The sequence below is a fragment of the Psychromarinibacter sediminicola genome (genome assembly GCF_029168335.1).
GTDB lineage: Bacteria > Pseudomonadota > Alphaproteobacteria > Rhodobacterales > Rhodobacteraceae > Psychromarinibacter > Psychromarinibacter sediminicola.
In genome coordinates this window covers 1-47,509 of the sequence record NZ_JARGYC010000037.1, presented here as the reverse complement: position 1 = coordinate 47,509, position 47,509 = coordinate 1, and the positions used below count along the sequence as shown (strand labels likewise).

At 66.7% G+C, this 47,509-nt stretch carries 40 protein-coding genes and 2 pseudogenes; 24 read left to right on the top strand and 18 right to left on the bottom strand.

All coding sequences use genetic code 11. The annotated features are described in order from the left end of the window. Window positions 1-60 precede the first annotated feature (60 nt). Both P1J78_RS14395 and P1J78_RS14390 read right to left on the bottom strand, forming a co-directional pair. Window positions 61-363 (bottom strand): hypothetical protein, encoded by a 303-nt coding sequence (locus P1J78_RS14395; protein ID WP_275568069.1) that lies wholly within the window; start codon window positions 361-363, stop codon window positions 61-63. A 240-nt stretch (window positions 364-603) separates the two neighbouring features. Further along, window positions 604-1,329, bottom strand: coding sequence for a Crp/Fnr family transcriptional regulator (locus P1J78_RS14390; protein ID WP_275568073.1), 726 nt, complete (start codon window positions 1,327-1,329; stop codon window positions 604-606). A 163-nt stretch (window positions 1,330-1,492) separates the two neighbouring features. On the opposite strand from P1J78_RS14390, the gene P1J78_RS14385 reads away from it, so the two are divergent. From P1J78_RS14385 to P1J78_RS14370, 4 genes are all read left to right on the top strand, one after another. Beyond that, a complete protein-coding gene (locus tag P1J78_RS14385; RefSeq protein WP_275568068.1) occupies window positions 1,493-1,726 on the top strand; it encodes a hypothetical protein in 234 nt (77 codons plus the stop codon). Between the two features lie 70 nt (window positions 1,727-1,796). Beyond that, window positions 1,797-2,762, top strand: a complete 966-nt coding sequence (locus P1J78_RS14380; protein WP_275568067.1) for a zinc-binding metallopeptidase family protein — start codon at window positions 1,797-1,799, stop codon at window positions 2,760-2,762. 191 nt (window positions 2,763-2,953) lie between these two features. Next, on the top strand, window positions 2,954-4,165 hold the full coding sequence (locus tag P1J78_RS14375) for an SAM-dependent methyltransferase (RefSeq protein ID WP_275568066.1): 1,212 nt from the start codon (window positions 2,954-2,956) through the stop codon (window positions 4,163-4,165). Window positions 4,166-4,328: 163 nt separating this feature from the next. Beyond that, window positions 4,329-4,532 (top strand): hypothetical protein, encoded by a 204-nt coding sequence (locus P1J78_RS14370; protein ID WP_275568065.1) that lies wholly within the window; start codon window positions 4,329-4,331, stop codon window positions 4,530-4,532. Here the strand turns inward: P1J78_RS14370 and P1J78_RS14365 are convergent. From P1J78_RS14365 to P1J78_RS14355, 3 genes are all read right to left on the bottom strand, one after another. Continuing rightward, entirely contained in the window at window positions 4,516-4,827 is a 312-nt protein-coding gene (locus tag P1J78_RS14365) for a ParB/RepB/Spo0J family partition protein (RefSeq protein ID WP_445260955.1), read from the bottom strand. The two genes, P1J78_RS14370 and P1J78_RS14365, sit on opposite strands and share 17 nt — an antisense overlap. A gap of 77 nt (window positions 4,828-4,904) precedes the next feature. Further along, a complete protein-coding gene (locus tag P1J78_RS14360; protein WP_275568063.1) occupies window positions 4,905-6,230 on the bottom strand; it encodes a recombinase family protein in 1,326 nt (441 codons plus the stop codon). Continuing rightward, window positions 6,227-6,682, bottom strand: a complete 456-nt coding sequence (locus P1J78_RS14355; protein ID WP_275568062.1) for a DUF2924 domain-containing protein — start codon at window positions 6,680-6,682, stop codon at window positions 6,227-6,229. Before P1J78_RS14355 ends, P1J78_RS14360 begins: the two co-directional genes overlap by 4 nt. A gap of 388 nt (window positions 6,683-7,070) precedes the next feature. Here P1J78_RS14355 and P1J78_RS14350 point away from each other — a divergent pair, with 388 nt between their 5' ends. The 4 genes from P1J78_RS14350 to P1J78_RS14335 all read left to right on the top strand — a co-directional run bounded on the left by P1J78_RS14350 (window position 7,071) and on the right by P1J78_RS14335 (window position 12,496). Further along, window positions 7,071-7,784, top strand: a complete 714-nt coding sequence (locus tag P1J78_RS14350) for a hypothetical protein (RefSeq protein ID WP_275568061.1) — start codon at window positions 7,071-7,073, stop codon at window positions 7,782-7,784. A 490-nt stretch (window positions 7,785-8,274) separates the two neighbouring features. Further along, window positions 8,275-11,766, top strand: coding sequence for a toprim domain-containing protein (locus tag P1J78_RS14345; protein WP_275568060.1), 3,492 nt, complete (start codon window positions 8,275-8,277; stop codon window positions 11,764-11,766). Continuing rightward, window positions 11,763-12,290, top strand: a complete 528-nt coding sequence (locus P1J78_RS14340; protein ID WP_275568059.1) for a hypothetical protein — start codon at window positions 11,763-11,765, stop codon at window positions 12,288-12,290. The genes P1J78_RS14345 and P1J78_RS14340 overlap by 4 nt, the downstream gene beginning before the upstream one ends. Then, on the top strand, window positions 12,287-12,496 hold the full coding sequence (locus P1J78_RS14335; protein ID WP_445260954.1) for a hypothetical protein: 210 nt from the start codon (window positions 12,287-12,289) through the stop codon (window positions 12,494-12,496). Before P1J78_RS14340 ends, P1J78_RS14335 begins: the two co-directional genes overlap by 4 nt. A 530-nt stretch (window positions 12,497-13,026) precedes the next feature. Here the strand turns inward: P1J78_RS14335 and P1J78_RS14330 are convergent. From P1J78_RS14330 to P1J78_RS14285, 10 genes are all read right to left on the bottom strand, one after another. After that, window positions 13,027-13,599, bottom strand: a complete 573-nt coding sequence (locus tag P1J78_RS14330) for a DUF3489 domain-containing protein (RefSeq protein ID WP_275568058.1) — start codon at window positions 13,597-13,599, stop codon at window positions 13,027-13,029. Window positions 13,600-13,694: 95 nt separating this feature from the next. Then, entirely contained in the window at window positions 13,695-13,967 is a 273-nt protein-coding gene (locus P1J78_RS14325) for a hypothetical protein (RefSeq protein ID WP_114537104.1), read from the bottom strand. A gap of 201 nt (window positions 13,968-14,168) precedes the next feature. Further along, on the bottom strand, window positions 14,169-22,598 hold the full coding sequence (locus P1J78_RS14320; protein WP_275568057.1) for a glycoside hydrolase family 94 protein: 8,430 nt from the start codon (window positions 22,596-22,598) through the stop codon (window positions 14,169-14,171). A gap of 136 nt (window positions 22,599-22,734) precedes the next feature. After that, window positions 22,735-22,866, bottom strand: a complete 132-nt coding sequence (locus P1J78_RS14315; RefSeq protein ID WP_275568056.1) for a hypothetical protein — start codon at window positions 22,864-22,866, stop codon at window positions 22,735-22,737. Between the two features lie 204 nt (window positions 22,867-23,070). Continuing rightward, window positions 23,071-23,310 carry a hypothetical protein gene (locus P1J78_RS14310; RefSeq protein ID WP_275568055.1) on the bottom strand — a complete coding sequence of 80 codons (240 nt, stop codon included), beginning with the start codon at window positions 23,308-23,310 and terminating at the stop codon, window positions 23,071-23,073. A gap of 209 nt (window positions 23,311-23,519) precedes the next feature. Next, a complete protein-coding gene (locus tag P1J78_RS14305) occupies window positions 23,520-24,986 on the bottom strand; it encodes a phospholipase D-like domain-containing protein (RefSeq protein ID WP_275568054.1) in 1,467 nt (488 codons plus the stop codon). A 106-nt stretch (window positions 24,987-25,092) separates the two neighbouring features. Then, window positions 25,093-26,181, bottom strand: coding sequence for an extracellular catalytic domain type 1 short-chain-length polyhydroxyalkanoate depolymerase (locus P1J78_RS14300; protein ID WP_275568053.1), 1,089 nt, complete (start codon window positions 26,179-26,181; stop codon window positions 25,093-25,095). A 32-nt stretch (window positions 26,182-26,213) separates the two neighbouring features. Beyond that, on the bottom strand, window positions 26,214-26,648 hold the full coding sequence (locus tag P1J78_RS14295) for a ribbon-helix-helix domain-containing protein (RefSeq protein WP_275568052.1): 435 nt from the start codon (window positions 26,646-26,648) through the stop codon (window positions 26,214-26,216). Between the two features lie 66 nt (window positions 26,649-26,714). Beyond that, window positions 26,715-27,752, bottom strand: coding sequence for a fatty acid desaturase (locus tag P1J78_RS14290; RefSeq protein ID WP_275568051.1), 1,038 nt, complete (start codon window positions 27,750-27,752; stop codon window positions 26,715-26,717). Window positions 27,753-27,822: 70 nt separating this feature from the next. Continuing rightward, window positions 27,823-28,569: a sigma factor gene (locus tag P1J78_RS14285; protein WP_275568050.1), complete on the bottom strand. Its 747-nt coding sequence runs from the start codon at window positions 28,567-28,569 to the stop codon at window positions 27,823-27,825. A 446-nt stretch (window positions 28,570-29,015) separates the two neighbouring features. Here P1J78_RS14285 and P1J78_RS14280 point away from each other — a divergent pair, with 446 nt between their 5' ends. From P1J78_RS14280 to P1J78_RS14260, 5 genes are all read left to right on the top strand, one after another. Beyond that, complete coding sequence (locus tag P1J78_RS14280) at window positions 29,016-30,113, top strand: MlaE family ABC transporter permease (protein ID WP_374213287.1); 1,098 nt, start codon at window positions 29,016-29,018, stop codon at window positions 30,111-30,113. Then, entirely contained in the window at window positions 30,113-30,889 is a 777-nt protein-coding gene (locus tag P1J78_RS14275) for an ABC transporter ATP-binding protein (RefSeq protein ID WP_275568049.1), read from the top strand. Before P1J78_RS14280 ends, P1J78_RS14275 begins: the two co-directional genes overlap by 1 nt. Then, window positions 30,889-31,785, top strand: a complete 897-nt coding sequence (locus P1J78_RS14270; protein WP_275568048.1) for an MlaD family protein — start codon at window positions 30,889-30,891, stop codon at window positions 31,783-31,785. Before P1J78_RS14275 ends, P1J78_RS14270 begins: the two co-directional genes overlap by 1 nt. Further along, window positions 31,782-32,405, top strand: a complete 624-nt coding sequence (locus tag P1J78_RS14265; protein ID WP_275568047.1) for an ABC-type transport auxiliary lipoprotein family protein — start codon at window positions 31,782-31,784, stop codon at window positions 32,403-32,405. Before P1J78_RS14270 ends, P1J78_RS14265 begins: the two co-directional genes overlap by 4 nt. Window positions 32,406-32,587: 182 nt before the next feature. Next, complete coding sequence (locus P1J78_RS14260; protein ID WP_275568046.1) at window positions 32,588-33,322, top strand: Crp/Fnr family transcriptional regulator; 735 nt, start codon at window positions 32,588-32,590, stop codon at window positions 33,320-33,322. A 394-nt stretch (window positions 33,323-33,716) separates the two neighbouring features. On the opposite strand, the gene P1J78_RS14255 is transcribed toward P1J78_RS14260, so the two are convergent. Then, window positions 33,717-34,130 carry a hypothetical protein gene (locus P1J78_RS14255; protein WP_275568045.1) on the bottom strand — a complete coding sequence of 138 codons (414 nt, stop codon included), beginning with the start codon at window positions 34,128-34,130 and terminating at the stop codon, window positions 33,717-33,719. Next, on the bottom strand, window positions 34,127-34,552 hold the full coding sequence (locus P1J78_RS14250; protein ID WP_275568044.1) for a hypothetical protein: 426 nt from the start codon (window positions 34,550-34,552) through the stop codon (window positions 34,127-34,129). The genes P1J78_RS14255 and P1J78_RS14250 overlap by 4 nt, the downstream gene beginning before the upstream one ends. 278 nt (window positions 34,553-34,830) lie before the next feature. On the opposite strand from P1J78_RS14250, the gene P1J78_RS14245 reads away from it, so the two are divergent. The 10 genes from P1J78_RS14245 (at window position 34,831) to P1J78_RS14200 (ending at window position 46,814) form a co-directional block, all read left to right on the top strand. After that, window positions 34,831-35,139 carry a hypothetical protein gene (locus P1J78_RS14245; RefSeq protein ID WP_275568043.1) on the top strand — a complete coding sequence of 103 codons (309 nt, stop codon included), beginning with the start codon at window positions 34,831-34,833 and terminating at the stop codon, window positions 35,137-35,139. Continuing rightward, window positions 35,136-35,480 carry a hypothetical protein gene (locus P1J78_RS14240; protein WP_275568042.1) on the top strand — a complete coding sequence of 115 codons (345 nt, stop codon included), beginning with the start codon at window positions 35,136-35,138 and terminating at the stop codon, window positions 35,478-35,480. Before P1J78_RS14245 ends, P1J78_RS14240 begins: the two co-directional genes overlap by 4 nt. Window positions 35,481-35,515: 35 nt before the next feature. Beyond that, window positions 35,516-36,058, top strand: coding sequence for a phosphate-starvation-inducible protein PsiE (locus tag P1J78_RS14235; RefSeq protein ID WP_275568041.1), 543 nt, complete (start codon window positions 35,516-35,518; stop codon window positions 36,056-36,058). Window positions 36,059-36,288: 230 nt separating this feature from the next. Continuing rightward, window positions 36,289-36,768 (top strand): hypothetical protein, encoded by a 480-nt coding sequence (locus P1J78_RS14230; protein ID WP_275568040.1) that lies wholly within the window; start codon window positions 36,289-36,291, stop codon window positions 36,766-36,768. 519 nt (window positions 36,769-37,287) lie between these two features. After that, complete coding sequence (locus tag P1J78_RS14225) at window positions 37,288-38,142, top strand: transglutaminase-like domain-containing protein (protein ID WP_374213289.1); 855 nt, start codon at window positions 37,288-37,290, stop codon at window positions 38,140-38,142. Window positions 38,143-38,345: 203 nt separating this feature from the next. Further along, window positions 38,346-40,118: an SLC13 family permease gene (locus P1J78_RS14220; RefSeq protein ID WP_275568070.1), complete on the top strand. Its 1,773-nt coding sequence runs from the start codon at window positions 38,346-38,348 to the stop codon at window positions 40,116-40,118. A gap of 233 nt (window positions 40,119-40,351) precedes the next feature. Then, on the top strand, window positions 40,352-41,215 hold the full coding sequence (locus P1J78_RS14215; RefSeq protein WP_275568038.1) for a transglutaminase family protein: 864 nt from the start codon (window positions 40,352-40,354) through the stop codon (window positions 41,213-41,215). Between the two features lie 152 nt (window positions 41,216-41,367). Beyond that, a complete protein-coding gene (locus P1J78_RS14210) occupies window positions 41,368-42,423 on the top strand; it encodes an AI-2E family transporter (RefSeq protein WP_275568037.1) in 1,056 nt (351 codons plus the stop codon). 374 nt (window positions 42,424-42,797) lie between these two features. Then, the gene (locus P1J78_RS14205; protein ID WP_275568036.1) at window positions 42,798-46,421 is read left to right on the top strand and encodes a chemotaxis protein CheB; all 3,624 of its coding nucleotides are present in this window, start codon (window positions 42,798-42,800) and stop codon (window positions 46,419-46,421) included. A gap of 3 nt (window positions 46,422-46,424) precedes the next feature. Further along, the gene (locus P1J78_RS14200; protein ID WP_275568035.1) at window positions 46,425-46,814 is read left to right on the top strand and encodes a response regulator; all 390 of its coding nucleotides are present in this window, start codon (window positions 46,425-46,427) and stop codon (window positions 46,812-46,814) included. Window positions 46,815-46,946: 132 nt separating this feature from the next. On the opposite strand, the pseudogene P1J78_RS14195 reads toward P1J78_RS14200, so the two are convergent. Then, window positions 46,947-47,114 (bottom strand): annotated as a pseudogene (locus P1J78_RS14195) (IS256 family transposase); the annotation flags it as partial. 64 nt (window positions 47,115-47,178) lie between these two features. Between P1J78_RS14195 and P1J78_RS14190 the strand changes: the two are divergent. Beyond that, window positions 47,179-47,427, top strand: a pseudogene (locus P1J78_RS14190) (transposase); the annotation flags it as partial. Window positions 47,428-47,509: the final 82 nt, after the last annotated feature.

Here is a 47,509-nt window from a genome sequence, read left to right as displayed (position 1 = left end):
GAGGGTGTCACATTCACCGACGGCGTCGCCCAGGGCGACACCAAAACCCGCGCCGCGTGATCAGGCAGCGTCACCCAAATTCGGGCATAGCTCCATCCGGAACAGGCGGGCCCGCAAGCCCGATCCGGTGTCGGCGGCTTTGATTCCGGCCCATGCCTCGATCACGGTCAGCGAAACGATGTCGTCTGCAAACCCGCGGTTACTGGCGAGAACGAGCGCGAAGGCGCGCAGCGCGGCCAAGTGCTGCTCGATCCCATTGCGCGGGTCGTTCGTCGTGTTCGCCACCAGTGAGCGACGCGCGCGGGCGTCGTCGACGGTACAGACCTTGATGGGGCTGTGGACGCTCGTGACTCGGCAGTCCATGGCAACTCCTTTGTGTCTTGCCCGACTCGCCTGCGCGGCGCCTCAGCAGAGCGCAGCGCTCCGGCAGAAGTGTGGTGATCCTGTGGGGCAGCGCGCTCGAACCGCGCGACTGAGTCGGGGACCGTCTGGCGATCATGCCCCAACCGAGCTCGGTCCCGGCTGATCCACATCAGTCGTGATGACTATTGTTGCCGGAAGAACGCCCGGAGGCTGCGCCGGAAGCGCCGTCCTGCACGCGAGTTACCGCAAGAGCGGACCGTCCTGATCCAGGTACGAGGTGTCGAAGCCCGCGAGGTCCGTAAGCCTGGCGAAGTCGTCGAAGACGACGCGTCCCTTCTGGAAGGTCATGAGCTTCTGCTCGCGCAGGTGCCGCAGGACACGGTTGACGTGCACGGCGCTGAGACCCAGCGCATCGGCAAGGTGATACTGCGTAAGCGGGCAGTCGAACCCGGCATCGTCGGCCAGTCCCACGAGTTTCAGGCGCGCTCCCAGTTCAAGCAATAGATGCGCGGTACGCTCCTCGGCCGTGCGCCGCCCAAGATTCACCAGATGTTCGACGACCATGGCCTCGTCGCGCGACGCTGCCCACAGGACGGCGGTGGCCAGCCGCGGTGCGTCGGCGAAGGCATCGAACAGGTCCGAGGCGAGAACCTCGGTCGCCTCGATGCGGGTAAGGGCCTCGACGTTGTGGTCGGATGTGCGGAAGAGAATGCTGCGCAGGCCGAGGAAATCGCCGGGCACCTGGAAGTCGACGATCTGCCGATCGCCGTCCGGTGTCGTCTTGTACGAAAAGGCCCACCCCTCGGCGAGCACGAAGGCCGAGGCGTTGACCTGTCCTTCGTGGGTCAGTTCGTATCCGACAGTGAAGTTCCGCCGCCGGATTAAGAAGCGCGCAAGCGTCGCGAGGTCGGTTTCCGACAGGCTGACAAAGGTGGAGAGTTTCAGGCTCAGGGCGCTTTGATGCATCGCGTCTGGTGCTCTCTGGAGAAAGATATCCGTCCGCGGATAGCCGGAATTTCTGCGTATCGGGCTGCTGTGCATCAGTCCGTCCCGCCCCAAAGGGCCTATGGTCACTTCTTTCCGGCAGCCCCAGCCGGATTTTCAAATTCCGGATTGAAGGCGAACCATAATGACCGCGCAACACGACATCGCCGGCACCGCTGCACTGAGCATCTGCGAATCGCTGCTTCTCGCGCTCAACGATCATAAAATCTTACCAGAAAAGGAGATCGTCGGCATCCTCCGGGACGCGGCCGACGCGCACGGACACGCCTCGACAGGCTCGGACGACGACCTGCACACGGCCGTGGCGCAGCTCATCAACGGAATCATCGCCGGCGGCAATTCGGTGCGTCGGCCCTGAAAAGCGCGCCGCATCGAATTGCGTCGGCAAACGTTGTCCCTCGAAATCATTACCGCGGAGCTTGCCTTGCATGCGCATCTTTTCAAACCCGGTGGGGGCCGGATCACTCTGGTTCGACAACCTCGCCACCGCGGACGGAAACCCTGTCGGCTACGATCCGCAGGCACGCGCGTTCGTCGCGATCCCGCCGTTCTGCGCGAACCGCGAGACCATCGGGTGCAACTGGATCGCGCCTCAGCCGGGCGCCTTCTGCCGATCCTGCGCGATGACGGCGCTGGCGCCCGACACGTCCATCCCCAATGCCATGCCGAATTGGGCTCAGACCGAAGCCGCGAAGCGCTGGGTGCTCGACAATCTCGGCCGGTGGCACTGGTTCCGGCCCGAAGACCCCGGAACGCGACCCGTCTTCAACATGCTGGCGGAAGGCCCGACGCCGGTCGCCATGGGGCACGCGAACGGCGTGGTGACCATCAGCGTAGCCGAGGCCGACCCGGTTCTGCGAATGACACGGCGCGAAGCACTGCAGGAACCCTATCGCACCATGATCGGACATATGCGCCACGAGATCGCGCACATGCTCTGGTGGCGTCTCAGCCTGCGCGCCGATTTCCTCGAGGCGTTCCGCGCGGTGTTCGGCGACGAACGTGAGGATTACCCGGCTGCGTTGCGGCGCCATTACAGCAACGGCCCTCCGCCCGACTGGCGGGCGCGCTTCGTGACCACCTACGCCTCGGCGCATCCGCACGAGGACTGGGCCGAAACGGCCGCACACCTCCTGCACCTGGCCGACATCTGCGACAGCCTGTCCGCCGCCGGGCATTCCGCGCCGGGCCTTCCGGTTGCCGGCTGGGACGCTTATGCCGAACCGGACGCAGACCACCTGATCCGCGTCGCGATCTCGCTCGTCATGGGGATCAATCACGTCAACCGCTCGATGGGACTGCCCGACATCTATCCCTTCGTTCTTTCGGATGTCGCGCGCCAAAAGCTGGCGTTCGTTCATGGTTGGCTGCGGAGGGGTGCCCAAGCGCGGTGAATGGCGACATTTGTTGGTGCTGCGGCAATGGCGGCACCCAAGTTGTGGCGTGACTGCAGGAAACCAGGTCCGCTCGCTCGACCCAAGGGCACTTGACCCCGTTGCGTGAGAAGCCAAACTGCGCCTGCAATGGGGAACGTTGGCCGCGTCACTGCGCGGATGCGCTGCCCGGCAGGCTCCAGGAGGTCTTCATGGCGTTCGTGGCAATGCTCGGATCCATTGTTCGCGACGGCAGTCTCTGCGTGATCGACGCGTCCGGCGAAGCTCACCATATTGGAGATGGTTCAGCCCCCAAGGCAACACTGCGTCTGACCTCCAAGCTGAGCGAGTACACGATGGTCGTTAACCCGGCGCTTTCGGTCGGCGAGGCCTACATGGACGGCCGCTTGGTGATCGAGGACGGCAGCCTCTACGACTTTCTGGACGTTGTGGCCCGAAACTTCGGTCCTGGGGGACAGCACCCTTGGCTGGTCTTCCTCAAACGGCTCCGCAGGGGACTGAAGCAGTCCAACCCGATGGGCCGGGCGCAGCGCAACGTGGCACATCACTATGACCTTTCGCCCGAGTTCTACGACATCTTCCTGGACCAGGATCGGCAGTATTCCTGTGCCTACTTCAAGAGCATGGACGAAACGCTCGATGCCGCTCAGGAAAACAAGAAACGGCACATCGCCGCGAAGCTGTGCCTGGATCGGCCGGGGCTGCGCGTGCTCGACATCGGGTCGGGCTGGGGCGGCATGGCATTGTATCTGGCAGAGACGTTCGGCGCCGAGGTCACCGGTGTCACGCTAAGCAAGGAGCAGCACAGCTATAGCCTGCGCAGAGCGGCCGACTCCCCGGCCAGCGAGCGCGTTCGTTTCGAACTCCAAGACTACCGTGAGATTGAGGGGCACTTCGACCGGATCGTTTCGGTCGGAATGTTCGAGCATGTGGGAAAGAAGAATTACCCGGAGTTCTTCGCCCGCCTTCGCGCGCTTCTGACCGAAGACGGCATCGCCCTTGTCCACTCGATCGGCTACGCCGATGCACCGGGGCCGATCAATCCGTTCATACGGAAGTATGTTTTCCCCGGGGCGGATCTTCCGTCGATGTCCGAAGTCTTCGGCGCGGCCGAACCCAACGGCCTCTTCGTCACGGATCTCGAAATTCTGCGCTTGCATTATGCCGAGACGCTGCGCCGTTGGCGCGAGCGTTTCACAGCGCGGTCGGCCGATGTCATCACGCAGTATGACGCACGCTTTTTCCGCATGTGGGAGTTTTATCTTGTGCTGAGCGAAATCGGATTTCGGCAGCGCACGAACATCGTTTTCCAGATGCAAATCGCCCGGCGCATCGACGCCGTCCCGATAACACGAGATTACATGACCGACGTGGAGCGAAACCTGGAGAAGGCCGACATGTAGCCCGACGACAGCGGCTGCTGAAGCCCGTGTTTGCACAAGATCCTGCCCGGCGCACTCCGGAATCTATGGAGCGGTTCGACCTGACGATGCGCAGACGTCGGTCTTCCTGGGCGCGCAAGGAACGGTGGCAAAACTCGCACTGCCGGTCTTCGTAGATCGGATCATGCTGCACACCGGCACGAAAGGCCGCTTCCGGGAAGCTGCGCCGCCGCATGCTGCCGCCGATGAACGGCGGCTACGGGCCGGCAGCGATAGCGAGTTCCTCGCGGCACGCGCGAAGTCGGCTTGGCACGCCGTGGTCAACCAGGGCTCGGAGCACCAGTTCGCCGTGCCGATCACGAACGGCCGCTTTAGCCATTCTGCCTGAATTGCTCCGGCTGGGCTGCCCACTCTAACGGAAACGGCTCGAGCACGCTCGCCAGCGTCACCTCCGGTCCCTGCGCGCCGGCTACGATCACCTCAACGATGTCCGGCGCGAGCAGCGTGAGCCGGAGGACCCGGGTCATGTAGGACGGTGCGATCCCCTCGCGCTCGGCCAGTTCGGCGATGGTAGCGAACTCACCCGACTCCAGCATCCGCTTCCAACGGAACGCGCGCGCCAGCGCTTTGACCAGCGTGTTATCAGCCCGCCGTGGCAGCACGGCTCCCTCCGGCAGCTGCATCTCCTTCCGGCCACCGCGCTTCACGACACGGTAAGGGATGTGGAGCGTCACAGTCTCCGGGATCGGTGCGCCCCGCGTCATGCCGCTGCCCCCATATCTCCAGCCAGCATTTCGCGCGCAAGGCCGCCAAGGCCATCGACGCGGAGGCGGACGTTCAGGCCCTCCGTGCCGATGTCCACGCGCTCGACCAGCAACGCCACGATGCGCGCCTGCTCGGCGGGGAACAGTTCGTCCCACAGTGGATCGAGCTGCTGCAGGGCCGCGCGGGCCTCGGATTCGGTGATGTCGTCGGCGTGGGCGCGCGCCGCCTTCCACGTACCCGCCACGATCTCCGGCTGGCGGAACACGGCGCGCAGCTGGTCGATGACAGTGGCCTCTATCTCGCCTGCGGGTACGCGGCCGACCAGGCATGATCCGGCGCCGTGTTTCAGCACCGTCTGGCTGACGTAGTAGCGGTAGAGCCTGCCGCCCTTGCGCGTGTGGGTCGGCGAGAAGGCCGCGCCGTCGGGTCCGTACAACAGGCCCTTAAGCAGCGCCGGGGTCGCAGCGCGGGTGCGCATCGCCCGCTTACGGGGGCTCTCCTGCAGGATGGCGTGGACCCGGTCCCATGTCTCACGGTCGATGATCGAGTCGTGCTCGCCGGGGTAGCTATCGCCCTTGTGGACGGCCTCGCCGACGTAGGCGCGGTTGTTCAGCATCCGGTAGAGGTACTTCTTGTCGATCCGGTTGCCGCGGGGCGTGCGAATGCCGCGCTTCGCGACCTCGCGGGCCAGTTCCGTTCCAGAGCCGATCTCGAGGAAGCGGGAGAAGATCCAGCGGACATGCTTGCCGGCTTCTTCGTCCACTACCAGCTTGCGGTTCTCGACGCGGTAGCCGTACGGCGGCACCCCGCCCATCCACATGCCCTTCTTCCGGCTCGCCGCGACCTTGTCGCGGATGCGTTCGGCGGTCACCTCGCGTTCAAACTGGGCGAAGGACAGCAGGATGTTCAGCGTCAGCCGGCCCATGGAGGTGGTGGTGTTGAACGACTGCGTGACCGACACGAAGGTCACGCCGTTGCGGTCGAATACCTCGACCAGCTTGGCGAAGTCCGCCAGCGAGCGGCTGAGGCGGTCGATCTTGTAGACCACCACCACATCGACCAGCCCATCCTCGATGTCCTCCAGCAGCCGCTTCAGGCCGGGCCGTTCCAGCGTGCCGCCGGAGATGCCGCCATCATCATACTGATCGCGGACAAGCACCCAGCCCTCGGAGCGCTGGCTGGCGATGTAGGCTTCGCAGGCCTCCCTCTGGGCGTGGAGCGAGTTGAACTCTTGCTCCAGCCCTTCCTCGGAGGATTTGCGAGTGTAGACCGCGCAACGCAGCTTGCGGACGACCTTCGATTTTTCCGGCGGCTTCGTCATGTCCGCCCCCTGTGGTTCTTGAGCCCGAAGAAGACCCATCCGTTCCAGCGGGTGCCGGTGATCGCGCGCGCGATGGCGGACAGCGACTTGTACGGCCGCCCTTGCCATTCGAAGCCGTCGGCGGTGACGGTGACGACCTGTTCGACGCCCTGCCACTCGCGCAGCAGCCGCGTTCCGGTGATCGGGCGGTCGCGGTTGGCGCGCATGCCGCGCTTCTTCCTGTCGCCGCCGTCCAGTTCCTCGCCCAGCCGCTCAAGCCGCCGGATCGTCTCCGGCTGCAGTCCGCCATAGGCGAGTTCCTGAATGCGATAGGCCAGGCGGCTCTCCAGATTGCGCCGGTTGAACGGCGGCGGCTCGCTGTCGAACAGGTCGCGCCACTGTTTCTTCAGGTCGGGCGTCGGCGTGGTCTTGAGCGCGGCCAGGCGCGCGGGGATGCGATCGGGCTTGTTCATGCATTTCTCCGGTGCGTTGGAGTTGCATGACGGCATTGGTCGGGCGGATAGTGTAGGCAACGTTCTCCAGTATCGTCAGATACTTCGCCCGTCTCCCGCATCCGCAACCGAACTAGCCCGAGCGCCAGCAGACCACACATCTCGGCGCGACGCTCTGCGAGCGTCATCGCCGAAGGGGCGAGCGGGTTGGGGCGACGAATGGGACCGGGATCGAACATCATGATCCATCGGTGCCGGATTGCGCCGATGACCGCGACCTCGGAACGGGTCACCCCGTGCCCGGCCGGAAAGGGTGAACCCCTTAGGTGTTGCAACACCGTGGTGGGTTGAGGGGTCAGGGCGTTCCCATTATGTTCGAACTGTCCCCAATCGATTCACGAGGCCGCCCATGTCGCTGCAAACGCTCGACCGTACCCAATGGAGTTATGCAGAGGCGCTGGCCCATGTGCAGAATGTGACCGTCGCACGGCGCGCCACGGAGGCGGCAAAGCTGCCGCCGAAGCCTGTGCCGGAATACCAGACCTGGAACCCGCCGCAGGATCCCGCTGTGGCCTGGAAGGCGGAAGGGGAGACCGAGTTGCTCGTCGCGCTGAGGGACGGCGATCTTCTGGCGCAGGGCCGTTACACCGAAGAGCGGACGCATGGCTGGGGAAATGGCGGCAGCAGCAGCGGCTTCGGTCTGCATTCGGGCTACCACACCAGCATCCGCCCGGAGCAGTGGCGCGAGGGCAAGTGTTCATTCGGGCGACTGACCGCGCGGGATTGGGAATTCATCGACATCCGCGTGGCGCGTTTCCTCGTGAAGGCGATCTGGCCGGATTACATCCCGGAGCCGGTGCGGCCTGCACAGGACGCGGCAGATGCGATTTACACCACGCCCTATCTCGAGTTGATGCAGACCGCGATTGCACATTTCGGGATCACGGCCGAGGACCAGGGCAAGAAGGACTGCCTCGTCGACTGGTTCCTCGAGCAGCAGATCGAGGGCGAGCCGGTGTCGAACAAGCTGGCCGACGCCATGGCCACGCTGATCCGGCTGCCGTCGGCACAGCGCGGCGGCGCGAAGCGGGTGCTGGGGCCCGATCTGCGCCAGACCGGATAGGATCGGCGAAGGCGCCCGCAAGCGCGTTGTTGGGGACAACGCGATTATGGCGGCGGCTGGCTCTGGCCCGTGCCGTTACCATTGCCCTCGATACCCCTGTTGCAAATGCGGCCCCCGGACGCTGGGCGTCTCGATGAAGGGCGGAACCGTTCACTGCGTTCGCGCGGACGAGGGGTCACCCCTCTGATCGGCCGCGGCCGCTGAAGGCGCTCCACAGGGGTCGTTGGGCCCGTTGGGGTCCACCCATTAATTGACGTTATTTCAATGCCTTGGCGGAAGGGATCACCCCTTTCCGGAGCGATGGCCTGTGGCCGGGCGGACCGGTTCCGACGTCGCGAGGGCGGTCTGATGCGCGGCAGAACCGAGGGCAACGACGCCCTTCAACCGGTTCCGCAGCCCCCGTGTCCGTCCGTCTCCGCCAACTCTCGCACCATGCCGCCGCGGCTCCTTTGCCGACCGGCGCGCATGCGCCCATCCCGTGGGGGCGGCGATGAGCGCGCGGGACTGGCGGGCCTTCGATGCGGAGCTGCGCGCGCGCGTGCCGGAACTGGCGGTGGAGCTGCTGGGCAAGCCGACCTTCCGGGCGGGCCAGGAATGGCGCTGGGGCCGCAAGGGCAGCCTCGCGGTCGTGATCGGCGGCGCCAAGGCGGGCATGTGGTTCGACCATGAGACGGGCGACGGCGGTGGTTTCGTCGATCTGGTTGGCCGGGATCTCGGTCTCTCCCGCGGCGACGCGCTGGACTGGACGGCCGATCGTATCGGCATCGGGCGACGCCATCGGCCGACCCGGACGCACCCGGCGCCATCGTTCCTGTCGACGAACAAGCCGGTTTCACCTCCGGCCCAGCCGGGCGCGGAAACCGCGCCTCAGACGCCTCACGACGATGCAGACCCGGCCGTCTCCCGTGCAGAGGAAGCCGCAGCTCGCGCCAAGCGGATCTGGACCAGCGCACGTCCAGCCCCGGATGACCATTCCTATCTCACTGCCAAGAAGGTTGCGCCGCTCGGCTTGCGCATGGACGCGCGCGGACATCTCGTCGTGCCGCTGCAAGACGGCGACGGCCGCCTGCACACTGTTGAGACCATCGCGCCGGACGGCGCCAAGCGCTTCCTCGCTGGCGGCGCAAAGCGGGGGCATTTCGCGGTGGTGGGCGCGGAGCCGGGGCCACTCGGGGAGCCCAACGGCCCCGTCCTGATCTGCGAGGGTTGGGCGACCGGCGCGAGCCTGCACATCGCCACGGGTCATACCGTGATCGCGGCGATGGACGCGGGCAACCTGATGCCGGTGGCCGAGGCGTTGCGGGCGCGCTTTCCGGCGGCCGACCTCGTCCTGGTCGCCGACAACGACGAGAAGCCCGACCGCAATGGCAATCCCGGTGTCGAGGCGGCCCGCAAGGTCGCTCTCGCGGTCGACGGCCGTCTGGCCGCGCCGGGCAGCCCGGGCGACGCCAACGACCTGTTCTGCGCCGAGGGGCCGGACGCCGTTGCGGCGCTGGTGGCTGGTGCCGCCCGGATACCGCCGCCACCGCCGACCTATCCCGCGCCGGTCCTTACGCCCGATGAGGCCCGCGCCTGCCTGGCCGACGCCATCGCCCGCTTCATGACCGCGATCCCGGACTACTGGGCCGCCGTCGAGGCGGCGCAGGAGGAGGCCAAGAACCCCGACTCCAATCGCGATCCGCTGGATTTCAACATCGTTGCACGGGCGGCGCTGCCTCCGCTTCTCGGCCTGCCGGTCGACGTGGGCCTCGGCAAGACCTCGAGCGCGCGCGTCGCCATCGCCGAGCTGATCGCCGCGGGCGGGCTTGGGCCACGCAAGGTCGTCTATGCCGTGCCGCGTCACGATCTCGGGGCCGAGCAGGTCGCGGCCTTCGAGGCGCTCGGCCTCAGCGCCATGCTCTGGAAGGGGCGCACCGCGTCCGATCCCACGCCGGACAATCCCGACCAACTCATGTGCCTCGACACGGAGGCCACCTTCGACGCGCTCGAGATCGAGCATCCGGTCGAACAGAGCTGCTGCAAGGTCAAGAACGGCGCGGAACTGCTGCTCTGCCCCTGGTTCCACGACTGCGGCTACCAGCGCCAGAAGCCGCTGGCGCAGGCGGCGCAGGTCATCGTCTGCGCCCATGACAGCCTTTTCCACATGAAGCCGCAGGCCATCGGCGAGGTCGGGCTCCTCGTCATCGACGAGGCGTTCTGGCAGTCGGGCCTGCGCGGTCTCGACGGCAAGGCGACGCTCACGCAGGACGGGCTGGAGCCCGGCCGGACCTCGCTCACCTGCTACACCGGCAAGGGGAAGATGGATGTCAGCGCCACCGCCGACCTCGTCGCCGCGCGGGAGCGGCTCTGCAAGGCGCTGCGGGTCACGGAGCCCGGTCCGCTGCGTGTGGGCTTGCTGGAAGCCGTCGGTCTCACCCCGGAGGACTGCCGCCATGCTGCGACGCTGGAACGCCGCCGGATGCGCGACGCGGGCCTCCGCCCCGGCATGTCGCCCGTCGAGCGACGCAAGCGCATCGAGGCGGTCCTGCCGCCCGCGGGCGAGCCATGGGCGCCGCCCGGGCGCTGCGCCACGCTCTGGCTGATCCTCGCCGAGGCGCTGGAGAACGGCCACGACGCCGCCGGCGCCGAGCTCGTGCACGACATGACCGAGGCCGGTTCGGTCCGCGCCCTCCGCCTGCGCTGGCGCAGCCCGATGCGGACCGGCTGGGCGGCCCAGGCGCCGATCCTGCATCTCGACGCGACGCTGCGGCCGGAACTCGTGCAGACCTACCTGCCACGGATCGATATCGGCGCGCCCGTCGCCGCGCGCCAGCCGCAGGTCCGCGTCCGCCAAGTCACCGGCAGCCCGACCTCGGCCCGCGCCCTGACGCCCTCCGCCGATGCGCCCGAGCGCGACCGCAAGGCCGCCGCGACCCGGCTGCGCGACCTCCGCGCCTGGATCGACCTCCGGGCCCGCCAATGCCGTCGCCCTGGCCAGGCAATCGATCTGCTGGTGGTGGGCCAGAAGACCGCCATTGATGCGCTCAGGTCCGCGGGGCTGCCGCCGCGGGTTGAGGCGGTGCATTTCAACGCGCTGAGCGGGCTCGACCGCTGGGGCGGGATCGGCGGCATGGTGGTGCTGGGCCGCACGCTTCCCGCGCCGCGCACCGTTGAACTGATTGCCACGGCGCTGACCGGCCGCGTGCCCGCGCCGAACCCGGAGGACGCGGGCTGGTGGTATCCGATGCTCGAACGCCGTGTCCGGCTCGCGGACGACCGGACCGCGCCGCTCGCGATGGAGGAACATGCCGATCCCATCGCCGAGGCCGTGCGCTGGTGCATCTGCGAGGGCGAGCTGATCCAGGCGATGGGGCGCGGGCGCGGCGTCAACCGCACCGCCGCCACGCCGCTCGAGATCGACCTGCTCACGGACGTGGTCCTGCCGGTCACCGTCGATGCGCTGGTGCCCTGGTCCGACCTCCGCCCGACCCGGCGCGACCTGATGGCGCTGACCGGCATCGAGATCGAGAACGCCGCCGACATGGCCGCCTGCTTCCCCGAGCTGTGGTCCACGGCCGCCGCCGCGCGGCAGGATCGGTCGAGGAGTGTGACAAACTGCTATTATAGAGACCTCTATAATAGCCAAATGTCACACTCCTCCGCAGAGGTGACCTATCGCCCGGAGGGTCCCGGTCATCGCGCCCGCACCGCCCGCGTCGATCTCTCCCGCATTCCCGATCCGGAAGCCTGGCTCACCAACCGCCTCGGGCCGCTCGCCAGCTTCGAGATGCGGTCGATCGCGGGCTCCGGATCTGACGCACCCGATCCCGCCGCGGCGGCACGCCTCGACACCCTCGCATCCCGCCTGACCGCCAGCATGCAGGCCGTGCTCGCCGCGCGCCGCGCTGCGCTCGAAGCGCTGTCTGCGCGGCTAGACGCCGCGAAGCCCGCCGCCCTGCGCCGCACCCACCACCCCCAACCAGAAGAGGAGACCGAGGCATGAGTTTTGACAGGATGCGCCTCTACGACGCCGGGCGATTTCACGACACGGAGTTGCCCGACTGGTATCATGCGGCCGTGCGCATTAGCGAAACCGAACGCGTGGACTGGCATCGCGCGCTCGAGCGTGTCCTCGACTGCGAATACACGCTGCTGACCGAGGAGGGCTTGCTGGGCGGTGCGCTCGAGATCCGGTTCTGGCCGAGCGAGATCCACGGCTTCTTCGTGCTGATCGAAACGCCGCTCTCCTTCGTCGAGCATGTCATCGTCCCAAACCCCGCGGACTGGCTGCCGTTCCTCTCGCGCCATCTCGCACCGCTCATCTCGGTCGCCAACCAGAGCTCCCTGATCGCGCTCCACGGCAGGATCGACAACGCCTTCATCGCCTGGGCGCGTCACGGCAAGGGCTGCCATATCAGCCGCGAGACCGGCGAGAGCCGGATCGACCTCGATAACGACCGCGACCGTCGCCGAGCCCAGCAAGCCCGTGCGGCGTTGGAAAGAGAGCGGCAGGAGGGGCACGGATGAAGACGATGCGCTGGCATCCTCCGGGCTATGGTGGCGAGCGCCGCGACCCGGACCGCGTGAAAAGGGACGGGTGGCGCGATCAGGGCGTGCTCGCCATCTCAATTGACGATGAGCGCCTCAGCTGGCCAGAGCGGGAGCTGGTCCGACAGCTGGGCGAGAAGCTGTATGGGCCGCGGCAAAGCAGGGCGGACGCGCAGGAACCCTAACCGGATTCCCCACTGGACCCCGGACTCCGCACCGGGGTCCAGACGGGGTCCACCCGCTAACCCGTTGAAGTTTCTGGTTCCTTCTGGGCGATTGTGTATACGGGAGGGCACAGCGCGCACTATCGCCAGCGACAGGGCCGAAATTTTGGGAAGCCACCCCGGAAATTGGAGTCCAGAACGTATGCCACCTGGCCAATGATTGTTGGCGTTCGAGGCGCTCAAGTGGTGGATTCCGTGGCGCATCCGGAATCCAGCCGGACTCCGGTGGGAGCCAGCACCATGGAATCCATCTCAAGGGGACCGATCGCCCCGTGAAGTAAATCACCGATCATGATTGCCGCTCCGGATACAACCGGTTCTGACGGCGCTCCTATGATGTCATCCGCGCCGTAACCCGCGTGAAATTCGTAACTGGGCTTATGTCCTTTGCCTTGCGGCGGCATCTTCGATGCCATCCGGATGCGGAGCGCCAAATGATCGACCGCCGCCCCGGAGGGACGGCGTCCATCAACTTGTCGGGGTCCGGTGCGTCAGGCGGCGGGGAGTTTGTACACGCGCCCCCGGTTCTCGACCTTCTCCGAGGTCACCTCGAGCCCGAGTTTCTTCTTCAGCGCCCCGGCCATCGCGCCGCGCACCGTGTGCGACTGCCAGCCCGTCGCGGCCATGATCTCCTCGATGGTCGCGCCGTCCGGCGCGCGCAGCATGGCGATCAGCGTGGCCTGCTTCGTGCCCTCGCGCGGTATGCGCGCCTTGGGCGCGGCCTTCGGTTCGGTGGGGGTGTCCGGCTCGGGCTCCTCGGTCGCCGCGTCCGTCGCGCCCGCAGGCGCGGTTTTCGCGTCCTCGGTCTCGATGCCGATGGCGGTGAGGCCCGCTTCGGTGGCGACCAGCGTGACGCCGTGGCCGTCGCCGGTCTCGCGCCAGACGGTCTCGCCCTTAAGCATGTCCGCGTCGACCTCCTGCAGGAAGCCCTTGGCGAGCATCGCGCCGACCACCTTGGCGGCAGCCCCACCGCGCAGGCTCTCGGGCAGCGGCAAGGCGATGCGGTCCTCGCGCTGTGCGGCGGCGCTGAGGATGATGGCTTGGGTATCGGAAATCTTCGTCATGGGGTCGTCTCCGTATTTGGGCCCGCGACATGCGGCGCCTTCTACGACCCCGAGCCGCGCTGGGCGCGCGGCGGGAGTTCCGGCGTTGCCGGAGATCAGCGGGCGTGTTCGCCCTCGCCGAAGGCGCTGTCGGTGATGCGCTTCAAGAGGCTGGCGTAGTGTTCGAGGGTGCCGACCATCGCCCAGCCCGCCTCGTCGGGGGCGCAGTTGAAATGGTCGTCGCTGAGCGCCTGCAGGCGGGCGAGCATCTCGTCGATCTCGGCCTTCTTGCCGATGAAGGCCGCGAGCGCGGCTTCCTTGTTCCTGCGCGCCCTCTCGGCGCGGAGTTCGTGGCGCGGGGTGGTGATCGGGTTCAGGCGCGTGGTCATCGTGGTGGCTCCGTGGTGAGTTGCATCGTCCTTCTGACAGGACGTTCGCTCTGTCCGTGACGCTTATCAACTCAATAAGCACATGATTCTGAATGATAATCGGAGCCGTCGATGCAAGGCATGAGCGAGCGCCAGTACGCCGCGCATGTCGGGCTGTCGCGGGGCGCGATCCAGAAGGCAGGAGTGGAAGGCAACTGCGGCCTATTTTGACAGGACAATCCGCGCATCGTGAGAGAGGCCGTCGAGGGGCACGCGGACAGAAGCACCTGCAGCGATGATCACTCCATCCAGTACCGAAGCTGGTTCGGCACCGCGGATGATCTGGACCGCAATCGTGGCCGCGCCCACGGCAATGGTGACGCTGAAGCCAGGCCATGTACTGGGCAAACGGGGCGTGATCACGAGAGACGTTCCTTCGCGGCGGAGGCCGAGGATACCTTCAATGCCTGCGCGGTACATCCAGGCGGCGGAGCCGGTGTACCATGTCCAGCCGCCACGTCCCGCGTGGGGTGGCACGGAATAGACGTCGGCCGCGACCACGTAGGGCTCGACCTTGTAGCGCCGGACCTCGGCGGGCGTTCGGGCGTGGTTGATCGGGTTGAGGAGAGCGAAGAGCTCTGCCGCCTTGTCGCCGTCGCCCATCTCGGCGAAGGCGAGGACCGCCCACATGGCGGCGTGGCTGTATTGTCCGCCGTTTTCGCGCAGGCCCGGCGGGTACCCCTTGATGTAGCCGGGATCGCGCGGCGTCGTGTCGAAGGGCGGCGTGAAGAGGAGCGCGAGCCCGGTGTCGCGCCGTATCAACTCGCGGTCGAGGGACGCCATCGCCAGAGCGGCACGCCCGGGGTCGGCGGCGCCGGACAAGACGGCCCAGGACTGGGCGATGGAGTCGATCCGGCATTCGTCGTCCGTGCCGGTGCCGAGCCAGCTGCCGTCGTCGAAGGTCGCGCGGCGGTACCAGGCGCCATCCCAGGCCTCGCGCTCCAGCGCCTCCCGCACCAGTTTTCCATGCGCGCGCCAGCGTGCGGCGCGCGCCGGATCGCGGATGTCGGCCAGCGGCGCGAACTGCGCGATGGTGCGCAGGAGCAGCCATCCGAGCCAGACGCTTTCGCCCTGGCCATGCTCGCCGACGCGGTTCATGCCGTCGTTCCAGTCTCCGGTTCCGATCAGCGGTAGCCCGTGCGCGCCGGTCAGCCCGAGGCACTGGTCGAGCCCGCGGGCGCAGTGCTCGAAGAGGGATGCCGTCTCGTCGGCCTCGGACGGGACGAAGAACGCGTCATGGGCGTCCGGCGGCACCTGCGGACCCTCCAGGAACGGCACCTCGGCATCGAGCACGGCCACGTCGCCCGACGACTGGACGTAGGCGGCGGCGGCATAGGCCAGCCAGACGCGGTCGTCGGAGATGCGGGTCCGCACGCCCTGACCGGAATGCGGCAGCCACCAGTGCTGGACGTCACCCTCGAGGAACTGCCGCGAGGCGGCGCGAAGCAACTGCGCCCGCGCGGTCTCCGGCGCCGCGAAGCTCAATGCCATGCTGTCCTGCAACTGGTCGCGGAACCCGTAGGCGCCGCTGGCCTGGTAGAACGCCGCGCGCGCCTCGATGCGGCAGGCGATGGTCTGGTAGAGCAGCCAGCCATTCAGCATGACGTCCATCGCGCGGTCCGGCGTCTCGACCTGCACCTTGGTCAGAAGCCGGGCCCAATGCGCCTCGACCTCGGCGAGAACGCCATCGAGGTCGGCGGCGCGGTAGCGCCGGACGAGTTCTCGCACTCCTTCGGCCGAACCGGCTTGGCCCAAGAAGCTCACCACCTCGGCACTTTCGCCCGGGGCCAGCTCGACCGTGCGGGCAAGCGCAGCGCAGGGGTCGAGCGCGGCGCCTGTTCCGCCGGAAAGGTGGGCGCCGAGCTCAAGCGCCGAGGGCGATGAGGGGCTGCCGCCGCGGCCCAGGAACTCGCTGCGGTCGGCCGTCCAGGAGGACTGGCAACCGTTCAGGTCGGCGAACGCGACGCGGCCGGGAAACGCGGTGCTCCAGGGGTTCCGGACCATGAGCGCGCCGGTCTCGTTGTCCCTCTCGCTGACGATGTGCGGGGCCGACGCACCGCGCGACGTGCCGAGCACCCACTCGGCGTAGGCGGTCACCGACAGGCGCCGGGCGCGGCCCGAGGTGTTGCGCAGCGTCAGGCGCGAGATCCGGATCGGGTCCGCTCGCGGAACGTAGTGCAGGAGGTCGAGCGCGATCCCGTGCGCCTCGTGCTCGAACCGGCTGTAGCCGAAGCCGTGCCGGGCGATGTAGCGGCCGCCGTTGCGGATCGGCTGCGCGGTGGCGGTCCAGATATCGCCGGTCGCCTCGTCGCGAACGTAGAGCGCCTCGCCCGCAGGGTCGGCCACGGGGTCGTTCGACCACGGCGTCAGCTGGTTCTCGCGGCTGTTCTCGGCCCAGGTGTAGCCGCTGCCCTCGGCCGAGACCTGGAAGCCGAAGCCGGGATTGGCGATGACGTTGATCCACGGGGCGGGCGTCGTCGCGTCGCCGTCGAGGATGGTGACGTATTCCCGCCCGTCCTTGGCGAAGCCACCAACTCCGTTGAAGAACTCCAGCTCCGGCAGGGACGCCGCGGGCGGCGAGACAGCCGCGCGGCGGGCGGGCGGGGGAAGCAGGGTCGCCGGCACGGCCGGGAAAAGGGCCAGCTGCTCGGCGATGCTGCCCCGCGCGGCGGAGAGGTTCACGCGCGCCACCGCGGCGAGGATCGCCCGCGCCTCCGAAGGCATCGTGTCCGCCCTCAGAACGTGGGCCGCCCCTTCGGCGAGGTCCCGTCCGAAGCGCGGGCGCGACTGGCTGCTGCGCACCGCCGTTTCGATCGCAGTCTGCAGATCCTGGATGTACGACGACGGATGCTCGTTGATGATGACGAGGTCGACGGCGAGCCGCTTCATCCGCCAGTACTCGTGTGCCCGCAGGATCTGGCGCACCTGCGCGATGTCGCCGATGTCGCCGATCCGCAGCAGCACGATTGGCAGGTCTCCGGAGATGCCATGCCGCCAGAGGTCCGACTGCGGGCCGCCGCCCTTGAGGATCGCGGACGGCGGCGCTCGAAGGCGTGCGTCCGTGTAGACAATGGCCGCAGCGAGGCGCTGGAAGTCCGCCGCCTCCTGCGCCTTGATGTCGAGATGGCGGAGCTGCACCTGCGCCTGCGTCCAGGCGAGCGTCCGCGCCCGCTCGAACGCGCTGCGGTCGTGGTGCATGTCGATAAGGTCGAGGAGCGCGTCGCGGGTCGGCGCCACCACCGTCCAGAAGGCGACGCGCGCAGCGCGGCCCGGCGGCACGCGCAGGCGCTGGCGGAGCGAGAAGACCGGATCGAGGACGGTGCCGACGGTGCCGGAGAGAGGCGCGTTGATTGCGGCGGCGGTGGCCGGACTATTCCCGCGCCCGAGGAAGCGGGCCCGGTCCGTCTCGTGTTCCTGCGCGCCCAGCGGCTCGCCTTCGACGACGGCGAAGTGGGCGGCCCAGATCGGCGGCTCGCTGGGCGAGCGGGGGCGGCGCGTGGCGATCAGCGCGCCGTATTCGGGCAGGTACTCGGTCTGGACGAAGAGCTTGGAGAAGGCCGGATGCGCCGCGTCCGAGGCGGGCGGGGCCAGCACAAGCTCGGCATAGGAGGTGACCTCGATCTCGCGTGGCGTCCGGCCGCCATTGACCAGCGAGACGCGCCGCACCTCGCCGTCGTCTTCCCCCGAGACCACGACGTCGAGGGTCGTGGTCAGGCGGCCGTCGAGGCGGGTGAACTCGGCGCGGTCCTCGGTGAACTGCACCTCGGCACGGTCGGCGGAACGAGGGACGGGGTTCCGGCCCGGGGACCAGACCGCGCCGCTTGCCATGTCCCTGAGGTAGATGAAGGAGCCCCAGTCGTCGCGGGTGGGGTCCTCGCGCCAGCGGGTGACGGCGAGATTGCCCCAGCGGCTGTAGCCGCCGCCCGCAGCAGTCAGCATGACCGAGTAGCGGCCGTTCGACATCAGGTGCGTGACAGGGACCCCGGGCAAGCCACCCTCGTACCGTCGGACAGCCTGGACGTCGGCGGCGGCGTCGGTCGGCGTCGCCCGGACCTCCTCGGCACGCGGATGCGATGCGGGCACATCCCGCGGCATACGTTCCTGCAACAGAAGCTCGCTCGCCTTGATCATCGGCTCGCGGTGGAAGCGCTCCTGCATCCGGCCATCGAGGAGGACGTTCGCGATCGCGACGATCGTCATCCCCTGGTGGTGGGCCATGAAGCTTCGCACGATCGCGACCTCGCCACTCTCCGGCAGGCGCGTGGCGGTGAAGTCCAGGGCCTCATAGAAGCCGTAGCGTCCGCGCGCCCCCATCGAGGCCAACCGCTCGTAGTTCAGCGCGGCGCCGTGCGGGTCGACCATCGCGGCGAGCGCCGTCGCGTAGGGCGCGATCACCACGTCGTCGGCAAGGCCGCGCTTCAGGCCGAGGCCTGGAACGCCGAAGTTCGAGTATTGGTAGGTGAACTCGAGATCCCGGGCGTTGAAGGCCGATTCCGACACGCCCCATGGCACCCCGAGCGAGCGGCCGTAGGCCTGCTGCCGCCGCACCACGAGGCGGTTGCTTTCGGCGAGCAGGCTGCGCGGCGGCTCGGCCATCACGAGCAGCGGCATCAGGTACTCGAACATCGATCCCGACCACGAGACCAGGGCAGCTCCGGCGCCCACCGGGGTCGCGGTCCGGCCGAGGCGAAACCAGTGCCGCGTCGGTGCATCGCCCTTGGCGATGGCGAAGAGGCTCGCCAGTCGCGCCTCGGAGGCGAGCAGGTCGTAGCAACTGGGGTCGAGGCTGTTCTCGGCTGCGGAGTAGCCGATGGAAAGGAGCTTGCGATCCGGGTCGAGCAGGAACGCGAAGTTCATCGCGAGCGCGATCCGGCGCGCCTCTTGCCCGAGGGCGGTCAGACGCTCCGCCGCGTCGGAGAGGGTGCGGTCCCGGTCGTGCTCCATGAGCCCGCGCCGAAGCGCGCCGATCCAGTAGTTCAGATCGGGCTCGGAGTTCTCCGGGCGGAGGTCTGACGCGGCCGCCGTGCTTGCCTTGTCCGCCATACGGAGCAGAGCGGGCGAGATCTCCTCAAGCGGCTGCGCGCCGGCGAGCTTCTCCGCGATTGGCTCAAGGAGTCTTCCGACCTCGGCGGCCCTTGCCGGCGGCAGGTCGCCAATCGCGCCGAGCGCCAGCCGGGCCCCGTCGAGCAGGCCGACGCGCGCGTCGGCGATCTGCGGCGCCCGGGCCCATTCCTCGCATGCGTTGGCGAGCGAGACGAGGTGCCCGGCGAGGTTGCCGCTGTCGACCGAGGAAACATAGGCGGGCTCGAGGACCCGCAGGTCACGCGTGTCGTACCAGTTGTAGAGGTGCCCTTGCAGCTTGGGCAGGCGGCGGATCGTGGCGAGGCTCGCCTCCAGCCGCTCGATCGTTTCGGCGGTGCCGGCCCAGCCGAAGTCGCGCGCGGCGACCGCCGACAGGAGGTAGAGCCCGATGTTCGTTGGCGAGGTGCGGGTGGCGGTGACTGGCCGCGGCACCTCCTGATGGTTGTCGGGCGGCAGGAAGTTCTCCGCCGGCGTGACGAAGGTCTCGAAGTAGCGCCAGGTCTGGCGCGCGATCAGGCGAAGCTCGCGGGCGTCGTGGTCGGTCAGCGCGCTCCTCCGCGCCGGAGTCGGGGGGCGGCTCACCCAAAGGGCAACCGCCGGCGCGCCAAGCCAGAGAAGCGAGAAGGGGAGGATCAGCGGCCAGTTCGCCGGAGCCAGCGCCACTGCGGCGCCGGCCACACCCAGCCCCAGCGCGACGCCACCCGACATGCCGCGTGCGAAACCCGCGAGGGTCAGCCGGGGACTGCCGGAGGATTGCGCGGCCGTCGTCCATTCGAGCAGCCTGCGGCGCGTCCGGTAGAGCCGCACCAGCGTGCGCACGATGGCGTCGAGCATCCGGCGAGCGTGGTCGGGCAGGAAGGCGATCGCGAAGAACGTCTGCGCCGCTGCCTGCCGCAGGTCTCCCGCCAGTGTGCGAAGATGGTCGACGGCGCGGAGCCCGGCGCGACGCGGCAGGATCGACGACAGGAGCGGGAGCAGCGGCGGGATCGGCAGCGCGGCGAGGAGCAGCAAGGTCCCGGTGAGCGCCGCCGGCAGCGGTAGCAGCCAGGTCACCCCCAGCGTCGCCAGCGCGAACGGTGCCAGGAGCGACCGTCGGAGATTATCCAGCATCTTGCCGCGGCCGATCGCCGGAAGCCGGCCCCGCAGGAGCCACGGCAGCAGCTGCCAGTCGCCGCGCGTCCAGCGGTGCTGGCGCTTGGCGGCGACGTCGTAGCGCGAGGGGAAATCCTCGATGAGCTCGACATCGGACGCGAGTCCGGCGCGGGCGAAGATCCCCTCGAAGAGATCGTGACTGAGCATCGCGTTCTCGGGCACGCGGCCCGCGAGCGACGCCTCGAACGCATCGACGTCGTAGATGCCCTTGCCGGTATAGGAGCCCTCGCCGAAGAGGTCCTGGTAGACGTCGGAGACCGCCGCCGCGTAGGGGTCCATTCCGCCCGGACCCGAAACCGTGCGCTGATAGAGCGAACGCTCCTGTCCCGTCGGCAGGGCCGGCGTTATGCGCGGCTGCAGGATGCCGTACCCTTCGACGACCCGCCCCGCCTCGTTGTCGAAGACGGGCCGGTTCAGCGGATGCGCCATCTTGCCCACGAGCCGCGCCGCCGCATCGCGCGGCAGCCTGGTGTCGGCATCCAGCGTGATGACGTAGCGCACGCCCTCGGGCACGTCGGGCGCGACACCTGCCACCGTCACGAAGCTCGTGTCGGTTGCGCCGCGCAGCAGGCGGTTGAGCGCGTGCAGCTTGCCGCGCTTGCGCTCCCACCCCATCCAGACGCCTTCGCCGGGATTGAATTCCCTGCGCCGGTGGAGAAGCCGGAAGCGCGCCCCACCGGATTCGGGCGGATAGCGACGGTTCAGCGCCGCGATCTCCTCGGCCGCGAGCGCCAGAAGCTGAGCGTCGCCTTCGACGGTCTCGGTGTCGGCGTCGCGCCCGTCGGTCAACAGCGCGAAGCTAATGTCTCCGCCGCTGCCCGAGAGGTGATGCACCTCGAGCCGCTCGACCTGCTCGCGGAGCGCGGCCTCGGTCGTCAGCAGCGTCGGCACCGCGACCAGCGTCCGCAGCTCCGGTGGGATGCCGTCCTTGAGCTCCAGCCCCGGCAGAGTGTTCGCGCCGAAGCTCCAGGTTACGAACCTGTCGACGATCGCCGTCGCCGCCTCGCTTGCCGGCCACAGCGCACAGAGCGCCCAGAGCGTGAGCCAGCCGGCGCCGAGGCCCGGGAGCCAGAGCGCCCAGAGCGACAGTCCCACGAGCACGGACGTCAGCGCCATGATCGCGCCGACGTATCCGCCGATGCCGAGCCGGAGCGAGATGCGACTGGCCCAGAGGCGCGGAGAGGGATGGAAGCTGATCTCCGCCTCGAACGCGCGGCGTCCCCTCGCAAGGAGGTGCCAGCCCGGATCGGTCGTCCGGTCACGGCCGTCCGCCTTGTCGCGGCACCGGCTGAGGACGCGGTCAGTCACCTCGAGTTCGCTGAGCGAGGACCCGCGGGATAGGTCCTCGATGGCGCTGCGGTAGAGGTTGCGGCTCGGGAAATCCATCGCCGCATAGCCGCTTCCGTCGCAGAGACGCGCGTGGACCAGGCTGACGCTTTCGAAGAGATCGGCCCAGTCGGTCTCGGAGACGAGGCGCATGCTGGTGATCACGTTGCGCACGCTGACATTCGCGGCGCCCTGTCGCTCCTGCACGTGCCGCACGACATCCTCGACAGTGGCGTCCTGCTGTGCGAGCCGCTGCTCGAGCCAATCGAGCGCCGGAGTTGTCCTAGGGTCCTGGTCGCGCAGGCGCTTGCTCAGTTGCGCCGCGAACTGCTCGGACAAGGCGCCCGGATGGCGGGTGGCGATGTCGGTGAACAGCGCGGTGTGCGCACGTCCGGGCGCCAGCAGATCGTCGGCCAGCTCATCGGCCGACGCTCGCTCCCGACGTTCCGCGGTGATCTGGTCCCCGAGACGGCGCAGGTTCTCGACCAGGACGATGCGGAGGGTGATCGCCACTGCCCACAGTTCGCCAATCGTCAGCGGTTCGACCGACTGGTAGGCGACGAGGTAATGCCGCAGCGTCTCGGGGTCGAATTGGCTGTCGTTGTGCGCGACGAAGGCCCAGGAGAGGTCGAAGACCCGGGGATAACCGGCAAAGGGCCCGTCGGCGAGCTTCGGCAACTGCCGGTAGTAGCCCGGAGAGAGATCCTCGCGAATCTCGCGGATCTGCGCCTCGACGAGGTGGTAGTTGTCGAGCAACCACTCTGCCGCCGGCACCTCGCTGCGGCCTTGACTGACTTCCCGTGCGCTGGCGCGGTAGGTCGCCAGCAATGCTGCGGCGTTGTCCGAAAGGCGCGACTGCAGCGACGGCACCCGCAGCGGCCGGGTCACGACACGGTGGGCGGCGGCGAGGCTTCGCCCATGCTGTTCCAGCCGTTCGATCCCGAACAACTCCTCGCGGATCGGCCTCGCGTCGTTCCAGGGTATCGCGCCGGCGGACGCGTCCCAGCCAAGGTACTGCGTCAAGCGCATCATTGTCCGCCGTCGATCTGGCCTGCCGGCGGGGGTTTGCCCCGCCGGCCTGCGCTTTTTTCGGCAGCGATCAACCACCCCTCGGCAGAAACCGGCGAAGGCTTTCCCCGCCAGGGCACACCCGGCAGTGTCGCGTCCGCTACTTCTTGCCCGATGTCGGCTTGGCCGGTTGCGACACCTTGTCGAAGGGCGAAGCTGCCGGAGGAGGCGTCTTCTTTTCCTGCTTCGGCTTCTTCACTTCTCGGTTGCTGCGTTTCTGACCCTTGGCCATTGCGTTCTCCATCGGTGGGTAAACGGCCGTGTGGAGGATCCACCCGGCCAGTGTCGTCTGTCGGGAGCCTGCGCCCGCGCGCCGCCCCATGCTTCCTCCTGATTGGCCCTGAAGGGTCCGGCCATCTGGTGCCCGGCGTGCTCACAGTGCGTCTCTCGGTGTACCAGAAGGTTGAACCGCCCGATGCAAGGGACAAAGCCACAATCACCTGCGCCGAACCGAGTTGCCGCCGGCGATGATCGTCCTGATCAGGCTTGCCACCGCCCGGTGCGTGACATCCGCTTCGCCATCGGCGCCGATGGCGCTTTCGTGCGTGGCCGCCGCGTCGCTCAGGACCCCGACGATCTCGCTCTCCGGCAGCAGGTCGTGATCGTTCATCGCAAGCAGCAGCGACTCGCAGATGGACAGGGCGGCGATGCCGGACAGCTCGTTGGTGGATGGCATCTTGTAGCGTCCTTCCGTGCAGGGGTGTCGTCTGGCGACCTTGCAGCGGTTGCCCGACCCCGCCACCATCGCAGAGGGTGGGAAGCGCCGGACTGATCGAGAGCAGCCTCGGCGCGAAAAATATTGTCCTCTTCCGGTGCGGTGCCGAGACCGCCCGGCGCATGTGACCGTGCGACCCGTCGGCCGTATCGGCGGTCCGACGGCTGCAATCATCCGAAGATGCGCTGTCGCAGGCGACGGAGCCTGCCGCGGCGCCACCTGCGCGCCGGAAGCTCCGGGTCGAGCAGATCGTTCTCGCGCAGCATCTCGTCTGCGACGACGCCGAATTCGGGCGGCTCGAAGGGCACGAGCGATCGGCCGGGACCGCTCAATGCCTCGATCGCACCGATCAGCGAACCGCCAGCCGTATCGATCGCGTGCTTCACCGTCGTCGGTGCAACGCCCAGATGCTCGGCGAGAAGCCTGTTCCTGAGGCCTCCGATGTGCGCGCGCAGGTCTGCCTCATCCGGTACGCCGGGCAGCACCTCCACCGAGAGGTCGCACTCGGTGTCGAAGCCGAGCGAGCGATTGTTGAGGTTGGAGGATCCCACGCGCATCAGCCGGTCGTCCATGACGACGATCTTGGCGTGCACGTAGATCGGAGTGCCGCCGTCGGTCACTGGCGTGTAAAGGCGGAAGCGGCCATGCACGTCGGCCTTGCGCACGACATCGAGAAGCCGTGCGCGGGCCGAACCCATCGCCGCGTCCTCGAGCCAGCCCTGCGCCGACTCGGGATTCACGACGACGACCTCGGGGCCCTCCGGTTCCGCCAGCCGCACGGCGATGGCCTCGGCCAGAAGGCGCGAGGCGAAGTACTGGCTTTCGATGTAGAGCGTGCACCGGGTCGCCGCGATGATCGCGAGATAAAGCGACTCGATCTCGTGGATCTCCTTGCGGCCGGCATGGGCAGGCAGCGTGCGTGAGATTGCGACCTCCGCGTCCCGAAGCATGGGATCGAGGCCCTCCGGCCAGATCGGCGGGGCGGCGGGCGCCTCCGCGATCCTCTCGCCCGTGGCATGTTCCCACCGCGTCCGCGCAAGCTCGCTCAGGGCGCGCGCCGCGTCGCCACCGACAGCAACGGTCGCGTCGTGCCACGGGCCGTAGGGGCGCTTCGTGGTGGGTCTGACCCGGTAGGGGCTATCGTCGGCATAGTCTTGCGTGTCCCAGCGGTCAGCCGTCGCGTCGATGCCGCCGCAGAAGGCAAGGACATCGTCGATCACGATGATCTTCTGGTGATGCGCCGCGCCCGAGGGATGGGCATGGTCCAGCTTGAGGCGGATCTTGCGCCCGATCAGCCAGTCGGCCAGCCGGAGTGGCGTGGAGCCCCGGGCGAGCGTGCCGAGAACGCCCACATCCCACTGCAGCAGACGGATGTCGAGTTCCGGGCGCCGATGGACGAGCCAGCTCAGAAAATCGCCGAGCCGGTTGGGCACCTGCCCCTCGTCCTCGCGCGGGTCGAGCGTGATCCGCGTGTCGAATTCCCAGCCAATCATGATGACGCTGTGCCGAGCCTTCTGCATGACCTCGCGGAGGACGGCGAAGTAGTCGGCTGCGTCGACGATCACCGAAAGCCGGTCAGCCGTCTCGATGCGCCAGCAGGTGTCGCCAGGTCGCAGGATCAGACGTGTTCCACTCATGACCCGGCCTTCCTCAACGTGTTCCGGCCGCCGCCTCGCAGCGCCGGCCGCCGTCCATCAGGAAAGCCCGCCGCCGCACCGTAGTTCCCTCGGCGCCGCAAGGAACCTACGCCTGCACCTGTTCGAGGAAGAATCGCACCATCTCGGCCGATGCGTCCGGTCCCATGCGGTCCGTGTAGCTGCCGTTCGTGTCGCCGCCCGACCAGGCATGGCCTGCGCCCTCGATCCGCCAGACCTCGACCGGATGGCCGTCCGCATTCCGCGCCGCCAGGACGTCGTATCGCCGGCCGGAAGCCTCGCCTGTCCGCGTCGCGGCTGCCTCGAGCCGGCCCGCGAGATGGCCGGCGTTCAGCGGTGCCACGGTCCCGTCGGCAGAGCCGTGGAAGACGATTGCGGGCGCGTTCAGCGCTTCGGCACCAGGCGCGAGGTCTCCTCGCATCGCTGCGAAGGCAGAAACGACGTCGTTGGCTGAACCAGGCGCCAGCCCGGAATGGACGCCTGCCGCCGCAAAGACCTCGGGATGGGTCTGCGCAAGGATCGCGGCCATCGCGCCCCCTGCCGACAGGCCCGCGACGAAGACCGAGCCGGACGGCACGCCGTGATCGGCCGCAACGGTTGCGGCGAGCCCGGCAAGAAGCGCCGCCTCGCCCCCCGATCGCGAACGGTCGCCCGGGCGAAACCAGTTCCAGCAGAGCGAGACGTTCTCGCTGCGCACCTGCTCGGGATATACGACGATGAGCCCGTGCCGCTCGGCATGGTCGTTCATCCGCGTGCCGGTGGCGAAATCTTCGGGCGACTGGGTGCAACCGTGCAGCATCAGGATCACCCCGCGAAGGGGCGCGTCGTGGTTGGATGGGTGGAACAGGAAGTAGTCGCGCGCACCGTGATGCCCCGCATGGTGCCTGCGTTCGAAGATGGCGCCCTCCGGCGCGGCAGGCGCGGGCGCCTTTCGCCCGGAGTGCGCGTCGAGCCCCGGAGGCTTCCGCGACAGCTCGGAGATGACCTTCGACAGGCGCCAGCGCGGCGATGCGGGGCGAGCCTGCTTGAGTGACGGCTTCTGCGCGGGCGACTGCCGAACGGCAGAGCCCGCGTTGCCCGCCAGGGCTGCCTGGATGGTACGCGTCGCCTCGAACGGCTTGCCCGCGCGCGTCTGTTCAAGCGACTGGCGCATGGCCGCCGCGAAATCGTCGTTCATTTTCTTCTGCCTTTCGGTGACGGCCTTGGCCGTTACGTGATGCGGTCCGCCAGAGCGGCGCGGAGATCGGGCGGCGCATGAAGCGCGCCGAGGACGTTGATCGAGCCGATGGTTGCGAGTGCCAGTTCCGGCGTGATGTCGGGGGCCAGTCGTGCGAGGCCCACGACCCGGATGTGCAGCACCTCGCCCGAGTCCCGCGCGGCTTCGAGGTCGCTGCGGGAAATATCGCGCAGACCCAGGTCGAGCGTGCGCCGTTCGATGAGCCGTCCGACCTCGTCCGCGTGGAGGCCGAGCTGCCCCCGGATCGCGGTCCGGATGAAGTCGGTCCGGTTGGTGTAGAACCCTTCCTCGATCAGAAGGTCGATACGTCCGAGGTCGACATAGCCGAGGTTGATCGTGATCTTCTCGGTGTCGGTCTGCTTGATCTGTCGCGGCACGAACTTTTCCCATCCACTTGGATGGTACATGGTGAGATCATGGAGGCGACACAAGCCTGCCCGGGTCGATCTTCTCGACTTTCTTCGGAAGCCTCCTCATGCCGCGCGCGCCGCAGCGAAGGAAACGAGCCTGCGGTTCTTCTCGTCCCACAGGTGCCGGCGGACGCAGCCGAGGCTTTCCCGAAGCGTCAGGCGCTGCGCATCGGCGAGTTGCGGGTGGTCGCGCAGGACCTCGGGCAGACGGTAGAACGGCACGCGGGACTGGAGGTGGTGGACGTGGTGCATCCCGATGTTGGCGGTGAGCCAGCGCAGCGGGCCCGGCAGGACGTAGTGCGAGCTGCCGTGAAGCGCCGCCTCGTGAAGCTGCCAGTCGGGGTCGTGGTCCCAGCTCGTCTCCTCGAACTGGTGCTGGACGTAGAACAGCCAGACCCCGATCGAGGCCGCGACCAGCATCGTGGGCAGGAACACGAAGAGAAGCACGTCGATGCAGCCGAGATACCCGATCCCGGCCAGCAGCGCCGCGATCGCCGCGTTGGTGCCCATCGCGCTGACCCAGTATCTCGCGCCCGCCCGCATGAGCCCGTGCGGCAGCCGGTTGCGCAGGAAGAACAGGTAGAACGGCCCCACGCCGAACAGGGCGGCCGGGTGACGGTAGATGCGGTATCCAAGGCGCCCGCGCCACGACAGGGCGCGGTATTCCGCGACGGTCAGCGTCAGGACGTCGCCCATCCCCCGCTTCTCCAGGTTGCCGGTGCCTGCGTGATGCGCGGCATGAAGGCGGCGCCAGACGTCGTAGGGCGTCAGCGTCAGCACCCCGATGGCGCGACCGATCCAGTCGCTGAGCATCCGGCTGCGGAAAAAGGCGGCGTGCCCGCAATCGTGCTGGATCATGAACAGCCGCACGAGGAACGAGGCGTTCAGAATGGCGATCAGGACGGCGAGCGCGTAGCTGACATCGACGCTCCACCACGCCAGGGCCCAGAGACCGATGAACGGAACCGCCGTCACGGCGATCTCCCAGGTGCTGCGCCAGCGCGACGGTTCGCGGTAGCACGCGAGCAGGGCCACCCAGTCGCGCGCGTCGGTAGGCGCGGCGGGGGCGCTGGCGCGGTTATGCAATGCTGTGGTCGGCAAGGTCATCTCCTCGGTCCGAGGCCGGACGCGGGGGGCGCGCGGGCCATCATTCGGCGCATGTTGGGCGGCATCAGTCATCTGGATGCGCCGCGACGCTGGCTCCGGGCCGCCCGGCGCCAGCGACGAGAGGGCCTGCTTCATTCTGGCGGTCCGGGGCGGGTGCGCCCTGCGATCCTGCCGGCAGCCGAGGCCCCCTGATCCCGAGTGGCGCCTGCGCCACGACCGAGTTCGCCGGGTTTGCCGCCTGGCTCTCCTGCAGCACCAACATCGCGAGCTTGCGGCGCCCTAGTTTTGACCGGCTCCGGATCGTCGCTTGGGTGCAGCCGCAAACTGAAGCGGCCTCGTCGTGCGAGAATCTGGCCGGCCCGATCAGGATCAGCGCCTCGCGCTGTTCCACCGCAAGGGCGCTGAAGGAGCGCCAGAAGCGGGGATCCGCTGGTCCGGCAACAGGGCGCACCTGTAACGCGGTGACGTCGAGGCGAACACCGATGTCGCTTGCGGTGCTGCGCTCGGACGGATGCAGCTGCGCGAAGTAGAGGGTGTGAAGCATCCTGAACAGCCAGACACGCAGACTCGTCCCGCGGTCGTAGGCGTCGATGTTGGCCCAGGCGACGACGATTGTATGGGCCACGATATCGTCTGCCAGTGCGCGCTTTCCGACCAGAACCAGGGCAAAAGCTCGCAGCGCAGGCAGGTGGTGCTCGAATTCATCACGACGGTCGGCGGCGATCTCCGCCGGCCTCGACTGCCCAGCGCTGCAATCGTTGGCCAAAAAGCCATGGTCGGTGCCGAAGGTGGTCGTCACGGTGCGGTGCATGGAGCCTCCTTTGCTTCGGTCTGGCCACGGATGGGCGGCCCGTCGCCCGGAAGGCTGAGGCAGCGTCGTGCGCCACGCTGAAGGAGCGCCGCGGAATCCGGGAAATCTGAAAACACCATGCGGGCAACACGAGCGATTCGGGCTGATCCACGTTAGCCGGCCCGGTCATGGCGGGTGATGGCGCCAGACTGATCCAGGTAAGTGCGGAACCGGCGCGAACCGGCCAGATTGGAGTTTCGTCGCCTGCGCAGCGGTGGTCCAGGGCGAAGGTCGGAGGGTTCTGCAGTCGTGCCTTCGCGATCGTCATGCAACGGCTCCCGCCGCCGATCCCCCACCGGAGCGGCGCGCCCTCTGGAACAAGGTCGCAGTGCCATGTCGTTCGCCGGTCCTTTGATATCCCGCTGCCGACACCGCGTTTCGACTGCCTTGCGCCCCTGGATCGCCAAGTGACAGCGGTGCTGCCACAACAATCAGATGCCAGTTCAGATCATGCGCCAGTGGTCATCTGCGGGCCCGTGACCTTGGCAAACATCGCCGACATCCGCACGCGCTTCGAGCAGACCGAAGCCACGGCTCCGGCCGACCTTTCCGCTGTCACCCGTCTGGACACGGCCGGGGCCTGGCTGCTGGCGTCTTCGGGGCGACCTATCCTCGGCGCCACCGACGCGCAAAGCCTGCTGCTGGCCGCCGTACGGGACGCCCTTCCGCCAGACGTGAAAGCTGCGCCCCGCAAGGTCCACCATCGGATGGCAGACCCCCTTGCAGGTGTCGGCATTGCCGTCGGCGCGCACTTCGCTGCCGTGGCGCAAGGCCTCGGTTTCGTGGGTATCGTCGTGGCGCGCCTCGCCGGTCTGCTGGTGCGCCCCTGGCGACTGCGGCTCACGTCCGTGGTCCATCACATGCAGCAAGTCGGGCTGAACGCCGTTCCCATCGTGGCGCTGATGGGTTTCCTGATCGGGATCGTCCTGGCGTTCCAGGGGGCCGCCCAATTGCGCCAGTTCGGGGCCGAGGTCTTCGTCGTGGACCTGATCGCCGTATCGATCCTGCGCGAACTGGGGGTCCTGCTGACCGCCATCATCGTCGCCGGGCGTTCGGCATCGGCCTTCACCGCAGCCATCGGATCGATGAAGATGCGCGAGGAGATCGACGCGATACGCGTCCTGGGTCTCGACCCGATCGAGCTTCTGGTGCTGCCGCGCCTCCTCGCGCTGGTGATCGTGTTGCCGATCCTCGGCTTCGTCGCCGACCTCTCCGGCCTGTTCGGCGGCGGGCTGATGGCGTGGACGGAGCTTGGGATTTCGCCCAGCCAGTTCCGCACGCGATTGCTTGCGGATGTGGGGGTTGCGCAGGCGCTGGTCGGGCTGTCCAAGGCACCGGTCTTCGCGGCAATCATCGCGCTGGTGGGCTGCTATCACGGCCTGCAGGTCAAGGGCGACGCGGAGTCCCTCGGCATGCGGACCTCACGCGCGGTCGTGACCGCGATCTTTCTCGTGATCGTGACGGATGCGCTGTTTTCCGTGTTCTTTGCAGTCTGGGGGGTGTGATGGTGGCCGAGACGGTGATCGCCATCCGCGGCCTGACCAACAGGTTCGGCAAGACGGTGGTGCACGAGAACCTGTCGCTGGACGTCCATCGGGGCGAGGTGCTGGGAGTCGTCGGCGCCTCGGGCAGCGGCAAGTCGGTGCTGCTGCGCAGCATCGTCGGGCTGATGGCGCCAAGCGCCGGCCAGATCACCATGCTTGGCACGGATGTGCTGGGTGCGAGCGCGGCTGACCGGGCAGCCGTCAGCGTGCGCACCGGCGTCATGTTCCAGGATGGCGCGCTGTTCTCGGCCTTGACCGTCCGCGAAAACGTCGAAGCACCGATGCGCGAACGCCTTTCGGTCGACGCCGTCACCCGGCGGGCATTGGCGGATCTTCGCATCGCGATGGTCGGCCTGCCCGCGCGGGCGGGAGATCTGTTTCCCTCGGCGCTTTCGGGAGGGATGCGAAAGCGCGCCGGGCTGGCGCGGGCCCTGTCGCTCGACCCTGAGATCCTGTTTCTGGACGAACCGACCGCCGGTCTCGACCCGATCAGCGCGTCGGCCTTCGATACCCTGCTCAATTCGCTGCGCACGTCTCTCGGTCTGACCGTGTTCCTGGTCACGCACGACCTTGATACCCTGCAGGCGACGTGCGACCGGATTGCGGTCCTGGCCGATCGACGCGTGCTGGCCACCGGCACGATGGCCGAGATGCGCGATGTCGATGATGCCTGGGTGCGTTCCTATTTCAACGGCCCCCGCGCTCATGCCGCCCTTGCGGTGGCGGGAAGTAGCTGATGGAAACCCGCGCGCGCTTCGTGCTGATCGGCCTGTTCACGGTTCTAGGCTTCGTCGCCATGCTGGGCTTCGTCCTCTGGCTGGCCAAGGTGCAGATCGACCGGACATATGCGCAATACGACATCCTCCTTGGAACGGCCGCGGGTCTGAGCCAGACTGCCGCCGTGCGCTACAACGGCGTCGATGTCGGGCACGTCCTGTCCATCGGTCTCGACCGGGACGACCCCGCCCTCGTGCGGGTGCGCGTCGAGGTCTTCGCCAGCACACCCGTGCGCACCGACACGGTCGCCACACTCGCGTCGCAAGGCGTGACCGGCGTCGCCTTCATCGCCCTCGAGGGCGGCAGCGCCGGGGCGGAGCGGCTGACGGCCGTGCCGCCGGCAGAGCTTCCGGTCATCCGTTCGGAGCGGTCGGTGGTGCAGGATCTGCTGGTCACCGGTCCCGAACTGCTGGCCGAGGCCACGGCGCTCATTGCCGAGGTGCGGGGCCTTGTCACGCCCGGAAACCGCGATGCCGTCGCGGGGATCCTCGTCAACCTTCAGGACGCGACCGGACGGATCGATGCGCTGGCCACCCGGGCGGAGGATACGCTTTCCCGAGTGGATGGCGCACTGAGCGCCGTCGAGACGAGCCTTGGCTCCGCCGACGGTCTCCTTGCACGGGACATCCCCGAACTCGTGGAGGGACTCAAGGCCGCCGTCGACAGCACACGCGTGGCGATGACTGCGGTGCGCGAGGTGGCGCGGGGCGACGTGCCGAGGCTGTCGGCGCAGGTCAACACACTGATCCAGGACGCCAGCGGCGTGATTGCCACATTCGACGCTCTCGCCCGTCAGATCGGAAGCGATCCGGGGCGGTTCCTGCTGGGTAATGACACACCGGAGTACCGAAAATGAAAAAAACGCAGTCGCGCCGCAAGTTTCTGTCCCTTTCCGTCTTCGGCGCTCTTCCGGGTTGCGGCGCCCTGTCCGCTGTCTCCACGGCAAGCGATCCGCTCGACACCTACACGCTGTCGCCGCTGCAGGGTGCGCCGTCGGAGACCGGAGGCCGCGGTCATCTTGTCGTGGAACTGCCCACTTCGGGGGGCGAACTGGCAACCGACCGCATCCTGATAAAGGTTTCCCCACGGCAGGCCGAGTATCTGCCGGGTGCGCGCTGGAGCGAGCCGGCCCCGGCCATGGTGCAGACGCTGCTGGTGAGCTCGCTTCTGTCCCGGGGCGGCCTGCGGCTGATCAGCCGGGATGGGGCGGGGCTGAATCCCGATTTCACGCTGATGACCGAGATCATCGCGTTCCAGGCGGAGCTTCACGGCGTCCCTCCCGCATCGGCGCAGGTCCATGTTTCGGTGCAATCGACGCTGATCCGCGAGTCAGACCGCGAAATCGCGGGAACGCGCCGGTTCGACAGCCTGCGCGCGGTGTCGTCCGACACGACCGTTGCCCTCGTGGCCGGTCTCGATGACGCCATGCAGAGGGTCCTGAGCGAAGCGGTGGCCTGGGTCCGGGTGGTGACGTGAAGCCGGCGGCCAGCGGCACGCGCGCCGGTACGGCAGCCTTTTCAACGCGACATCGCGCATTGGTGGGAGACGAGGTGCAATTGCATGCACACGCCTCGCGGGAAATGCTGTATGCTTGACGGGACCGGATCAGCATTCAGGACAGATTTGCGCCCTTGGGTCACGACACACCGGGAGGCAACATGACACCGGCTGAGCACAGCCCCCTGATCCGCAAGCTCTCGGCCTTCGTCGCCCTGTCGGAGGTCGAACTGGCCGTTCTCGCGCGTCTGCACCGGCGCCGCAGGACGTTCGTAGCCGGACGGGACATTGTGCATCAGGGGCAGTCCGAACAGACAGCATACATCCTGTCCACGGGTTGGGTCTGTTCCTACAAGATCCAGGCGGACGGGACGCGCCAGATCGTCGATTTCCAGGTTCCCGGTGATTTCCTCGGCCTGCGCAGCGTGCTCTTGCGCACCTCGGACCACAGCTTCGAACCCGTCGTCGACATCGAAGCCGCCGAGGTTCTCACCAAGGACCTTCTCGATGCGTTTGCGGAGACGCCGCGCCTGGCGACCGCAATCCTCTGGGCGGCGTCACGGGACGAGGCGATGGTGGTCGAGCATCTCGTCGGAATCGGCAGGCGGGACGCCGACGCGCGCATGGCGCATTTCCTGCTGGAACTGGGGTCACGGCTCTTGCTCGTGGGATTGGGCAGCAAGGCGGGATTCGAATGTCCGCTCACTCAGTATCATCTGGCAGATGCGCTTGGGCTGAGCGCTGTCCATGTGAACCGCGTCCTGCGGCAGCTCCGAGAAACGGGACTGGTGACATTCCGCGAAGGCCATGTGACATTTCACGACCTCGACCGTCTGGTCGACCTGGCCGAGTTCGATCCCGCCTATCTCGATCATTCCGGCCCGCTTCTGAATTGAGTCAAGCTCCGAGATCAAGAGGCACAGTCGGCGTGAGGACAAGATGCGGCGTGTCATGGAAGGTCGATTTGATGTGTCGCGTCCGCTGCGCGTTGCGGCGTGATGCTTCTTCTAGAAGACCCAGCCGGCAGCCCAAAGGTGCTTGGGCGCCCCACCTCCTCTCATCGCTCCTGTCAGGTTCGGGAGTCATCGGAATTCATCCACTCGGACGTTCCGAAAATAAAAAGCGCGTCGACATGCCGGCTTTTTGGGCGACGGCATGCCAACACGCTTCTCGGGTGCTCGAAAAAACTGTCCCACCAAATACTCGGCTGACAATTCAAGTCTGACCCGAGTCTACGCCACGCTGCACTGATCGAGGTTAGCCCGGCGTCTGAGCAGGTCGACGCCGCACTCAAGCAACCGCGGTCTGCTGATGGGAAATCCTCAGCCACCTGTCGTCATCGTTGAGGTAGGTCGAGGCACAGAGGGCCCTGTAGATCGGCACGTCGGGTTTCTCTGCCGAGGCCCGGTAGGTGAGAATGGCGATGTCACGACACGGCGTCACGCGCCGTTCGGCCATGACGACGGATCGCCAGCCGGTTCTCTGCCGAAGATGGCTCCAGATCTGGTCTCCATGGAGGATGCCGGGCGGATAGGGGAAGACCGTGACGGCGTTGGGTGCCGTTGTCGCCCGCGCGCTCTCGGCGCCGCTGGTCCAGAAGTGTTCCTCCATGTCCCAGAGAACGCCCTGTTCGCGCGGCGACAGCGTGCTGGACCCACGCGCCACACGGGCCGGTTTTCGGGCGGTTCGTGTGAAAGCGGTCATTTGCCCGACCCCGATCCGCCGGCGGTCAGCAATTGTGCCAGCACGAAGATGATCGCGAGCATCGACCAGATCAGGCCGCGTGTGCCCGGGCGGCTATCGGCCGCCGTAGAGGCTGCCCGCTTCAGGCTGCCCGGCATGCGGCCTTCGGGCAGCAGCTGGCTCAGGTCTCCTGCGATCCTGCCGTGATCGCTTGCCAGCGCAGGAACGTCCCGAAATCGGGCAAGCAGCGTTCCCAATCGTGCCCGCGCGGCGTCGCGCCCCAGCGTGACCAGTTCAGCCGTTTCCTTCCATGGATCGAGGCCAAGCCGCGCAAGCGTGGAGAGCACAGTCACGGCATAGCCGTTCCGGTCCTCGCCGACGGAGGCATGGAGAAACCGATCGAACTCGGGCGGGTGCGGGTTGGGAACATTGGGGTCGGCCATCGCCAATCCTTTCAAGGTTTGCAGGGCTGCAGATCATCCCTGTTCCGCAATGGATACGCGACGGTCGGTCTCGCCGCCCTTGCACAGATCAGTGCCGACGACGAACTGCAGAGAGTTCACAACCGGTTCGACGCGCGGGGCTAACATGGGTCAGCGCCAGTCGAACCATCCCGACGTACAAGAGGACACATCGTTCGACTGGTCGCGCCCCGACCACAAGGGGCCGTCAGAAACCATGAACGACGGATCTGCCAACATCGCGGAGACCAGAGATGAACATGCGGTCGACCAGATCGACGGTGACGTTTTCGAACCCGTTCACCTTGCCGGGATACCTGGGCGATCTGCCTGCGGGCGACTACGAGGTCCTCGTCGAAGAAGAGCTTCTCCAGGGGCTCAGCTTCGAGGCGTATCGCCGGACGGCGACCTACCTGACGGTAAGCGGCACGGGCGCTCGCGCGGGGCGAAGTGAGTTCCGCGCGACAACCGAGGGCGACCTGAAAGAGGCGCTGCGCCGGGACGCCGACACATCCGAGGCGAACAATCACGGCGGTGCGGCGCTTCCCCCGCAGGAGGATGGAACATGAACACTCCCGAATGGCTCAAGCCCGGCCTCTATGGCGCGATGATCGGCGCAGTCTTTGTCGGTGTCGTCGGATTCACTTGGGGCGGCTGGGTGACCGGCGGCACCTCGAACGACAGGGCCATGGCGATGTCTCGTGACACCGTAGTTGCGTCCATGGTGCCGGTCTGCCTCGACATGGCGCGCTCCGATCCGGCGCGGGCAGACAAGATGGCGACGATCCGGGCCGCCTCGACTTACCAGCGGCGCGACGCGCTCATGGAAGCGGGCTGGGCGACAATGCCGGGAACCGATGCCCCGGACCGCGACATCGCGCAAGGCTGCCTGGCGGAGCTTGACCTCTGAGGGCAGCGCGCAAGGCGTTGGGACAGACCCCCGTCGTGGATGACTGGCATCCCGAGGATCGAACCCGGACGGAGGCGTTTACTGCCGCGGACCCGCAGGCGTACACTCGCGCGGGGCGTGGCGAAAGGCTCTTTGCCCTCGGTTTATTCCATCTGATCGAGCGGTTGCTGCTTGTGGTCATCGTGGCCATGACCGTTCTCGCCGTCGTCTTCGAGATCCTGGCCGTCTATCGGCTGGGAACGATCCTGCTGGCCGACATCCTCCTGATGTTTCTGTATCTGGAGGTTATCGGAATGGTGTCGGTCTACTATGCGCGGCGCAACTCCGTATTCGTCTATCCGATATTCATCGCCATCACCGCGGTCGGTCGGCTGGTCGTGTTGCAGGGCAAGGAAATGGCGCCTGCGAACATCCTGATCGAAGCGGCCGCGATCCTGCTTCTTTCGCTGTCCACGCTGGTGGTCATCTGGGCTATCGGCAAGCAGGGTGCACGATGGCGCTTCCGCGCGATCCGCAGTGCAGCCTTGTGCGGTGTGCCGGCCGCCCGATCACTTGTGGCAAGGAATTGCTTCCGCTGACGGTCCGCAACTCTTCATGGCATTCGGACTGCCGCGCCCGGAATCCTTTCACGTCCGCGCGAGACGAGCCGGCAAGAGTTTCGCGGTCCTAACCTGCATCAGCACGCGATGTCGGTCCAAGTGGTAGGTGAATTGTTAAGAACTGGATGGCGACGAAGTGACGGCCCGACTGCCGCCGCGCCGATACGGAGCCTCCTGGGTTGCCCCCGCAGAGCGAAGGATGCAGGCCCATGTCGCCAGTCGAAAATCCTTCGGGGACACCAGAAGAGACGCCCGATCTAGAACGGCGGGTGCTGGCCCATGAACGGATCCTGCAAGCGCTGATTGCCTACATGGCACGGACGGAACCGCGTTTCATCGACCATCTGAGAGACCGGTTCGTGGAACCAATGCGCATGGCGAAATACGAACACGATTTCCGCGAAACCGACGACTACGCGGAAAAATTCATTCGCGCCGTGATGCTCATCGAAGAGGCACGCGCGCCAAGGGCGAAGGAGCCGGACATGACCGACATGAAACCCGTGCCGCCGAAAAGCAGAGGAGCACAGGATTCTTCCATGAACAGGCCGGCGCAACGCAGTGGGGTTCAGGTGCGCGAAAGAAACGCCATCTGGGAGGTGAAGGTCGACGGCATGTTTCACGGTGACTACCACCAGAAGGAACACGCCCTTGCGGCCGCGGCTCTGGTCAAGGTGTCGACGCGATGACCGGTAGCACCCGCCCGACAGCCTCGCAGGACTTCTCGATCCAGGTGGCCGAGAACGAAGGCATGCCATCGCGATCCTCGCGCAGGGACGCCCCGCCACCGACCGCGCGCGCCCAGCGGTTGAGCGGAACCCTCACGCTGGGGCTGTCGAAGACACGCGCGGCGGCAGAGGGCCTCCGGTCCGCAAGTGAGGAGCGGTCGCAACACAAAGAGAAAACGACGAGACACCCAAGGACAAGGCTGGTCAAGCGAATGGCAGTCTTGGCCGGCGTCATTGCATCGATTGCCTTTCCCGTCCTCGCGCGGGACGGTACTGCACCTTTGCCCGAGAATGCAGAGCCGCGGAGCCATGGCGGTGACTGCGTTCCGATTGCGGTTCCCGAGAACGGCTACCTGACGAACGCCCATCTCGATCGACCCGGAAACCGCTGGCTCTGCGACCGCAGCGTTCAGCTCTCGGACGGGGAGCGCCTTCTTGGACGATAGTGCTCCCATGTCGCACCCGGGCGAGACATCCGGCATACGAATGCGGATCGGCTGTCGCCTGCGTTATCGGCTGACCCAGCCGACACCCATCATAGCCATGCTGAACGTGCACTATTCGCGCTTCGGCGATCTGGAGCGTGCCGACTATCTCGTGACGCAGCCGAGCGTGCCGCTGCAAAGCTATCGCGACGGGTTCGGCAACTGGTGCACGCGGATGGTGGCCCCGGCGGGAGACTTCACCCTGTCCACCGACGGGATCTTCCGCGACACCGGACTGCGCGATCCGACGGCAACCGATGCCGCGCAGCATGCGGTTCAGGACCTGCCCTTCGAAACGCTCGTCTATCTTCTCGGCAGTCGTTACTGCGATACCGATCTTCTCTCGGAAGAAGCCTGGCGCCTTTTCGAGACCACGCCGCCGGGCTGGGCGCGGGTCCAGGCGATCTGCGACTTCGTGCATTCCTCGGTTTCGTTCGACTACATGGCGGCCAGCGCGACCCGGACGGCCTCCGAAACTCTGGCCGGACGGCAGGGCGTCTGCCGGGATTTCGCCCATCTCGCCATCGCCCTCTGCCGCTGCATGAACATCCCGGCGCGCTACTGCACAGGCTATCTCAGCGAATTCGGCCAGCCGGAGCCCCATCCGCCCGACGATTTCGCGGCTTGGATGGAGGTCTTCCTGGGCGGCCGCTGGTGGGTCTTCGATCCGAGAAACAACAGCCCGCGCAAGGGCAGGATCCTGATCGCGCGCGGTCGGGACGCCGCCGACGTGCCTCTGACCCAGACATTCGGGCCGGGCACGCTGACGCAGTTCGACGTCTGGACATGGGATGCCAACGATGACCCCGCCGAGGCGCCATCCGGTTCGCGAAACAAGGCTGGCGCGTGAGGCGCCGGACTATCCCGACTCGCCGGCCGGGATGTTTGTCCGCCTGTCCGGACGGAACCTCGCAGCATGACACCATCCGGGAGAAGCAAGGTGACCGCCTCGATCAGGACGATCGCCGGATTTCTCTGGTCGAGCGAGTGGACAGGTGAGACGGTCTTGACTGCCAATGCATCCGGCTTGAGGACAGCGAAGTGGCCGACCTCATGACCGGTTATGAGCCCTATCTCGCGCTTGGACTGCTGCTGTTCCTGTTCGCGGGATTCGTGTATGAGCGCTTCGCGCCGGACGTCACGGCTGCGGGCGCGGCAGCCCTGTTCGTCACCTTCGGCCTGGTACCTACCGATCAGGTTCTGGCGGCGTTCTCGAACCCGGCACCCATCACGATCGCAGCCATGTTCATCATCAGCGGGGCGCTGGTCCGGACCGGGCTTCTCGATGCGCTCGCGAACCGCGTCGTCTCTGCCGCAAGCCGCAGACCGATTGCGGGAACTGCCGTGTTCTTGCTGGCAACGCTGCTGGCATCGGCCCTGATGAACAACACGCCGGTCGTGCTGGTCCTTATCCCGGTGGCCATCCGGCTGGCGCAAAGTCTCGACCTCTCGGCGACACGCCTCTTGATTCCGCTCTCCTACATGGCGGTCCTGGGTGGGACGTGCACCTTGATCGGCACCTCGACCAACCTGCTTGTCGACGGTGTGGCCCGCGAGACCGGGATGGCGCCGTTCTCGATCCTCGAGATCACTCCGGTCGGCCTGGTTGCCGCGGCCACGGGCGGGCTGGTCCTCCTGGTGCTCGGCCCGCTCTTGTTGCCCGACCGGCGGGATCAGGCAGACCCCGGAGATGACGGAGAGGCGACCTTCCTGACGGAGCTGCGCCCGCGGGAGGGTTACGGAGGTTTCGGCACGCCCATTGGCCAGATCGACGCCCTGAACCGCCCGGGCGTGGCGATCGTCGGTGTCCGCACGGGATCGAGCGTCATACGCGAGGACGTGGGCGAACACGTGCTGGAGGAAGGCGACAGGATCATCGCCATGGTGACGACGTCCGAACTTCTGACCTTCAGAAACCTCCGCGGGCTGGATGTCGGTTTGCGTCAGGGACCGGTAGCCGAGGATGCCCTGGATCTGGCGGTGGCAGAGGCGATCGTGACTCTGTCCCGCCGCAGTCGCGGAGTGCGTATCGCGCAGCTCGCGATGGGACATCGCTACGGGATGCGCGTGCTTGGCGCTCACCGCCATGGGGAGGCATTGGGCCCTGATCTGTCGACTGCGCTCCTGCGCCCCGCAGACAAACTGCTGCTGGAAGGCACTCCGGAGGGCTTCGCCCGTCTCACCGAGGCGGGCGATCTCGCAGCGATCACGCAAACCGGGGGTCGTGCTTTCCGTCGGCGCAAGGCGCCAATCGCCATGCTCGCGCTGATCGCGGTCGTTGCCCTCGCCGCTGTAGGCCTTGCCGAGATCAGCGTGCTGGCGCTGGTCGCGGTCGCCTCGATCCTCGTGCTTCGGTGCATAGACAATGACGAAGCCTGGGCCTCGATCGATGCCGGCGTCCTGGTGCTCATCTTTTCCATGCTGATCGTGGGGGCGGGCCTGCAGCACTCCGGGGCCGTCGAACTCATCGTCGAGGCAATCGCACCGGCGCTTGAGGGGCTGCCACCCCTCGTGGCGCTCGCCGCGGTCTATGTTCTCGCGTCGGCGCTGACCGAGGCGGTTACCAACAACGCGGTGGCCGTCGTGGTGACGCCGCTCGCCATCGGCCTCGCCACCCAGCTGGGGGTTGACCCGCGCCCGTTCGTGGTAGCGGTGATGTTCGGGGCAAGCGCGAGCTTCGCGACGCCGATCGGCTACCAGACGAACACTCTGGTCTATGGCGCGGGGAACTACAGGTTTGCCGACTTCGTGAAGATCGGTGTCCCGATGAACGTTATCGTCGGTGTCGCCGCCGTTCTTGCGATCCCCGTGTTCTTCCCTTTCTAGCAGGGCAGGGATGGCACGCGACGATAGAGGAGGGATCCGAAGATGAATTCGTCAGTTAGCGTGACTTTACACGCAGAGTTAGCGCCGGCGGTGAAGGCGGGGCCTTTTCTGCGCGACTACGGCGCGTCGTGGATCTGGGAGCTGAGGTCCGAATGGCAGATGATCCAGTTGAACGCGACCACTTGGCGTCGCAGCGATGTGACGATCGCGACCGAAGTCCCTCGGGCATGCACATGCTGATGACCACGTTTCACAGGACTGAATACTCCTACCAGCACGCCGTCTCGCTCGGCCCGCACCGTCTGATGCTGCGCCCGCGCGAGACCCGCGACCTCAGACTGGTTTCGCACGAGATCGAACTCGAGCCCGCGGCAGACGTCGCGTGGTCGCAGGATGTGGCGGGGAACGCGATTGCATCTGCGACCTTTCGCTCCCAGACTGATCGGCTGACGATCGTCAGCCGATCGCAGCTTGAACTGACCGCGCCCTTGTGGCCGGTCTTTCCGATCGCTGCCAGCGCGATCCAGTATCCGTTCCTGTATTCCGGTGACGACTGGACCGACCTCGGCGCGCTGACGCAGCCGCAATATCTGGATGATGGCGGCCGCTTCTCCCGATGGGTGGAGGGTTTCGTGTTCCAGCGCCCTACGGACACGCTGTCGCTGCTGAAGGACATCAGCAACGGTATTTCCTCGCAAATCGTGTATGAGGTTCGCGAGGACGAGGGCACGCAGTCGCCCTTGGCGACCTTGGGCCGGGGACAGGGATCGTGCCGTGATTTTGCGGTCCTGCTCGCGGAGGCCGCGCGGCGGCTCGGGCTCGGAGCGCGCCTTGTCTCAGGCTATCTGTTCGACCCGGAGAACGATCTGGTCGGATCCGCGGGCACAGGGTCCACGCATGCCTGGGTGGAGATTTTCATCCCCGGCGCGGGCTGGATCACCTTCGACCCCACCAACCGGAGCGTGGGGTCGAAGAACCTCATCCCCGTGGCCGTCGCACGAGACATCCGTCTGGCTGTCCCCGTCGCCGGGAGTTTCACCGGCGGGTCGGACGCGCTGATCCGCATGCGCGTCGAGGTCAGTGTCACGTCCAGCTGACGCGGCAGCTTCGTCGCGATGCAGGCGCGGGACGCCGGAGCCCGAACTCGCCCTGACGGTCGACAAGATCGTGCGCCGTACTCCCGCCTTGGTGTACCAGTCGTCCTGAGTGCATCCCGAGAGTCACCGCCATCACACAAGGACACGACGGCATGCCCGCAGCGAATCAGCACGAGAAGGTCCTTGGGCTCGTCGCGCTCGTCGCGCTCGCGGCCGGCTGCCTCGTGGTGATCTGGCCATTCCTGTCGGCGATCATGTGGGCCGCGGTCCTGTGCTGGTCCACGTGGCCGGTATACAGCAGGTATGAAAGGGCGCTCGGCGGCAGAAGAGGTCTGGCAGCCGCCCTGATGACCGTGACGGTGGCGCTGGTCATCGTTGCGCCGTTTGCACTCCTCGTGGCGGCACTGGCTGAGAGCGTAGGTGATCTCGTCGGCGTGCTCGGCCGAGTTTTCGAAGAGGGACCACCCGCGCCGCCGGCCTGGATCGGCGGCATACCGATCATCGGCGAGGGCGTGGCCGGCTACTGGCAGAGCCTGGCGCTGAACGCGCCCGCCTTTCTGGCCGCGCTGGGCCGGTTCACTGGGCCAGCCGCGGATGTCGCCATGGCGAGCGGAGCCTTCATCGGGGTCGGTCTTCTGGAGCTTGGCCTCAGCGTATTCATCGCGTTCTTCTTCTATCTGAACGGCCGTTGGATCGCTGCATATGTTCGCCGGAGCACCGAACGCATCGCCGGACCCCGGGCACTACGCCTGTTGAACCTCATCGGCTCCACCATCAAGGGCGTGATCTTCGGCCTGATCGGAACCGCGCTCGCCCAGGGTCTTCTGGCCGCGCTGGGCTTTTGGATCGCCGGGATCGATCAGGCCCTCCTGCTCGGCTTCCTCACATTCGTGCTGTCGTTCCTGCCGGCCGGACCGCCCCTCGTGTGGGGTGGGGTCGCGATCTGGCTCTTCGTTCAGGGCGATTTCTGGTGGGGCATGTTCGTGGTAGCCTGGGGGGCGCTGCTCGTCAGCACCATCGACAACCTGCTGCGGCCGTACATCCTCTCCCAGTCCAACGACCTCCCGGTCGTCCTGGGGCTTTTCGGTTTCGTCGGGGGCATCCTCGCATTCGGTTTCATCGGCATCTTCGTAGGCCCGGCACTTCTCGCGGTCGGCTACAGTCTCTTCCTGGAATGGGCGAACGCACAAGAAGAAGCTGATCCTTGACGGTCGCCGGCAACATCCATCGGTTATCCCAGCGGGGCCGGACGGGCGAAGCGCGCCAGCTTGACCTGCGACGCGTCCACTTGAGCGAGGGCACCACGGTGCTGAGAGAGGTGCTGGATACGGCAGCCCGGACGTCAGATGATGTGAGGCGGCTCGCCCCTATCAACGCCGCGCTCCGCCCTAAGGTGGAGCGGGCACCGTTGCCAGTCGGCAGCAGGCCCTCTCGAAGCTGCCGCAAGAAGACTCCCATGTGGCTGACTTATGTTGTGGTTCGGTCTGTGCTTCGAAGTACTCTCGTGGTATGGAACTTCGAGCACCGAACGACGCCGTGCGCTCCTCTTGGTCGCGCCAAATCCGGCACTGCCGCTCTGGATATGGCAGCATTCGGACCGCGAAATAATCGTTCAGCAATGATTGGTAAGCGCTTGAAGCGGACGTCGACCCAACGTGCCAAGGCAGCCCGGTCCCCACCCGAGGTCGACCGCAATACCGCCGAAGCGACCGGTGACCAGCCGCGACTGGGGCCTGTCGTCGGGGTCGGTGCCTCGGCCGGCGGTATCGAGGCGCTCATCCGCCTGTTCGAGGCGATGCCGGCCGAAAGCGGCATGGCCTTTCTCGTCGTGATGCATCTCGACCCGACACGTGAGAGCGGGCTCGTGCATCTCCTGGGCCAGCACAGCACCATGACAGTGGCCGAGGCCGCCGACGGCATGGTGATCGAGCCCGACCACATCTATGTCATTCCCCCGGCCTCCTCGCTGACCGTCGACGACGGACAATTGAGGCTGACCGAACCGGTCGAGAGGCGCGGCGCGCGCTACCCGATCGACCGGCTCTTCGAGTCGCTGGCGAGGCATCGGCGCGAGCGGGCGGTCTGCATCGTGCTGTCGGGTTCCGGCAGCGACGGCACCGAAGGTCTGAAGGAGGTCAAGGCCGAAGGCGGTTGCGTCCTGGTCCAGGAGCCGTCGACCGCGCGTTTCGACGCCATGCCGCGGAGCGCGATCGAGGCGGACCTCGCGGATCATGTCCTCGCCCCGGAGGACATGCCCGATGTGCTGATGCGCTACGCGCGCCATACCTATGCGGCGGGTGCCGAACTTGTCGAGGATAGGGGCCCTTCGGACGACGGCTCGATCGACCCGGTCCTTGCGCTTCTGCGGACCCGCGCCGGCCACGACTTCCGCCACTACAAGCGCAGCACGCTCACGCGACGGATCCACCGGCGCATGGGACTCTGCGATCTGCACAGCGTCGAGGACTACGTCGCAATCCTGCGTTCCAGGCCGGAGGAGATGGAAACGCTCGCGCGCGATCTCATGATCAACGTGACCGCCTTTTTCCGCGACCCGGAGGCATGGACCAGCCTCGACGAGACTGTTCTGGGTCCGCTGGTCGCCGATCGCGACAGCGGCGCGGCGCTGCGCCTCTGGGTGCCTGCCTGCGCCACAGGCGAGGAAGCCTACACCCTCGCCATGCTGTTGGTCGACAGAAGCGAGACGGCGGGCAAGCATTTCGACATCAAGCTTTTCGCGACAGATGGCCGCGACGACAACCTCGAAGCCGCGCGTGCCGGCCGCTATGCGGAGGGCGCCGTGACCGGCGTTCCGAAGCATCTTCTCGAGCGCCACTTCGACAAGCTCGATGGCATCTACCGGGTCAAGGACGAACTGCGCGACATGGTCGTGTTCGCCCGCCATAACCTGCTGCGGGATCCGCCGTTCTCGAAGATCGACCTCGTCAGTTGCCGCAACCTCCTGATCTATCTCGAACCCGCGGCGCAGAAGCGCGCGCTGGCGCTGATGCATTTCGCGCTGCGGCAGGGTGGCCACCTGCTGCTGGGCAATGCCGAGAGCGTCTCGGGGCGTGAAGATCTGTTCGAGACAATCTCGAAGAAGTGGCGCATCTTCCGTCGGCTCGGTCCGACCCGCCACGACATCCTCGACTTTCCTCTTCTGCCCGGCCGGATCCGGCCCGACGACAAGGAGTTGGCCATGGCTGACGATGACCGACCGCACCAGCGCATCGTGGACGTGGCACAACGCGCGCTGATCGAGCGCTTTGCCCCCGCTTCGGTTCTGATCGAGCGGAACGGGCAGGTTGTCTGGTTCCACGGATCGACGGGGCCCTACCTGGAAGCGCCGCCGGGCGAGCCCAGCCGCGATGTTTTGGCGATGGCCCGGCATGGCCTGCGCGCCAAGCTGCGCCACGGCGTGCGGCAGGCCATCGAGGAAGGACGAGCGGTCGATTTCCGTGTCCGGATCCGGCAAGACGGCCACGAGCAGGCCGTCGCGGTGACGGTGGCGCCGCTGCCCGAGCCGTCCGAGAACCTGCTTCTGGTGAGCTTCCGCAATCTGGACGATGCTCCGAGTTCTCCCGGGACGGCGGACGAGGGTGATATCCAAATCACGCACGAAGCCTTCGAGGATGAACTCCGCGCGGCGCGCGCGGAACTGCGGGACACGATCGACGAGTTCGAGCGCACCAACGAGGAACTGAAGGCCGCGAACGAGGAAGTCACCTCGATGAACGAGGAGCTTCAGTCGACCAACGAGGAATTGGAGACGTCGAAAGAGGAGCTCCAGTCGTCAAACGAGGAACTCGAGACGGTCAACAGTCAGCTCGTCAACAAGAACCATGAACTGGTGAACACCACCGACACGCTGAACAACCTGCTGGCCAGCAGCGAGATCGCGACCGTGTTTCTCGACAAGGACTACTGCATCAGGTGGTTCTCACCCAGCAGCAAGGAGCTTCTCGAGCTGGTCGACACGGATATCGGCAGGCCCGTCAGCCACTTCGCATGGAAGGTGCAAGACGAGGATCTGTTGTCCGATGCCCGGACCGTGCTTCAGAAGCTGACCGGCATCGACGCGGAAGTTCGCAGCAGCGCGGGCCGCTGGTATCTGCGGCGTGTGCTTCCCTACCGGACCCATGAGGATCGGATCGCTGGCGTCGTGATCGCCTTCATCGACATCACGGTCCAAAAAATGGCGCAGGATGAGGTCAATGAGGCACGACTTTTTGCCGAGGCGATCATCGATACGGTCAGGCACCCGGTGCTGGTGCTCGATCGAGAATTGCGGGTCCAGTCCATCAATCCGGCGTTTTCCGACGCGTTCAACTGCTCCGAAGACGAGTCCAAGGGTTATCTTCTGCACGAACTGGACCACGCTGCCTGGGACATCCCCGAACTGCGCCAGTTGCTTGGCAAGGTCTTGAGCGAAGGGCGGTCGTTCGACGGCTTCGAGATCGAGCATGTCTTCCCCAATCGGGGCCGACGTCACATGTTGCTCAACGCGCGCAAGCTGGCCAACGGAGGGGATCATGCGAACCTGATACTTCTGGCCATCGAGGACGTAACCGAGCGCCACGACGCAGAGACCCTGCGCCAGACCCTGATCAACGAACTGAGCCACCGCGTGAAGAACATGCTTGCGATGGTGCAGTCGATCGGGTCGCAGACCCTGCGCCAGAGCAGCACGCTGGAAGAGTTCAAGCTGGCATTCAAGGGGCGTCTGAACTCGCTGGCTCGGGTTCACGACCTGCTGGTCAGCGAAAACTGGAGCGGCGCCGATCTGGACCAGCTTGTTCGCAGGACGATGGCGCCTCATGGGATGGAAGACCGGATCCGCGCTGAAGGGCCAAGCCTGATCATGGCACCCGAGGCAGGCGTTGCGATGGCCATGGTCCTGAACGAACTTGCGACCAACGCCGTGAAGTATGGCGCCCTTTCTGACGAAAGCGGGCAGCTCGAGGTAACTTGGGACCGGGAAGACCGCGATGACGGCCCATGGATTCATTTGCAGTGGACAGAGGCCGCCGGTCGTCCGGTGACTGTGCCCGCCCGTCGCGGGTTCGGATCGACCCTGATCGAGCGAAGCATTACCCATCAGCTTGGCGGCACTGCCGCGCTGAACTTTCGAGAGGAGGGCCTGCACTGCGACATCGCCTTCCCCTGGCACGAGGCCATCCGTTCCCGCAGTCCCAAGGAGTCATGAACGATGTTGTTTCCCATTGAAGGACTGGCGGGCCTGCGCATTCTCGTCGCCGAAGACGAGATGCTCATCCTGCTGGATATCGAGGCCATACTGGACGAAGTCGGCTGCGAGATCGTCGGACTGGTGGCGTCTGTCGACGCAGCCCTAACGACGATCCGCCTGAACGACCTGGACGGCGCTCTGCTCGACATGAGTCTGCACGGCAAGCGCATCACCCCGGTCGCGGAGGAACTCGTCGCTCGAGGTGTCCCGTTTCTGCTTTGCACCGGATACGGGAGAGAGCCGAACGACGAGGCGGCCATCCGAGACGCGCCAAGACTCACCAAGCCCTTCAGCACGGACAGCCTGCGTGCCGCAATGAACGAGGCATTCAAATCGGTCGCAAGGACATAACCTCCTCAGGTGGAACCCCGCCGACGGCTTGGCTATGGCGTCAAACCCCAGAAATGCGCAATGTGGCGGGTCGAGGAGATTCCGACTTCGAGCATGTACTTTCCTTCTTCGCCAAGCCCTCTGTCTCCGCGAGCATTGTTTTTCTTCAGCCATACGCGGCTTGAAGTAGACGCCGTCGGCCCAGATGTAGAGAAATCTCCGGGTGCCGAGGTCGCGCTTTTCCCAGGCCTCGTACTCAGACCACCAGTCCGCCTTCAGCCGCGTGATCGTCTTGGCCGACAGGCCCTTGGCGTTCGGCCCTGCTGTGACCCCCGCCTTCACCTCCATCTGTGGTTAGAGTCCGACCGAACGAGAGGACCGGACGCTGAAGCGATCGAAGTTCACTGAGGAGCAGATCATCGGCGTCCTGCGCGAGCAGGAGGCCGGCATGACGACGGCAGAGGTGTGCCGGCGGCGCGGGATCAGCAGCGCTACCTTCTACGCCTGGAAGTCGAAGTATGGCGGCATGGAGGTGTCCGACGCGAAGCGGCTGAAGGCTGTGGAAGAAGAGAACGCGAAGCTGAAGCGGCTGCTTGCGGACGCCATGCTCGACAACGTTGCGTTAGAGCGTTTGCCCACCGACATGAATCGATTGGGGATTCCCATTCGGCCGAGGGACTGATTCACTGACCCTGGGGCAGATACTGGGGGCAGCG

Excerpts from the sequence above, each read along its gene's own strand:
- P1J78_RS14395 (WP_275568069.1), bottom strand. The coding sequence starts at position 363 with ATGGACTGCCGAGTCACGAGCGTCCACAGCCCCATCAAGGTCTGTACC.
- P1J78_RS14390 (WP_275568073.1), bottom strand. The coding sequence starts at position 1,329 with ATGCATCAAAGCGCCCTGAGCCTGAAACTCTCCACCTTTGTCAGCCTG.
- P1J78_RS14385 (WP_275568068.1), top strand. The coding sequence starts at position 1,493 with ATGACCGCGCAACACGACATCGCCGGCACCGCTGCACTGAGCATCTGC.
- P1J78_RS14380 (WP_275568067.1), top strand. The coding sequence starts at position 1,797 with ATGCGCATCTTTTCAAACCCGGTGGGGGCCGGATCACTCTGGTTCGAC.
- P1J78_RS14375 (WP_275568066.1), top strand. The coding sequence starts at position 2,954 with ATGGCGTTCGTGGCAATGCTCGGATCCATTGTTCGCGACGGCAGTCTC.
- P1J78_RS14370 (WP_275568065.1), top strand. The coding sequence starts at position 4,329 with ATGCTGCACACCGGCACGAAAGGCCGCTTCCGGGAAGCTGCGCCGCCG.
- P1J78_RS14365 (WP_445260955.1), bottom strand. The coding sequence starts at position 4,827 with ATGCAGCTGCCGGAGGGAGCCGTGCTGCCACGGCGGGCTGATAACACG.
- P1J78_RS14360 (WP_275568063.1), bottom strand. The coding sequence starts at position 6,230 with ATGACGAAGCCGCCGGAAAAATCGAAGGTCGTCCGCAAGCTGCGTTGC.
- P1J78_RS14355 (WP_275568062.1), bottom strand. The coding sequence starts at position 6,682 with ATGAACAAGCCCGATCGCATCCCCGCGCGCCTGGCCGCGCTCAAGACC.
- P1J78_RS14350 (WP_275568061.1), top strand. The coding sequence starts at position 7,071 with ATGTCGCTGCAAACGCTCGACCGTACCCAATGGAGTTATGCAGAGGCG.
- P1J78_RS14345 (WP_275568060.1), top strand. The coding sequence starts at position 8,275 with ATGAGCGCGCGGGACTGGCGGGCCTTCGATGCGGAGCTGCGCGCGCGC.
- P1J78_RS14340 (WP_275568059.1), top strand. The coding sequence starts at position 11,763 with ATGAGTTTTGACAGGATGCGCCTCTACGACGCCGGGCGATTTCACGAC.
- P1J78_RS14335 (WP_445260954.1), top strand. The coding sequence starts at position 12,287 with ATGAAGACGATGCGCTGGCATCCTCCGGGCTATGGTGGCGAGCGCCGC.
- P1J78_RS14330 (WP_275568058.1), bottom strand. The coding sequence starts at position 13,599 with ATGACGAAGATTTCCGATACCCAAGCCATCATCCTCAGCGCCGCCGCA.
- P1J78_RS14325 (WP_114537104.1), bottom strand. The coding sequence starts at position 13,967 with ATGACCACGCGCCTGAACCCGATCACCACCCCGCGCCACGAACTCCGC.
- P1J78_RS14320 (WP_275568057.1), bottom strand. The coding sequence starts at position 22,598 with ATGATGCGCTTGACGCAGTACCTTGGCTGGGACGCGTCCGCCGGCGCG.
- P1J78_RS14315 (WP_275568056.1), bottom strand. The coding sequence starts at position 22,866 with ATGGCCAAGGGTCAGAAACGCAGCAACCGAGAAGTGAAGAAGCCGAAG.
- P1J78_RS14310 (WP_275568055.1), bottom strand. The coding sequence starts at position 23,310 with ATGCCATCCACCAACGAGCTGTCCGGCATCGCCGCCCTGTCCATCTGC.
- P1J78_RS14305 (WP_275568054.1), bottom strand. The coding sequence starts at position 24,986 with ATGAGTGGAACACGTCTGATCCTGCGACCTGGCGACACCTGCTGGCGC.
- P1J78_RS14300 (WP_275568053.1), bottom strand. The coding sequence starts at position 26,181 with ATGAACGACGATTTCGCGGCGGCCATGCGCCAGTCGCTTGAACAGACG.
- P1J78_RS14295 (WP_275568052.1), bottom strand. The coding sequence starts at position 26,648 with ATGTACCATCCAAGTGGATGGGAAAAGTTCGTGCCGCGACAGATCAAG.
- P1J78_RS14285 (WP_275568050.1), bottom strand. The coding sequence starts at position 28,569 with ATGCACCGCACCGTGACGACCACCTTCGGCACCGACCATGGCTTTTTG.
- P1J78_RS14275 (WP_275568049.1), top strand. The coding sequence starts at position 30,113 with ATGGTGGCCGAGACGGTGATCGCCATCCGCGGCCTGACCAACAGGTTC.
- P1J78_RS14270 (WP_275568048.1), top strand. The coding sequence starts at position 30,889 with ATGGAAACCCGCGCGCGCTTCGTGCTGATCGGCCTGTTCACGGTTCTA.
- P1J78_RS14265 (WP_275568047.1), top strand. The coding sequence starts at position 31,782 with ATGAAAAAAACGCAGTCGCGCCGCAAGTTTCTGTCCCTTTCCGTCTTC.
- P1J78_RS14260 (WP_275568046.1), top strand. The coding sequence starts at position 32,588 with ATGACACCGGCTGAGCACAGCCCCCTGATCCGCAAGCTCTCGGCCTTC.
- P1J78_RS14255 (WP_275568045.1), bottom strand. The coding sequence starts at position 34,130 with ATGACCGCTTTCACACGAACCGCCCGAAAACCGGCCCGTGTGGCGCGT.
- P1J78_RS14250 (WP_275568044.1), bottom strand. The coding sequence starts at position 34,552 with ATGGCCGACCCCAATGTTCCCAACCCGCACCCGCCCGAGTTCGATCGG.
- P1J78_RS14245 (WP_275568043.1), top strand. The coding sequence starts at position 34,831 with ATGCGGTCGACCAGATCGACGGTGACGTTTTCGAACCCGTTCACCTTG.
- P1J78_RS14240 (WP_275568042.1), top strand. The coding sequence starts at position 35,136 with ATGAACACTCCCGAATGGCTCAAGCCCGGCCTCTATGGCGCGATGATC.
- P1J78_RS14230 (WP_275568040.1), top strand. The coding sequence starts at position 36,289 with ATGTCGCCAGTCGAAAATCCTTCGGGGACACCAGAAGAGACGCCCGAT.
- P1J78_RS14220 (WP_275568070.1), top strand. The coding sequence starts at position 38,346 with ATGACCGGTTATGAGCCCTATCTCGCGCTTGGACTGCTGCTGTTCCTG.
- P1J78_RS14215 (WP_275568038.1), top strand. The coding sequence starts at position 40,352 with ATGCTGATGACCACGTTTCACAGGACTGAATACTCCTACCAGCACGCC.
- P1J78_RS14210 (WP_275568037.1), top strand. The coding sequence starts at position 41,368 with ATGCCCGCAGCGAATCAGCACGAGAAGGTCCTTGGGCTCGTCGCGCTC.
- P1J78_RS14205 (WP_275568036.1), top strand. The coding sequence starts at position 42,798 with ATGGCAGCATTCGGACCGCGAAATAATCGTTCAGCAATGATTGGTAAG.
- P1J78_RS14200 (WP_275568035.1), top strand. The coding sequence starts at position 46,425 with ATGTTGTTTCCCATTGAAGGACTGGCGGGCCTGCGCATTCTCGTCGCC.